The following is a 57671-nucleotide window of genomic DNA, read 5'->3' as shown; positions in this document are numbered from 1 at the left end:
GATGGCGCTGATGGTGGGCGCGATGACCATCCACGGCATCGTGCCGGGTCCGCAGGTGATGCAGAAGCAGCCGGAGCTGGTCTGGGGCATGATCGCCTCGATGTGGATCGGCAATCTGATGCTGATCATCATCAACCTGCCGCTGGTCGGAATCTGGGTGCGGCTGTTGCGCGTCCCCTACCGTTTGATGTTCCCCTCGATCGTGATCTTCTGCGCGATCGGCATCTACTCGGTGAACAATGCGCCGGTCGACGTCATCCTCGCAGGCGTGTTCGGTCTGGTCGGCTACTGGCTGATCAAGCACGATTTCGAGCCGGCGCCGCTGCTGCTCGGCATGGTGCTCGGACCGCTGATGGAAGAGAACCTGCGCCGCGCGCTGCTGATCTCGCGCGGCGACTGGAGCGTCTTCCTGACGCGTCCGCTGTCGGCCGTGCTGCTCGCGATTGCGTCTTTCCTCCTGGTGCTCACGGTGCTGCCCGCGTTGCGTGCCAAGCGCGACGAGGTGTTCACCGAATCCGAGAACTAAGGCGACCCGCCTCGTGTCGGGCGCGCCGTGGCTCGAACCCTAGCTGGCAAGTTGGCCAGCAGGATCAACCTGATAGACGAGGGGCGGGACGCCGAGTTCCGCCCCTTGTCGTTTGCACCGGGAACGCTCACTTTTCCGGGTATAATGTCCACGGACGGCGAATCGCCGCTGTCGCATCGCGGGGGCGGCCGCTAAATTCGCCGCCTCCCCAAAGGCTCACGCACATGCACCAGTATCAGGACCTGCTCGAGCGGATTCTTGCAGACGGCGCCGAAAAGACCGACCGGACCGGCACTGGCACGCTGTCGGTGTTCGGCCATCAGATGCGCTTCAATTTGTCCGCCGGTTTTCCGATGCTGACCACCAAGCGCCTGCCGCTGAAGGCGATCGTGCACGAGCTGTTGTGGTTCCTGAAAGGCGATACCAACATCAAATATCTGCGCGACAACGGTGTCACCATCTGGGACGAGTGGGCCGACGCCAATGGCGATCTGGGCCCCGTCTACGGCCATCAGTGGCGCTCCTGGCCCGCGCCGGACGGACGCAGCATCGATCAGATCGCGAATGTGATCGACATGATCAAGCGCAATCCGGACTCGCGCCGCCTGATCGTCTCGGCCTGGAATCCGGCCGAGGTCGACAAGATGGCGCTGCCGCCGTGCCACTGCCTGTTCCAGTTCTACGTCGCCAACGGCAAGCTATCGTGCCAGCTCTATCAGCGCTCGGCTGACGTGTTCCTCGGCGTGCCCTTCAACATCGCCTCTTACGCGCTGCTCACCATGATGGTGGCGCAGGTCACGGGCCTGAAGCCCGGCGACTTCGTGCATTCGTTCGGTGACACCCATCTCTATTCCAATCATCTGGAACAGGCGAAGCTCCAGCTCACGCGCGCGCCGCGCGCGCTGCCGGTGATGCGGATCAATCCCGACGTGAAGGATATCTTCTCCTTCCGTTACGAAGACTTTGAGCTCGTCGGCTACGATCCGCATCCGCACATCAAGGCCGCGGTCGCGGTCTGAAGTCGATGTCGCTCAACATCCGCCGTGTGCGTCCCGGTGAGGCCGGGCTTGTTCTCGCTTTCATCCGCGAACTGGCCGAGTACGAAAAACTGTCGCACGAGGTCGAGGCGACCGAGGACATGATTGCGGAGGCGCTGTTCAGCAGCAATCCGCAACTCTTTTGCGCCCTCGCCGAGTGGAACGGCGAGCCGGTCGGCTTCGCGGTGTGGTTTGCGAATTTCTCGACGTTCAGCGGCCGCCACGGCATCTATCTCGAAGACTTGTATGTGCGGCCGTCGCATCGGGGCAGGGGCCTCGGCAAGGCTCTGCTCGTGCACCTTGCCAGGGAATGCGTCGAGAACGGCTGGTCGCGGCTGCAATGGGCGGTGCTCGACTGGAACGCGCCATCGATAGCGTTCTACAAATCGCTCGGTGCCGTCATGCTGGACGATTGGACCCTGTGCCGCGTCACCGGGCCCGCGCTGATGCGGCTTGCCGGGAGCGCGTCCTGATGGAGATCGTCTTCGTGGTGGCGATCGCGGAGAACGGCGTCATCGGCGCCGGCAATGCGATGCCGTGGCGAATGAAATCCGACATGGCGCGCTTCAAGGCGCTCACGATCGGCAAGCCCGTGATCATGGGCCGCAGGACCTTCGAATCCTTGCCCCGGCCGCTTCCCGGCCGCACCAACATCGTCGTCACGCGCGATGCGGATTATCGCGCCGCCGGCGCCATCGTCGCGACATCGACTGCCGCCGCAGACGCCATCGCGCGCGGCGATGCCCTGCGGCGTTCGGTCGCCGAGATCGCCGTGATTGGCGGTGCCGAAATCTATCGGCAATGGCTCGATCGCGCCGATCGCCTCGAAATCACCGAAGTGCATGCCCGCCCCGAAGGCGATACGCATTTCGGCATCGACAGGGCAGAGTGGGATGAGGTTGAGCGCATCCGTCATCCAGCCGGACCCCACGACAGCGCCGACTACTCCTATGTGACATATCGTCGGCGGGCGGGCCATTAACCGCATTTGCCAATGTTAACATTGACTTTTCTGCCCCCGAGCTTAGCTCGGAGGGCGGCGAGGGCTGCGTTGTAAGGGACCTGCCTGTCCCCTATAAAGCCGGACCGGACAAAGCGGGCGGGGGGCAATTTCACCCTGCCGAGGAGAGCGTCGAATGCCGTGGAAGAATCAGGGCGGTGGCCCATGGGGCTCGGGTCCGAAGGGGCCATGGGGCAACGGCCCGCAACCGGTCGGGCCAAGGCCGCCGGATCTGGAAGACCTTCTGCGGCGCGGCCAGGATCGCCTCCAGCAGATCATGCCGGGTGGCTATTTCTCCGGCATCGGCATCACGCTGATCGTGCTCCTCATCGTCGCGTTCTGGCTGCTGTCGGGCTTCTTCCGGGTGCAGTCCGAAGAGCTCGGCGTCGTGCTGCGCTTCGGCAAGCATGTCCGCACCGTGGAGCCTGGCCTGAACTACCATCTGCCCTATCCGATCGAGACCGTGCTGCTGCCAAAGGCATTGCGCGTTTCCACCATCTCCATCGGCATGACGCTGATCGACGATCCGGCGCGGCGCGGCCGCTCCATTCGTGACGTGCCGGAAGAGAGCCTGATGCTGACCGGCGACGAGAACATCGTGGACGTCGACTTCACGGTGCTCTGGCGCATCAAGCCCAACGGCGTCGGCGATTTCCTCTTCAACATCCAGAATCCCGAAGGCACCGTGAAGGCGATCGCCGAGAGCGCGATGCGCGAGGTGATCGGCCGCTCTCAGATCCAGCCGATCCTGACCGGTGCACGCAACGTCACCGAACAGGGCGTGCAGGAACTGATCCAGAAGACACTGGACAGCTACGGCGCCGGCATTCAGATCAGCCAGGTGCAGATGCAGAAGGTCGACCCGCCGGCGCAGGTAATCGACGCCTTCCGCGACGTCCAGGCAGCGCGCGCCAATCTCGAGCAGTTGCAGAACGAGGCGCAGACCTATGCCAACCAGGTCGTGCCGCAGGCACGCGGACGTGCGGCGCAGATCATGCAGGCCGCCGAAGGCTACAGGGAGCAGACGGTCGCCGAGGCCAAGGGCCAGAGCTCGCGCTTCTTGAAGGTTTACGAGGAATACAAGAAGGCGCCCGACGTGACGCGTGAACGGATTTATCTGGAGACGATGGAGCGCGTGCTCGGCGGCTCGGAAAAGCTGATCTATGACGGCGGCCAGTCGGGCCAGGGCGTCGTGCCTTATCTGCCGCTCAGCGAATTGACGACCAAGCGGCCGCCCGCAACCGGCCAGCAGACGACCGGAGGCAACCGATGAGATCTCCGGTCACAGGCATCGTCACGCTGCTCGGGCTCCTGCTCGTCGTGATCGTGGGCTACATGTCCCTGTTCACGGTGGCGCAGACCGAGCAGACCATCGTGCTGCAATTCGGCAAGCCCGTCGACGTCGTCACCGATCCCGGCCTGCACTTCAAGGCGCCGTGGAATTCGGTGATCAACATCGACAAGCGCATCCTCGATCTGGAGAACCCGTCGCAGGAAGCGATCGCGTCCGACCAGAAGCGGCTCGTGGTCGACGCCTTCGCGCGTTACCGCATCAAGGACGCGCTTCGCTTCTATCAGAGCATCGGCTCGATCCAGGCCGCCAACATCCAGCTCACCACGCTCTTGAACGCGGCGCTGCGCCGCGTGCTCGGCGAGGTCACCTTCATCAACGTGGTCCGCGACGACCGCGAGAAGCTGATGCAGCGCATCCGCGATCAGCTCGACCACGAGGCCGACGGCTACGGCATCCAGGTCGTCGACGTCCGGATCCGCCGTGCCGATTTGCCGGAGCAGAACAGCCAGGCGGTCTATCAGCGCATGAAGACGGAACGCGAGCGCGAAGCCGCCGAGTTCCGCGCGCAGGGCGGCCAGAAGGCACAGGAGATCCGCTCCAAGGCCGACCGCGAGGCGACCGTGATCGAGGCGGATGCGAGGTCGCTGGCCGAGCAGACGCGCGGCGTCGGCGATGCCGAGCGCAACCGTCTGTTCGCCGAAGCCTACGGCAAGGATGCGGATTTCTTCGCCTTCTACCGCTCGATGACGGCCTATGAGAACGGGCTGCGCGCGAACGACACCCGCTTCCTGCTGCGCCCGGACTCGGATTTCTTCCGGTTCTTTGGTAACCCGTCCGGCAAGACGGCGACCACGACGCCGGCGAAGCCGTAAGCGAGACAAGGGCGGCAGGTCTGGCCGCCCTTCGTCCAGACAAGAACAGCACAACGGGAGGTTCCAATCCGATGAGGTCCATTGCGTTCACCGACTTCCTCATCGGTTTGGGCATCCTGTTCGTGCTGGAAGGCTTGATGTTCGCGGCAAGCCCGGCCTGGATGCGCAAGGCCATGAAAAGCGCGATGGCCACGCCGGACAATGTCCTGCGGGCGGTCGGCATTGGTTCGGCCGTGGCCGGCCTGATCCTGATCTGGGTTATGCGACGTCCAATTTAGCCGTCGCACCAACGCCAAAGTGAAGGCGAGGGACCGGTTTTCGCCTTATTATCCGGGTTCTGAGGCCCGTTAAGGTCCGCGCTTGCGCCGTCCCCCCGTTCGAGCGCAGTCTTGACCTCGAATCCTTGTTTCCTGGAGATCACAATGACCGCTGCCACCATTGCCCCGACCCGTTTGCGCTTAGGGCTGGCCGCGCTCGCCTTTGGCGCTTTCAGCGCACTCGGCACACCGGCCCATGCGCGCGGACCGGATGGCATCGCCGACGTCGCCGAGAAGGTGATCGACGCGGTCGTCAACATCTCGACCTCGCAGACCGTCGAGGCCAAGGGTGGCGGCGGGAATGCCATGCCGCAACTGCCGCCTGGTTCGCCCTTCGAGGAGTTCTTCGACGACTTCTTCAAGAATCGGAAGGGTCCCGGCGGCGGCAGCAAGGGCGGCGAGAACGGCCCGGCGCCGCGCAAGACCAACTCGCTCGGAAGTGGCTTCATCATCGACACATCAGGCGTCGTCGTCACCAACAACCACGTCATCGCGGACGCCGACGAGATCAACGTCATCCTCAACGACGGGACCAAAATCAAGGCCGATCTGGTCGGCGTCGACAAGAAGACCGACCTTGCCGTGCTGAAGTTCAAACCGCCGAAGCCGCTGGTGTCGGTGAAGTTCGGCGATTCCGACAAGCTGCGCCTGGGCGACTGGGTCGTCGCGATCGGCAATCCTTTCAGCCTCGGCGGCACCGTGACAGCCGGTATCGTCTCGGCGAAGAACCGTGACATCTCGTCAGGTCCCTACGACAGCTACATTCAGACCGACGCCTCCATCAACCGCGGCAATTCCGGCGGTCCGCTGTTCAACCTCGATGGCGATGTCATCGGCGTCAACACGCTGATCATCTCGCCCTCCGGCGGCTCGATCGGCATCGGCTTCGCCGTACCGTCGAAGACGGTCGCGGGTGTCGTCGACCAGCTCCGCCAGTTCGGCGAGTTGCGCCGCGGCTGGCTGGGCGTGCGCATCCAGAGCGTCACCGACGAGATCGCCGAGAGCCTCAACATCAAGCCGCCGCGCGGCGCGCTGGTTGCCGGCGTCGACGACAAGGGCCCGGCCAAACCGGCCGGCATCGAGCCCGGCGACGTCGTCGTCAAGTTCGACGGCAAGGACGTCAAGGACCCCAAGGATCTCTCTCGCGTGGTCGCCGACACGGCGGTCGGCAAGGAGGTCGACGTAGTCATCATCCGGAAGAGTCAGGAGGAGACCAAGAAGGTCACGCTCGGCCGGTTGCAGGATCCCGAGAAGGTGCAGGCCGCAGTGAAGACCGACGAGCCTCCGCCTGAAAAGACCGTGACACAGAAGGCGCTCGGCCTCGACCTCGCGGCGCTGAGCAAGGATCTGCGTACGCGCTACAAGATCAAGGACAGCGTCAAGGGCGTTGTCGTCACCAATGTCGACGCCAATTCGGATGCCGCCGAGAAGCGCCTCTCCGCCGGCGACGTCATCGTCGAGGTGGCGCAGGAGGCCGTCTCCAGCGGCGCCGATATCCAGAAGCGGGTCGACCAGCTCAAGAAGGACGGCAAGAAGTCGGTGTTGCTGCTGGTGTCGAACGCCGACGGCGAGCTTCGGTTTGTCGCGCTGAGCGTGCAGTAGGCGCACGAGCAGCCACACATTCACTGTCATGCTCCGCGAAAGCGGGGCATCCAGTACGCCGCGGCTTTTCCGTATCCTCGCGCTGTCTCGGGAATACTGGATCACCCGCTTTCGCGGGTGATGACAGCGGAGAGGAGACTACGCCTCCACGAATTCCTCCCGCCGATACCCCTGCGCGTACAGGAGCGCGGTGAGGTCGCCATGATCGATCCGGGCCGCCGCAGCCGCGGCCACCGCAGGCTTCGCATGATACGCCACGCCCAGGCCCGCCGCCTGGATCATCGCGAGATCATTGGCGCCGTCGCCAACCGCCAGCGAGTCCACGTCGTCGAGATCGAACGACTCCATTAGATCCACCAGCGTCGCGAGCTTTGCCGCGCGCCCCAAGATCGGCTCCTTCACCTCGCCGGTAAACTTGCCGTCGCGGACGACGAGCTCGTTGGCGCGGTTCTCCTGGAAACCGATCCTGGTGGCGACCGCGCTGGTGAACAGCGTAAAGCCGCCGGACACGAGACAGGCATAGGCGCCATGGGCGCGCATGGTCGCGACCAGTTCGCGGCCACCCGGCGTCAGCGTAATGCGCTTGGCCAGCACCTCGTTGACCGCACTGGCGGGGAGGTCCTTGAGCAGCGCGACGCGCTCGCGCAGCGCCGGCTCGAACTCGACCTCGCCGCGCATCGCGCGCTCGGTGATGGCTGCCACATGGGCCTTCACCCCGACGAAATCGGCGAGTTCGTCGATGCATTCCTGACCGATCATGGTGGAATCCATGTCGGCGAGAAAAAGCTTCTTGCGCCGGAAGCCGACTGGCTGCACGACGATATCGATGGGCAGGTCGCCTCGAATCTCGCGAAGTCGCTGCTCGATGGCGTGACGGTCGCCTTCGAGGTTACTGTCGGCACCGAAGGGGATATCGACTGCAACCCCGTCGAACAGCCAGTGCGCCGGAGCTGCCTGAGGCAGCACGGCGCGGGCGCCGTCGACGATGGTCGAGTCGAGCGCGGGACTATTCGGGTTGCAGATCAGCGTGGCGACGAGGGACATTTGAGGTTTTCGTGAGCGAGGGGCAAATCGGCAGAAGGCATGTTGGCAAGGCGGTGCTTATCGCAGGCCCGACCGCCAGCGGCAAGTCGGCGCTGGCGCTCGAGCTTGCGCTCGCTGCGGGCGGGGTCGTGATCAATGCCGATTCCATGCAGGTCTACCGCGACCTCCGCATCATCACCGCGCGCCCCACCCTTGGCGACGAAGCGCAGGTGCCTCATCGCCTGTACGGCCATGTCGACGCGGCCGTGAATTTTTCGGCTGGTGCCTGGGTGAGTGACGCGGCGAGGGCGCTCGAAGAGGCGCAAGCGGAGGGCCGCCTGCCGATCTTCATCGGCGGGACCGGGCTGTACTTCAAGGCGCTGACGGCGGGCCTTTCAATGGTGCCGCCGATCCCTGTCGAGGTGCGCGAGGACGTCCGGGCGCGGCTGGAGCGGAACGGCGTCGAAGCGCTGCACGCGGAACTCGCAGCCTCCGATCCGCGGGCGGCCGAGCGATTGAACCTGCGCGATCGCACGCGCATTGCGCGCGCGCTGGAAGTGCTCGAAGCCACCGGCCGGTCGCTGCTGGACTGGCACCATGAGGGCCAGCCGCCGCTCTTGCCCAGGGACAGTTTTCGCGCGGTGTTCCTCGCGCCCGAGCGCGACGAGCTCTATGCGCGCATCGACGCCCGCTTCGACGTCATGTTGGGGGCCGGCGCGCTGGAGGAGGTCGAGCGTCTCGCCGCCCGCAACCTCGATCCGCTGTTGCCGGCCATGAAGGCTCATGGTGTGCCGGCGCTGATCCGGCATCTGCGCGGTGAGCTCAGCCTGGAGCAGGCGGCTACCATTGGCCGGGCCGACACCCGCCATTATGCCAAGCGGCAGTTCACCTGGTTCCGGCACCAATTGCCCGAATTCGAGTGGGTGAAGCCGGAAGAGATTCGGGGCTGGCTGGCGGCGGCCGTGAACGCTGCCCGGGACCCCGGTTGACACGCTTTTGTGCCTCGGCTGCCGAATTTACCTCTCGCCCAATTCCGGGAACGCCGCTACACTGCCAAAATCGCGCGGGAACGGCCGCATTGCCTTGACATCGGGGCATTGGCCGCTATGTTTCGCGCAACCTTCGGGAAGCTGGGCACCTGCCATGCGTAACATTATTACCAAACTCCTTATCGCCGTCGTACCCAGGCACACCGCCGGGGGTGGCTAGCTGCCATCCACATGACAGGCGGTGTGCATGGGGCCCTCTTCGGGGCCTTTTTTATTTCCGAAAACCCGACACGAACGAAGCCGCTGACAACAGCGCATCCGGAGCAAGCCAATGAGCGACAAGAGCCACGATCCGAACCAGATGACCGGCGCCGCGATGATCGTCCGCGCGCTCATCGATCATGGCGTGACCGACATTTTCGGCTATCCCGGCGGCGCGGTGCTCCCGATCTACGACGAGATCTTCCAGCAGAGCGAGGTCCAGCACATCCTGGTCCGGCATGAGCAGGGCGCGGGCCACGCCGCCGAGGGCTATGCGCGTTCGACCGGCCGGCCCGGCGTTGCACTGGTGACCTCCGGTCCCGGCGCCACCAACATGGTGACGCCGCTCACCGACGCGCTGATGGACTCGATCCCGCTGGTCTGCATCTCCGGCCAGGTGCCGACGCATCTCATCGGCAACGATGCGTTCCAGGAATGCGACACTGTCGGCATCACGCGCCCCTGCACCAAACACAATTGGCTGGTGCGCGACGTCAACGATCTTGCAAAGGTGCTGCACGAGGCGTTTTACGTTGCGACCACGGGTCGACCGGGGCCGGTGCTCGTCGACGTGCCCAAGGACGTGCAGTTCGCGACCGGCACCTATCATCCACCGCGCAAGTCCGACGTGCATCGCTCCTACGCGCCGCGGGTGAAGGGCGATGCGACGCAGATCCGCAAGGCCGTCGCGCTGCTCGCCAATGCCAAGCGCCCCGTGATCTACAGCGGCGGCGGCGTCATCAATTCCGGCCCCGAGGCGACCAGACTGCTGCGCGAACTGGTCGAGGTCACCGGCTTTCCGATCACCTCCACCCTGATGGGTCTCGGCGCATATCCGGCGTCGGGCAAGAGCTGGCTCGGCATGCTCGGCATGCACGGCACCTACGAAGCCAACATGACCATGCATGATTGCGACGTCATGCTCTGCGTCGGCGCGCGCTTCGACGACCGCATCACCGGCCGTGTCGATGCGTTCTCGCCGAACTCGAAGAAGATCCACATCGACATCGACCCGTCCTCCATCAACAAGAACATCCGCGTCGACGTGCCGATCATCGGCGACTGCGGCAACATCCTCGGCGACATTCTCCAGGTGTTCAAGGCGGAGGCGAAGAAGCCCGACATCAAGGCCTGGTGGCAGCAGATCGCGCAGTGGCGCGCCCGCAACTCGCTCTATTACAGGAAGAGCAATGACGTCATCCTGCCGCAGCACGCGATCCAGAGCCTGTTCGAGGCGACGCGCGGCAAGGACACCTACATCACCACCGAGGTCGGCCAGCATCAGATGTGGGCCGCGCAGTTCTACGGCTTCGAGGAGCCGCATCGCTGGATGACCTCGGGCGGTCTCGGCACCATGGGCTACGGCCTGCCGGCCGCGGTCGGCGTGCAGGTGGCCCATCCCGACAGCCTCGTCATCGACATCGCGGGCGATGCCTCGGTGCAGATGACGATGCAGGAGATGTCGACGGCGGTGCAGTACGAGCTGCCGATCAAGATCTTCATCCTGAACAACCAGTACATGGGCATGGTGCGGCAGTGGCAGCAGTTGCTCCATGGCAACCGCCTGTCGCATTCCTACTCGGAGGCGATGCCGGACTTTGTCAAGCTTGCGGAAGCCTACGGCGGCGTCGGCTTCCAGGTGCACAAGCCCGGCGATCTCGACGGTGCCATCCAGGAGATGATCTCGGTCAAGCGCCCGGTGCTGTTCGACTGCCGTGTCGCGTCGCTGGAAAATTGTTTCCCGATGATCCCCTCCGGCAAGGCGCACAACGAGATGCTGTTGCCGGAGCAGGCGAACGACGAAGCCACCGCAAAGGCGTTCGCCGGCGGCAAGGCGCTGGTGTGAGCGTGATGGTCACAAACGCCGCTGTCGTCGCCCGGCTTGACCGGGCGATCCAGTACGCCGCGGCCTGTCGATCGCTCTCAGGGGCCTCTGGAATACTGGATCCCCGCCTTCGCGGGGATGACAGTCGCGAGAGATGGATTGATGAGAAGGTGACATGTTCGACCTGAAGGAGCTCGAACGCGCACATGCGATCGTGCGGCAGGCGGTGCCGGCAACGCCGGCGCACGCCTGGCCGCTGCTCTGCCTGCGGCTCGGCGCGCAGGTCGTGGTCAAGCACGAGAACCACACGCCGACGGGCGCCTTCAAGGTGCGCGGCGGGCTGGTCTACCTCGAACGGCTGAAGCGCGAGCGGCCGAACATTCCGGGCATCATCTCGGCGACGCGCGGCAATCACGGTCAGAGCCTTGCCTTTGCGGCGAGCCGCCACGGCGTGCCTGCCGTGATCTATGTGCCGCGCGGCAATTCGGTCGAGAAGAACCGCGCGATGAAGGCGTTCGGCGCCGAGCTCGTTGAGCATGGCGAGGACTTTCAGGCCGCACGCGAGGAAGCCGGCCGCCACGCACAGTTCGCCGGGCTGCACATGGTGCCGTCGTTCCATACGGACCTGGTGCTGGGCGTGGCGTCCTATGCGCTCGAATTGTTCCGGGCCGCGCCCGATCTCGACATCCTCTATGTGCCGATCGGGCAGGGCTCGGGCATCTGCGGCTGCATCATGGCACGCGATCTTCTCGGCCTGAAGACCGAGATCGTCGGCGTGCAATCGACCGAGGCGCCGTCCTACGCGCTGTCTTTCGCCGCGGGTCACGTCGTGACCACCGAGACCAGCAACACGCTCGCGGACGGCATGGCGACGCGGATTCCCGATCCGGAAGCGCTCGCCATCATCCGTAAAGGCGCCTCGCGTATCGTCCAGGTGACGGACGATGAGATCGCGCTCGCGATCCGTGCGCTCTGGACCGACACGCACAATCTGGCCGAAGGCGCCGGCGCTGCCGCGCTCGCCGCGGCGCTTCAGGAAAAGACGAGTCTGTCGGGCAAGCGCGTTGGTCTCGTGCTGTCAGGCGGCAATATCGATTTCGATCTGTTCCGCGGTTGGGTCGGGACGGATGCGCCGGTTGCTCGTCGGGCGACGGCGTAACGACGAGAATGAAGGGGACGACAATGAACCAGCCCGCATCCGCCTATTTCATCGAGGAGCGCCACGACCCGAACGAGACGCACACGCTTTCGGTGCTCGTGCAGAACGAGCCCGGCGTGCTTGCGCGCGTCATCGGCCTGTTCTCCGGGCGCGGCTACAACATCGAGAGCCTCACGGTCTCGGAGACCGAGAGCCAGAAGCATCTCTCGCGCATCACTATCGTCACGACGGGTACGCCGATGGTGATCGAGCAGATCAAGCATCAGCTCGACCGCATGATCCCGGTCTATCGCGTCGTCGACATGACGCTGACGAAACGCTCGATCGAGCGCGAGCTGGCGATGGTCAAGGTGCGCGGGCAGGGCGAGCATCGCGTCGAGGCGCTGCGGCTGGCGGACGCGTTCCGCGCCCGCGTGATCGACGCCACCACCGAGAGCTTTGTGTTCGAGATCACAGGCAATACCGACAAGATCAATCAGTTTATCGACCTGATGCGTCCGCTTGGCCTCGTCGAAGTGTCGCGCACCGGTGTTGCCGCGATTGGCCGCGGGCCTGAAGGAATGTGAGCCATGCTGGCGCGCGACTGGTATTACAACGAGCGGAACCGGATGGGGATCGGGCCTGCAGTGGCCTCGATCTACGACAGTCATGACGATGCCGATCTAAGGGCGCGCGCCGCCCTGAAGATGCTCGGCGTCCAGCGCGGCTGGCGCATCGCCGACATCGGTTGCGGCAACGGCGTGCTCGCGACCGAGGCCGCGCTGATGGGCGCCGAGGTCGACGCCATCGACATCTCGCCCGCGATGCTGGCGCTCGCCGAGATCTACGCGCGCGACCGCAAGGCGCCCGTACGCACGCAGTCCGCCGGCCTGCTCAGCTTCGCCTACCGGCCGGAGTCCTATGACCTGATCGTCAGCGAGTTCACGCTGCACCATCTGCCGGATTTCTGGAAGGCGGTGGCGATGTCGCGGATCTATCGCGCGCTCAAGCCTGGTGCCACCTTCTATTTGCGCGACATCGTCTACGCCTCGATGCCCGATGCCGTCGAGCGCGAAGTCGATCAATGGGCCGACTTTGAGATTAAGAACCACGATGTCCCGCGTGAAAGCGTCGTCACCCACATGCGCGACGAGTATTCCACTTTTGGCTGGGTCATGGAGCGGATGCTGACCGACGTCGGCTTCACGCTGGTCTCGGCCGATTACCACGCTCCGATGCACGGCACTTATCTGCTGCGGAAACCCAATTCTTCCACGTAACGGCCGGCAATCAAGGCTCGACCAGAACAACAAGCAGGGCTGCACGACAGGGCAGAACCGGGAACGATAATGAAGCCGGCCGACATCCTCATCGCCATCCTGGTGGCGGTCATCTGGGGGCTTGCCTTCGTGGCGAGCCGGATCGCGCTCGACGAATTTTCGCCGGAGCTGATGACGGCGATGCGCTTCACCATTGCCGCGGTGCCGTGCCTGTTCATTCGCAAGCCGAAAATTGCCTGGTCGCTCCTGCTCGCAATCAGCTTCACGCTCTTTCTCGGCCAGTTTCTGAGCCAAGCCTATGGCATCGCCCATGGCGTGCCGGTGGGGTTGACCAGCGTCGTCGTGCAGAGCCAGGCGCTGTTCACGATCGGCTTTGCCGCGATCGCATTCGGCGAGCGGCCGACGCCGGTGCAGACGCTGGGCATCGTCATCGCAGCCGTTGGCCTTTTGATGATCTGCGGCACGGTGGGCTATGATTTCAGCGTCGGTGCCTTCGCCGTGCTGATGATCGCGCCGGTCAGCTTTGCGGCTGGCAATATCTTGCTGCGGGGCGCCCGCGGCGTGCCGATGTTCGATCTGTTCGCCTGGTTGTGTCTCGCCACCGCGGTGCCGCTGTTCGCGCTCACGCTGGTCGTCAACGGACCAACGCCGACCTGGCAGTCGCTGATCCACATGTCGCTCACCGGCCTCATTTGCCTGCTGGTGATCGGCGGCATCTCCACCAGTATCGCCTATTGGCTGTGGGGCCGGCTGCTGCGTGACTATCCCACCGCGCAAGTGGTGCCGTTCGCGCTGCTGGTGCCGTTCGTCGGCTCGGCCGCGTCCAGCATCGTGTTCGGCGAGCAGTTCGGTCCGCTGCGCCTCGCCGGCATGCTGACCGTGATCGGCGGTATCGCGGTGATGGTGCTGGCGAAGCGCCCCGAGGCGGTATCCCAGAGAACCATAGCCGAAGGCCGCGTGAGGTGAGCATGTCCCAGTCGCTGCTGTATGCCTTCCTCGCCTTCATGGCCGTGATGTATTTCACGCCTGGGCCGAACAACATCATGTTGCTGTCCTCCGGGCTGACTTATGGCTTCCGTCGCACGATTCCCCACATCGTCGGCGTCGTCATCGGCTTCGCCTTCATGATTGCAGCGGTCGGCCTCGGGCTCGGCACAGTGTTTCTGGCCTATCCGATCCTGCAGACCATTCTGAAATATGCCGGCGCGGCCTATCTGATTTATCTTGCCGCCGTGATTGCTTTGTCCGGCCCGACCACGCCTGATGGTGAGACCGGCCGCGGCCCGATGACCTTCTGGGGCGCGGCGATGTTCCAGTGGATCAACGCCAAGGGCTGGGTGATCGTGATCGGCACAATCACCGCCTACGCGGCGATTGCCCAATTCCCCCTCAATATCGCGATCCAGACCCTGGTCAGCCTACTCGTCGGCGCGGTCTCGACCGTGGTCTGGGTCCTGTTCGGCACTGCACTACGGCCGGTGCTGACCTCCGAGCGGCTGGTCCGCCCCTTCAACATCCTGATGGCCATCCTGCTGCTGGCGTCCCTCTATCCCGTGGTCATGGATGCATGATGCCCCGGCTTTCCATGCAGAAACGGGTTTCCCAGGGGGCCGAAAATGCTCTAGACAGCCCCCGAAATCCGCAAATTTCACCGTCCGAGACCTGACTGACAAGACCTGACCAACGGCCGATTCCGGCCCCCTGAACGAGGAAACGACCATGCGTGTTTATTACGATCGCGACGCCGACCTGAACCTGATCAAGGGCAAGAAGGTCGTCATCGTCGGCTATGGCAGCCAGGGCCACGCCCATGCGCTGAACCTGAAGGATTCCGGCGTCAAGGACGTGGCGATTGCGCTCCGCAAGGGTTCGGCCTCGGCCAAGAAGGCGGAAGCTGCCGGCTTCAAGGTGATGGAAGTGGCCGAGGCCGCCAAATGGGCCGACCTCGTCATGATGCTGACCCCGGACGAGCTCCAGGGCGACATCTACCGCGAGCACCTGCACGACAACATGAAGAAGGGCGCCGCCCTCGTCTTCGCGCACGGTCTCAACGTCCACTTCAACCTGCTCGACCCGCGCGCCGATCTCGACGTGCTGATGATCGCGCCGAAGGGCCCCGGCCACACCGTGCGCTCGGAATACCAGCGCGGCGGCGGCGTGCCCTGCCTGATCGCGATCGCAAAGGACGTCTCGGGCAACGCCCACGACCTCGGCCTGTCCTACGCCTCCGCGGTCGGCGGCGGCCGTGCCGGCATCATCGAGACCACCTTCAAGGAAGAATGCGAGACCGACCTGTTCGGTGAGCAGGTCGTGCTCTGCGGCGGCCTGGTCGAACTGATCAAGGGCGGCTACGAGACCCTGGTCGAAGCCGGCTACGCCCCGGAGATGGCCTATTTCGAGTGCCTGCACGAGGTGAAGCTGATCGTCGACCTGATCTATGAAGGCGGCATCGCCAACATGAACTACTCGATCTCCAACACCGCGGAATATGGCGAGTACGTCACTGGTCCGCGCATCGTCACCGACGAGACCAAGAAGGAGATGAAGCGGGTTCTGAACGACATCCAGTCCGGCAAGTTCGCCCGCGACTGGATGCTCGAGAACAAGGTCAACCAGACCTCGTTCAAGGCGACCCGCGCCAAGCTCGCCGAGCACCCGATCGAGGAAGTCGGCGCCAAGCTGCGCGACATGATGCCCTGGATCAAGAAGGGCGCGCTGGTCGACAAGTCGAAGAACTAAGTCGCGGCCGTTCGGATGCGGCGTATCGGTTACGCCGCATCCGGTCATGCGAGCGAAAACACATGCTTCGCTCGCCAAACCAATTCTTAAATCTTCGCGATTATATTCGAGCGAGATCGCAACCAGCGGTCTCGCTCTTTTCGTCTCGCGCGAAGCATTGCTGCTTCATTCAAATTCTTCGCGAGCTAAAGTGCTCCCTGAGCACGAAGAACTGACGCTTAGTCCACATTCTTGGTCTCGCGTTGTTTCTCAGGATTTTTCGGAAGCTCCCAATCCCCAAAAACCCAGCGTCTTCAGAGCCAAAGATTCGGCTCTTCATCCACATCTTCATGATGCAACCGATCTCACGTCGCGACGTTCGCGCCTCGCTTCACCTTAAGAACTGACACTTGCGGCGTCTCCTTCAGCGGGGACGGCATTGCGCCCCGGCACCTTTCCCCTGCATGATCGCGGGAGCTCTTGGGGGAAAAGACCATGCGATCCGTCGTCGTCACCGGCGCGTCCACCGGCATCGGCTGGGCCATTGCGAAATTTCTGGTCGGGCGCGGCTACCGTGTTTTCGGCAGCGTCCGCAAGCAGGCCGATGCGGATCGGCTCATGGGTGAATTCGGTACGAACTTCACGCCGCTGCTGTTCGACGTCACCGACGAAGCGGCGGTCCTCGCCGCTGCGCGAAAAGTCCGCGAGGCTCTGGGCGGCGAGACGCTGGCCGGTCTCGTCAACAACGCCGGTGTCGCGGTCGCCGGTCCCGTGCTCGAGCTGTCGGCCGATGATTTTCGGCGCCAGATGGACATCAACGTCATCGGCCCCGTCATCGCGACGCAGGCGTTCGGGCCTCTGCTCGGCGCCGATCCGTCGCTGAAGGGGCCCAAGGGACGGATCGTGATGATCAGCTCGGTCGCGGGCAAGAACGGTAATCCGTTGTTGGGGCCATACTGCACCTCCAAGCATGCCATCGAAGGCCTGTCGGAGAGCTTGCGCCGCGAATTGATGCTGTTTGGCATCGACGTCATCATCGTCGCCCCCGGCGCTGTCAAGACGCCGATCTGGGGCAAGGCCGAGCAGATCGATCTGTCAGTTTACCAGAACTCGCCTTATCTGCCGGCGCTGAACAAGGTCATGGCGTTCATGATGAAGCTCGGCGAGACCGGGCTGCCGGCCGAGCGGATCGCCGAGGTCGTTTTCGAGGCGCTCACCGCCGAGAGGCCCAAGGTTCGCTACCAGATCACGCCGGACCGGATGCGGCATTTGATGACGGCCACGCTGCCCAAGCGTGTGGTCGACCGCATCATCGCCAAGCGGCTCGGGCTGCTGCCGCAGGGCTGAGCCTCTGAGGTGAGACCATTGCCAGACAGGTGATCGATTTCCGATCGTGGGAGCGTCTTGAGATGCCGGCTTATGTGATTTTCGACGTCGAGATCAGGGACTTGCAGCAGTACCAAAGCTTTATGTTGGGCGTGAAGCCCGCCCTGGAGGCCGCTGGAGCCAGATATCTGGCGCGAGGGGGCGCCCACAAGGTCTACGAGGGAGACTGGCAGCCCCGCAGGATCGTTCTGCTGGAATTCCCATCCGTCGCAGCCTGGGAGGCGTTCTACACAGGCGCGACCTATCAGGGACTCAAGGCGGTTCGGGACGCTTGCAGTTCTGCCCGCCTGGTCAGCGTCGAGGGCCTCGACTAGACGGCAAGTCGGTTCTGCACTGCGGGATTGCTCTGGCGGGACGAATTGGGCGCGGAGACCGATGGGCTTCCGCTAACATTAAGCGAAGGTCGGATCGCGACACGCGTTGCTTGTCCGTGACCGTTCAATTACAGTTTTATGACACGGTGCAGGCCTTCCGGCTGCGCCGAACGCCGCAGGCCCGGTCAGCCGGCTCGGCATCGCCTTGCCGGACCAGCAGTTGCGTGTCGTCAATGGCGTCCGCGCCCAATCCAGGTCCTTCTGCCACGACCGCCGTGCTGGCGAGCGTCGCCGCGCTCGGTATCTGGCGGCTGCTCGCGGTTGCAGCGCCACATCTCGCAGCGCTCGTCCTGATGTACGAGACCGAGACGGATTTCGGCGCACGCCTCTCCTTCGTGCTGGCCTGGGGCATCCTCAACTTCTTCTGGATCGCGCTGCTGCGGCGGCCGGCGCTCTCGAGTGCGCTGTCGCTGACCATGGTCGTTGTGCTGGTGCTGCTGTCGCGGTTGAAGCACGACGTCGTGCAGATGACGGTCAACTTCATCGACCTGATGATGATCGACCGCGACACGGTCGCGTTCCTGTTCACGATCTTTCCGAATTTGCGCTGGTCGGTGATCGGGGCCGGGCTCGTCACGCTACCGCTGATGTATGCGCTGTGGTGGCTCGACCCATTCCGCATCCGTAGGCTGCCGGCGCTTGCCTGCAAGCTCGCCTGCCTTGCCGCGCTGGTCGGCTATTCGCTCTATCATCCGGACGAGGCCTGGCGCGGCTATTACGACGACGGCTACCTCTCGAAGTTCTTCCGCTCCGGCGTCAGCGCGGTCTCCGACTTCGCGCAATACGGCTTCATGGAGTCGGCTGCTTCGACCAACGAACGGCTCAACATGCCGCTGGTCGATGCCTGCCATCCCGCCGGCCGGCGGCCGAACATCATCATGGTCCATGATGAATCGAGCTTCGACATCCGCGCCGCGCAGGGCATCAAGGTGCCGGCCGGCTACGGCAGCCATTTCAAATCCTGGGACGGCAAGGAGCGCTCGTTTCTGGCCGAGAGCAACGGCGGGCCGAGCTGGTTCACCGAATACAACGTGTTCGCGGGGTTGTCGTCGCGCTCGTTCGGCCGCTTCGCCTATTTCGTGACGCGCATCGCAACAGGCCGTGTCGAGCGCGGCCTGCCGCTGGCGCTGCGCCGCTGCGGCTACGACACGATGTCGCTCTACCCCGCCAATGGCGGCTTCATGGCCGCGCGCAGCTTTCAGATGACGACCGGCATCGAACGCTTCCTCGACTCCAAGGATCTCGGCGCCAAGGATGTCGAGCCGGATAGCTTCTTCTACGACAAGGCGCTCCGGCTGATGGGCGAGCGAACGCCGAACAAGCCGCTGTTCACCTTCATCTATCTCGGCGCCAATCATTTCCCCTGGGAAACGCGCTTCCGCCCGGACCTGCTGCCGAACTGGCGCGCACCGGGCAATGTGCCGTCCATCGACGAATATCTGCGCCGGCAGGCGATGAGCGCCGAGCAATACAAGGCTTTCCTCGCGGGCCTGAAGAAGAAATTTCCGGGCGAACCCTTCCTGATCGTGCGCTATGGCGATCATCAGCCCGAGTTTGCGCCTGCTATCCTCGAGCCCGGGCTCGACGAGGGTGCAATCGGCAAAAAACTCGACGCCTACGACCCACGTCTCTACGCGACCTACTACGCGATCGACGCCGTCAATTTCGAGCCGGTGAAGAGCGAGGCCGTGATGGACACGGTCGATGGCCCATATCTGCCGCTGGTCATCCAGGAAGCCGCCGGCATCCCGCTCGATCCGTCCTTCGCCGAGCAGAAGGAAATCATGCTCCGCTGCAAGGGCATATTCTACGGCTGTAAAGACGGGGCCGAAGCGCGCCGGCTGAATCGGCTGCTGATCGATGCGGGGACGATCCGCGGGTTGTAGCGTCCCTCCAACGTCGTCGGATGAATGGCACGGCCTACCGCCCACCCACCTTCTCCCACAACCACCTCGCCACCGCATCCGGCGACGAATTCGCATCATTGCCGGCGGCGCGTAAATTGGCTTCGCGCATGGTCGCGATGTCGATCTTGCCGAGCAGGGGTTTCAGCGCGGCCCGCAGCCGCTCGTCACCGGCGCGTTTCGGAGCCAGCAGCAGGATGGCATCGTAGGGCGGGATCGCATGCCTGGGATCGTCGAGCGCAACCAGATCGTATTTTGCGATCAGCCCGTCGCTGGTGTAGCCCGCGATGACATCGACCTCACCGCTGGCGACCGCCGCATACATGAAGTCCGGCTGCATCTGGCGCTGGGCGCGGAACGAGAGGCCATAGGCCTTTTGCAGCGCCGCCCATTCGGGTCGCGAGAAGAACTCATAGTCGCCGGCGATCGACAGGGTCGAAGCATGCGCGGCGAGATCGGCGATGGTGCGGATGCCAAGCGCCTCCGCCCGCTTCTTCGGGATCACCAGCGCATAGGCGTTCTCGAAGCCGAGCTCGCCGAGCAGGGTGATGTTCTCCTTCGCAAGCGTCGTCTGCAGCTCCGCCAAGAGCTCCGCGCGCGGCTTGATGTCCATGCGGCGAAGCTGATTGGCCCAGAGTGTGCCGGAATAATCGACATAGAGATCGATATCGCCGGCCTTCAACGCCTCGAAGATCACGCTCGAGCCGAGACCGGATCGTGCGACGGCGGCAAGACCGGCCGCCTGCAGCCGGTCCCGCATCAGCGCCGACAGCACATACTGCTCGGCAAACGTCTTGGCGCCCACGACATAGCTTTGTGACGAGCGCCCCATCGTCGGCACCAATGTTGCGGCGACCAGTGCCGCGATCCCGGCAGCGCCAAGCGCCGCACGCCCGCGGCTGCGCCAGCGCAGGCCGCTCTCGATCAGGCCGAGCAGTTGATCCACGGCGAGCGCCAGCAGGGCAGAGGCAAAGCAGCCGAACAGCACGAACACCCAATTCTGGGTCTGGAGCCCGGCAAAGATGTAATTGCCGAGGCTGGTCTGCCCGATCGGGGTCGATAGCGTCGCAGTGCCGATCACCCACACTGCGGCGGTACGGATTCCCGCCATCATCACCGGAAGGGCGAGCGGCAGTTCGACCATCACCAGCGACTGCCGTGCGGTCATTCCGACGCCCTTGGCAGCCTCGATCAGCGCGGGATCGATGCCGTTGAGGCCGGTGATGCCGTTGCGCAGCACCGGCAGCATCGAATAGAGCGCCAGTGCCAGCATCGCCGGCAGGAAGCCGAAGGCGGAGAACGAGACGCCGAACCAGGCCAGCGTCACGGAGGCCGCGAGCAGCAGGAGGGGATAGAACAGCGCGAGCAGCGCCAGCCCGGGCACCGTCTGTACGATGCTGGCGAGCGCGAGCAGCACAGCGCGCGGCGTGGGACGGTTGCGCGTCAGGATCGCCAGCGGCAGGCTGACGATCAGGCCGAGCGCAAGTGCGGCGAGACTTACCCGCACGTGGTTGCCGAGATAGTCGGGCAAATGCCCCAGCGCCTCGCCCCAGCGCGGATCGGTGAAAAGGCTCATGCCGCACCGCCCTGTGGCAGCAGCGCGTTCAATCGTTCGACCTGGCGTCGCGGCGTCCGCAGCAGCTCCAGCACGTAGGCGTCGCTGCTTTTCGAGAGCTCCACTGGCGTGCCCTGCGCCAGCAGCTTCCCGCTGCGCATCACCGCGATGCGGTCGGCGAGCAGGATCGCTTCCGTCATATCGTGGGTGATCATCACGGTGGTCAGGCCGAGCTTGCGGTGCAGCTCGCGAAAATCCTCGCCGAGTGCATCGCGGGTGAGCGGATCGAGCGCGCCGAAGGGCTCGTCCATCAGCACGATCCGGGGCCTTGCCGCAAGCGCCCGCGCCACGCCGACACGCTGGCGCTGGCCGCCCGAGAGCGCGTCCGGCAACCGCCCGCGATGCGCGGCCCGGTCGAGCTGCACGAGCTCGAGCAACTCATCGACCCGCGTTGCAATATCCGCCGCCGGGATGCCGAGCAGCTTCGGCGTGATCCCGATATTGTCGGCGACGCTCAGATGCGGGAACAGCCCGCCGCTCTGGAAGACGTAGCCGATGCGGCGCCGCAGCGCGACCGGATCGACGGACTGCACGTCGTCACCCTCGACCGTGATCGTGCCCCCATCCGCCTCGATCAGGCGGTTGGCGAGCCGCAGCAGCGTCGTCTTGCCCGATCCCGAGCCGCCGACGACGGCCACGAACTCGCCTTCGGCGATGTCGAGTGACACATCGTCCACTGCCTTGAGCGCGCCGAAGCTCTTGGTGACGTGGGCATAGCCGATCATCGGCCTGGACGACATCGGGCGGGGCTCACTGCGCTGACCCGCCCAAGGAGGGAGGGGGAAGGAAGGGGATGACAACGTCCATGCATACCACGCTTGGCGGCTTGATTGAACTTGGCCGCGCGAGCGGCTAAGGCATCGGGCCAAGTTCGGAGGGAACACATGATAACGCCTACGGCAGTGGCGCTGGAAGATGCCAAGGTCGCGTTCCAACTGGGGGACGGGCGGGTCTATACGGCGGTGGAGAAGGCGCATCTGACGGTCGCGCAGGGCGAGTTCGTCGCCATCGTCGGCCCGACCGGCTGCGGGAAATCGACGCTGCTCAACGTCGCGGCCGGGCTGCTGAAGCCGGCTGCCGGGAGCGTGAGGATATTCGACCAGCCGCTTGCCGGGCTGAATCGGGATGCCGGTTATCTGTTCCAGGCCGATGCGCTGTTCCCCTGGAAGACCGCGCTCGACAACGTCGCGATCGGGCTCGAAGTTAGCGGCACGCCCCGCAGCGAGGCGCTGCCGCGGGTGCAGAAATGGCTAACCTCGGTCGGCTTGGGCGCCTTCGCCAACCGCTATCCGCACATGCTCTCGGGCGGCCAGCGCAAGCGCGTGGCGCTGGCGCAGGTGCTGATCCGCGATCCAAAGATCCTGCTGATGGACGAGCCGTTCGGGCCGCTGGACGCACAGACCCGGCAGGTGATGGGCAATCTGCTGCTCGACCTCTGGAACGCCGATCGCAAGGCCGTGCTGTTCGTCACCCATGATCTGGAAGAGGCGATCGCGCTCGCCGACCGCGTCGTGATCATGTCGGCGGGCCCGTCCTCCCGCATCATCGGCGACTGGCGCGTGAGCCTGCCACGCCCGCGCGACATTTTTGAAGTGCGGCTGGACAAGGAGTTCCATGCACTTCATCGCGAGATCTGGAGCGTGCTCAAGGACGAGGTCATGAAGGGCTATGCGCAGTCCACGCAAGCGGCGGAGGCGGTCTGATGTCGCGGGTGACGCTGCTTTCGTTGCAAGTGCTGGTCGCGGTGGTCTGCCTCGCGCTGTGGCAATTGCTGTCGACCGTGCCCGTGTTCGGCAAGATCCTGCTGCCGCCGTTCTTCTTCTCCAACCCGGTCGACGTCTTCGCCCAGATCGTCAAATGGTTCTCGTCCGGTGTGATCTGGAAGCATCTCGGCATCACGCTGACGGAATCGATCCTGGCCTTCGTGATCGGATCGGCCGGCGGCGTGCTGATCGGCTTCTGGTTCGCGCGCCAGCCGCTGGTCGCGGCGGTGTTCGATCCCTACGTCAAGATGGTCAACGCACTGCCGCGTGTGGTGCTGGCGCCGATTTTCGCGCTGTGGCTTGGGCTGGGCATCTGGTCCAAGGTCGCGCTTGGCGTGACGTTGGTGTTCTTCATCGTGTTCTTCAACGTCTATCAGGGCGTCAAGGAGGTCAGCCGCACCGTGCTCGATAACGGTCGCATGCTCGGCATGAGCGAGCGGCAGCTGATGCAGCACGTCTATTGGCCCTCGGCGCTGTCGTGGATGTTTTCCTCGCTGCACACATCCGTGGGCTTTGCCGTGGTCGGTGCGGTCGTCGGCGAATATCTGGGATCGGCGGCGGGGCTCGGCTATCTGATCCAGCAGGCGGAAGGCATATTCGACGTCGCCGGCGTGTTCGCCGGCATGTTCGTGCTGTCGGCGTTCGTCATCCTGATCGACTTTGGCGTCACATTGGTGGAGCGGAGGCTGCTGGTCTGGCGCCCGACCGTGGACGGGCGCGGCTAGGCCGCAAGGGGTTCGCGCGCCGCGCGAGCCCCGGACCGCGAAAGATCAATCCAGCAACTTGGTGTCGTCGGGCGCCTGCGGCGGCGTCTTGATCGCGATGGCCTTGAGCTGTCCGCTGATCGGCTTGGTGCCGCCATGCGGCGTTCCCTTCGGGATGATGACGAGGTCGCCCGGCTTCACCATGACTTCCTTGTCGCCGAACCAGATCGTCCCGGTCCCGTCCAGGATATACTGGATCTCGTTGGTGTTGGGATGCATGTGCTTGGGCACATTGCCGACCTGGATCGAGATGGTGGCGCCGTCGGCGCTTGCGAACATCTTGGAACGGAAGCCGACGGCGTTGGTGTTCCCGAGCGCGTCGCCCTCCATCTCGCCGGTGTGGATGATCTGCGGCGTGATGTTCTCCGCGGCCAGCGCCGGCCGCAGCAGGTGGGTTGCGCCGCATCCGGCGGCAAAAGCCGTGGCGATCGACAGCCCGATTGCAAGGCGATTCATGGATGATCCTCCCCATCAAGAATTGTTCTTGTGGGCTCATGCTATTGCGCCGAAAGGCCGATGGCCAGCGCCTTCGGTCCTGCTTCTCAAGCCAGTCCGGCTGCTCTATGGTGCCGCCAGCCGAACGGAGGAAACCAATGAAGAACACGATAGCCAGGCTCGCGGGCGCGTTGATCGCGCTGACGCTCACCACCGGTCTTGCCGCGGCGCAAAGCAAGGTCACGATCGCGATCGGCGGCGGCTCCTGCCTGTGCTATTTGCCGACGGTGCTGGCCAAGCAGCTCGGCGAATACGACAAGGCGGGTCTCAACGTCGAGCTCGTGGACCTCAAGGGCGGCTCGGATGCGCTCAAGGCCGTGCTCGGCGGCAGCGCCGACGTGGTTTCCGGCTATTTCGACCATTGCGTCAACCTCGCAGCCAAGAAGCAGGAGCTACAGGCGTTCGTCGTCTATGACCGCTATCCCGGCCTCGTGCTGGTGGTCTCGCCGTCGCACACGAACGAGATCAAGTCGATCAAGGATCTCGCCGGCAAGAAGGTCGGCGTCAGCGCGCCCGGCTCTTCCACGGACTTCTTCCTCAAATATATGCTCAAGAAGAATGGCGTCGATCCCGCCAGCACCGCCGTGATCGGCGTCGGCCTCGGCGCCACCGCAGTCGCCGCGATGGAGCAGGGCCAGATCGACGCGGCCGTGATGCTCGATCCGTCGGTGACCGTGCTCCAGGGCAGCCACAAGGATCTGCGCATCCTCTCGGACACCCGCACCCAGAAGGACACGCTCGAGACGTTCGGGGGCGAATATCCGGGCGGCGCGCTGTACTCAACCGCGGCCTGGGTTGCCGGCCACGAGAAGGAGACGCAGGCGCTGACCAACGCGATCCTGGGCACGCTCGCCTGGATCCACTCGCACTCGCCCGAGGAGATCATGGCGAAGATGCCGGAGGAGACGGTCGGCAAGAACAAGGACCTCTATCTCGCGGCACTCAAGAACACGATCCCGATGTACTCCGAGACCGGCAAGATGGATCCGAAGGGCGCCGACGCTGTGCTCGCGGTGTTCAGCGTCGGCTCGCCGGAGGTCGCCAGCGCCAAGATCGACGTCAGCAAGACCTTTACCAACAAATACGTCGAGCAAGCCAAGAAGACCACGGGAAGCGTCAAATAACTGACGCGAAGGCGTGGTCATCAGGCGTCATGACATCACCCATCATTCATCGGGTCACGACGCTTGAACTTGCCGTCCGGCCGATCGTCTGGGCATTCGCGGAGGAGCGGCGCGCCGAGATCGCCGCGCATTTCGCCGAGAAGCAGCGTGAGCGACCAAAGCTCTGGAACGGCCGCGTCCTGCTCGGGCTCGATGCAAGGTTCGCCGACGGCCATCTCTCTGCGACCTATTTCGAGACCGATTTCGCCAGCTTCCTCGCGTGGCGCGATTGGGGCTTTCCCGACAAGGCGGTGTTCAACGGTTTTGGCATGGGCGCGCTGCGCACCTCCGACGGCGCCTTCGTCATGGGCGAGATGGCGCAGCACACCGCCAATGCGGGCCGGATCTATTTCCCGTCGGGCACGCCCGACCTCGACGACGTCAGGGGCGACACGCTGGACATTCCCGGCAGCGTGATCCGCGAACTCGGGGAAGAGACCGGCCTGACCGCGGCCGATTATCTGGTCGAGCCGGACTGGCACTGCGTCGTCACCGGCCCAACGATTGCGATGTTGCAAATTATCAACCTGGACATGCCGGGCGATGTGGCGCGTGCGCGGATCGAAGCCAATCTGGCGGGCGAGGCCGAGCCAGAGCTCTCGGCAATCCATCTCGTGCGCGGGATAAGTGATCTCACGCCGTCCATGCCGCGATTTGTCACGGCCTTCGTCGAGCAGCAGTTCGCGTCGCGCTGATGCGCGAGGCTTGACATCGCTGCGCCCAGCCCATGTGATGGGCAGAAATATAAAACCAAAAAGAATGCAATGCACAATCGTCCAGGGAGGTTTTGATGCGCGTGCGCAGGGCTGCCCGTTTGGTACGTGGGCTGTTGGTCGCGATATCGGCCACGGGCTTGATGGCTTCGGCCGAGGCCCAAGAGAAGGCTCAAGAGAAGAAGATCAAGATCGGCGTCGTGTTCGACCTGACCGGACCGCTCGCAGGCGGCGGGTCCGAGCTCAATTATGTCGGCGCAAAGATCATCCTCGACCATTTCGCCAAGACCGGCGTCGAGGGTTACAAGATCGAGGCGGTCTATGCCGATGCCCAGAGCAAGCCCGACATCGCCATCAACGAATCCGTCCGCCTGCTCGAGCAGGAAAAGGTCGACATGGTGCTCGGCTTCTTCTCCTCGGCGCAATGCGTGCCGGTCGCGGCCCGCGTCGAGCAGCTCAAGAAGTTCATGTGGATGACGACCTGCATCTCTTCGGCCGTGTTCAACGAGAAGGGTTACAAATACGTCTTCCGCCCGCAGGCGAGCGGCGACCAGTTCGGCATGATGACGATGGATTTCATCGCGCAGAACGCCAAGGCGAAGTTCGACAAGGAGCCGAAGGATCTGCGCGTCGCCATCATTCACGAGGACGGCGCCTATGGTGTCGACGTGTCCAGGGGCAACGAGGCCGGCGCGAAGAAGGCGGGCTTCAACGTCGTGATGAAGGAGGGCTATTCAGCCACCGCGCCTGACCTCTCCGCGCTGGTGACCAAGTTGAAGCGCGCCAAGCCCGACGTCATTTTCCACACCGGCTACAACCCTGATATCACGCTGTTGCTGCGTCAGGCGCGCGAACAGGGGCTGAAGTTCGGCGCGCTGATGGGGCACGGCGCGGGTTACGGCGTCTATGAGAAGCTGAAGGAAGGCATGGGGGCGGATGCCACCTACATCTTCAACACCGACCCGATTTCGATCTGGCTTGCCAACCAGAAGACTATGGATCCAAAGCTCCCGCCCGTGATCAAGATGGTCGGCGAGGAGTTCGACAAGATCCGCCCCGGCGTCGCCATCCGCTCGGCGCATGTCGGCATCGGTGCGTCCAACACGTATGTGTTCATGAATGACGTCCTGCCGCGCGCCATCAAGATATATGGCGGGGTCGATCCGGATGCGCTGCGCAAGGCTGCGCTCGATACCGATATCCCCGAGGGCGGCACCATGCTCGGCTTCGGCGTCAAGTTTTACGGCGAGGGCACGCCGATGGCCGGGCAGAACGAGCGCTCGTTCCCGGTCGTGATCCAATATATCGACGACAAGTCCTCCGTGGTGTGGCCCAAGAGCCAGGCGCAGCGCGAGGCCGTGCTGCCGCTGCCGAAGGGCACCACCTACAGCAACCAGTAGCGCAAATGCGCGCAGAGAGGAGAGCGGGACGGTGCTGGAAGTCAGCGGGCTGGTGAAGCGGTTTGGTGGCTTCACCGCCGTCAACAATGTGTCGTTCAAAGTCGAGCAGGGCGAGATCCTCGGCCTGATCGGCCCCAACGGCTCGGGCAAGAGCACGATCTTCAATATGCTCTCGGGTACGCTGGCGCCGACGTCCGGTTCGATCCTGTTCGACGGCTCCGAAATCGCAGGCCTTCCGCCGCACCGGATCATCAACAGTGGCATCGGCCGCACCTTCCAGATCCCGCGACCATTCCGTCGCTTGACGATCTTCGAGAACGTCGCGCTCGCCGGATTCTACGGCCAGGGCCGCCACAGCCGTGCCAGGGCCGAGGAGGCGGCCGAGCGATCGCTGGCGATGGTCGGCTTGCCGACCGATCGCCATGCCAGTGTCGATGGCCTCGGCGCAGCCGGCCTGAAAAAGCTCGAACTGGCGAAAGCGCTCGCCACCGCGCCGAAACTTCTGCTGGCCGATGAGAGCCTCGGCGGCCTCGACGAGGCCGAGATGGGTCAGGCGGCCGACATGCTGCGCAACATCCGCGACGAGCTCGGCATCACCATCATCTGGGTCGAGCACATCATGGGCGTTTTGATGCGGGTCGTCGATCGCGTGATGGTGCTCGATCACGGCGAGAAGATCTCGGAAGGTTTGCCGAGTGCCGTTGCCGGCGATCCACGCGTCATCGAGGTCTATCTCGGCACCGATGCCGAGACGACGCAGGCCGCGGCCGCCGCAGCGCGCCGCCGCGCGGGAGGGTAGCCGATGCTGGAGCTCCGCGGCGTCAATGCCGGCTATGGCACGTTCCAGGCGCTGTTCGACGTCGATCTCGACGTGAAGGCGGGTGAGGCTGTCGGCGTCATCGGGCCCAACGGGGCCGGCAAGACCACCTTGATGCGGGTCATCTCCGGGCTGATCCGCCCCTCGCGTGGGTCGATCAGAATGGAAGCCGTCGACGTGGTGGCCACGCCGCCGCACAAGATCGTCAGCCTCGGGATCGCGCATGTGCCGGAGAACCGGCGGCTGTTTCCACAGCTCTCGGTCGACGACAATCTCAAGATGGGGGCCTTCATGAAGGAGGCGCGCGGTCACTACGCCGAACGGCTGGAGGTGGTGTTCGACCTGTTTCCGCGGCTGAAGGAGCGCCGCCACCAGATGGCCGGCACCATGTCCGGCGGCGAGCAGCAGATGTGCGCGATCGGTCGCGCGCTGATGTCGAATCCAAAGCTGCTGCTGCTCGACGAGCCGTCGGCGGGGCTCGCGCCGGTCGTGGTGCAGCAGGTGTTCGAGCTGGTGAAGCGGATCCGCGCCAGCGGGCTGACCGTGCTGATCGTCGAGCAGAATGTGCAGCAGGTGCTGCGGGTGGTCGATCGCGCCTATCTGATCGAGGCGGGCTCGATCAGGTCCTCGGGCACCTCGGCCGAGATGCTGGCGAGCGACACGGTCAAGGAAGCGTATCTCGGGGTGTGAGGTTCATCGGGGCATGCAAGCATTTCTGGACATTTTCGACATCTACCTGCTGGAGGCCGTGATCAACGGCATCCTGCTCGGCGGCGTGCTGGCGCTGCTCGCGCTCGGGCTCAATTTGATCTTCGGCGTCATCGACGTGACCTGGATCTGCTACGCAGAGCTGGTGATGATCGGCATGTACGCGATGTATTTCCTGGTGCAGTATTACGGCATCAGCTATTTCCTCGCCGCGCCGCTCACCATCCTGCTGGTCGCGGTGCTCGGCGCGGCGCTGCATTACCTGGTGATCGCGCCGCTCCTCACTGCGCCGCCGATCAACCAGTTGCTTGCGACCGGCGGCGTGCTGTTCGTGCTGCAGAGCTTTGCGACTGTTGCCTTCGGCATCGACTTCCGCAACCTCGGCATCCGCCTGCCGGTGCTCGCCTTCGGCGACATGAACTTCAGCTACGCACGACTTCTGTCCTTCCTGGCCGCGCTGGTCGGCATGGTCGCGGTCTATCTCTTCATGACGCGGACCTTCACCGGCACCGCGATCCGGGCGATCTCGCAGGACCGGCAGATCATGGCGCTGATGGGCGTCGACACCAAGCGGATCTATCTCATCACCTCTGCGATCGGCGGTGGGCTGGCCGGGCTGGCCGCCTGCCTCCTTGTGCTCCAATATGACGTGCATCCCTTCGTCGGCCTGTCGTTCGGGCCGATCACCTTCCTGATCTGCGTGCTCGGCGGTTTGGGCAATTTCATCGGCGGCTTCATCGCCGCCTTCGTGTTCGCCGAGATCATCTCACTCGGCGGCCTGTTCTCCGATCTCGAATGGGGCTATGTGCTCGCCTTCGCCTTCTTCATCGTCATGATGTTCATCCGGCCCGCGGGCCTGCTCGCGAGGCGCCGATGATGGGGCGGGGACGGCTTGCAGCTTGGGTGGTGGGGTTGGCGGCGCTGGTCGCGCTGCCTTTCGTCTATCGCGACCCCTATCATCTGCACATCCTGGTGCTGATCCTGATCTGGTCGTTCGCCTATACGTCCTGGTCGATGATGGGGCGGTTCGGCCTCGTCTCGCTCGGCCATGGCGGGTTCATGGGAATCGGCGCCTATGTCACCGCGCTACTCTGGAATCACCTGGGATGGTCGCCCTGGATCGGAATCCCCATCGGCATGGTCGCGGCCGGCGCGCTGGCGCTGATCGTCGGCTATCCCTGTTTCCGCTTCCGCATTACCGGGCACTATTTCGTGCTGGTGACGCTCGCGCTCTCCGGCATCGTGCTCCAGGTCATCACGGCGACGCGCGACTACACCGGCGGCTCGCTCGGCTACACGCCGAACCGGGCCGCGGGCAACAAGCTCTGGGCGCTGCAATTCGACGACAAGATCACCTGGTACCTGATCGCGCTCGGGGTCTGGCTGTTCGGCATCGTGGTCTGGCACTGGGTCGACCGCAGCATGGCCCGCTACGCGCTGGAGGCGATCTCGGAGGACGAGGACGCCGCGGCCGCGGCCGGCGTCGACGTCACCGCGGAGAAGCTGAAGATCACGCTGCTCAGCGCGTTGATGACGGCCTTGGCCGGCGCGATCTACTGCCAGTACCAGATGTTCATCACGCCCGACACCGTCAGCGGCATCGCGGTGTCGCTCCAGATGGTGTTCGCAGCCATCGTCGGCGGCCTGTTCGTCTCGCTCGGCCCGACCTTCGGCGCTGTCATCACGATTATGCTGGCCGAGACCCTGCGCATCGGTTTTGGCACCAAGGCGGTCGGCTGGGACAATCTCGTCTACGGCGTGCTGCTGGTGCTTTTCATCATATTCCTTCCGAAGGGCATCCTTGGTAGCTTGCTCGACCGATTGAAGCCGCAACGCAAGGTGCCCCGCGCTCATGAGCAAGAAGCCGTCCAAATCGCTCGCCCAGGAACTTGACCGCTACATCACGCCGTTCCGGTACGATGGTTCGGGCAAGTTTCATCTCAAGGACCACAAGACCGACGAGAAGGGCGACCTCGACAAGGAGAAGGCCCAGGAGATTCTCGATGCCAACATGAAGCGGCTGATCGCGTTTCAGGAGAAGCTCTACGCCCAGGATCGCTGGTCCGTGCTGATCGTGTTTCAGGCGATGGACGCCGGCGGCAAGGATTCTGCGATCAAGGCGATCTTCGAGGGCATCAATCCGCAGGGCTGCGCAGTCAGTGCCTTCAAGGCGCCGAGCAGCAAGGAGCTCGACCACGATTTCCTCTGGCGCCACGCCGTCGCGCTGCCGGAGCGCGGCCATATCGGCATCTTCAACCGCTCCCATTACGAGGAGTGCCTGGTGACGCGCGTGCATCCGGAGATCCTCGTCAAGGAGAAGCTGCCGCCAAAGCTCGTCACCAAGAGTATCTGGAAGGAGCGGTTCGAGGACATCTCTGCGTGGGAGCGCTATCTCTCACGCAACGGCACCGTGGTGCTGAAGTTCTTCCTCAATCTGTCCAAGGACGAGCAGCGCGAGCGCTTCCTCGATCGGCTGGAGGATCCGTCCAAGCAGTGGAAGTTCTCCATGGACGATATCAAGGAGCGCGCGCTGTGGCCGCGCTACCAGGCGGTCTATCAGGACATCGTACGGCACACGGCCACGCCTCATGCGCCGTGGTATGTCGTGCCGGCCGACCACAAATGGTTCGCCCGCGTCGTGATCGGGTCGGCCATCGTCGCGGCGCTGGAAAAGCTCGATCTGCGCTTCCCCCGCGCCGACAAGGCCTCGCTGGGCGAATTCGACGAGGTGCGCAAGGCGCTGGAGAAGGAGGAGAAGGCGGACAAGAAACAAAAAACGCGAAAACAACCCCATGCACAGTAGCCGGGGATAGCGAAATCAATGACTTGGAGGTCAGCGTTAGCGCTTGCGGATTTAGCGAAATCGTTTGACTCGTCGGGCAAAACAGGGGCATGATGTCATCGTCCCCAAATTTTCTCAGGACCCGCGGGCCACCGTAGCAGACGCGTTCTACATCTGCGGGAAGGGCAGTCTTGTAACTCGTCCACTTCTCGTGTTTCGACAGCGGCGAATCCGTCGCGCTGGAATGGAACGCGCCCTCAAATGTGATTTGCGCGCCATTGATCTTGCTTGACAGTCTTGCGTCACGGGAGGACCATCCCATGGTCGCAAACAAGCGACGCGCAACGTCCACATCAAGAGCAAGGGGAGGTCTATGACACCACCTCCGCAGAACCAGCCGCGTTAAGTGCGATGGAGCTCGTTCGGACTATCGCATAGCGGCAGAAACGCGAACGGCACGCCGGGCCAAGGTCTAGTGGGCTGCATCAGTGTGGCATAGCCCCTACCTGCCCGGCGCTGTACTCTGCATCACATCGATTGCATCACAGCGATCACGTCGGATGGCCGTGACAAGGCCGCCGCGCTTTTGACATCCTGCTTCTCTCCTCCTCCTCATCGCGTCATTCCGGGCCGACTCCCGGAATGACGCAGGGCGATCGCATATCAGGGCGATCGCACATGACGTCTCAGCGGCGCCTGAGCGAGCGCCTCGTCCTTCAAGACGACCGCTTCGCGGCCTCCTCAGGATGAGGCTCAGCTGCATCCAGCTGCATTGAAATGCAGCCGCGTACTCATCCCTCATCCTGAGGGTCCGCCGCAAGCGGGCGTCTCGAAGGATGGCCGCAGTCGAGCTAGCAGCCGCGTGCGCGCATTCCGATCGCTGCACGTCCCGTCTTGCGACGTGGTTCCCGCTTCCTGCACCGCGGCAAATGCCAAGAGAATGTCGTCTCACTGGCCAACTTCCGACACAGCGCCCGGGCGAATAGCGTCGATCCGACATGATGCATGTGCTTCGGCGGTGACGGTCCCGACGTCGCCGTCGCATTCATTTTTCTCAGGGAATCCCTCGTGTCGCATAAGCTTGCCTCCGCGCTTCTCACCGCGCTCCTGATCGCGATCTCGTCTCTCTCCAGCGCCCGCGCCGCGCCGCCTGCGCCGGCGGTAAATAGCGTTGCCGCGTTGTCGCCCGATGAGGCCAAGCGCGCGCTGGAGACACTGCAGGACGACAAGAAGCGCGCGCAGATGATCGATACGCTGCGCGCGATCGCCACTGCGTCCGGTCCACAGCAGCCCGCGCCCGAGCCAAAATCGCCGATCCCGCTCGCGGCCGACGGCCTCGGTGCGCAGCTCATGCTCACCGTGTCCGAGGAGATCGGCGAAATGTCGCGAGACGTCGCCGATATGGCCAGGACGCTCACGCACTTCCCGGCGTTCTACTACTGGATAGTGCGGACCGCGAACGATCCCGCGGCCTACAATCTGCTGATCGAGATCGGTTGGAAGCTTGCGCTGGTATTCGGCTGCGCCTTTTGCGCCGAATGGGTGATGTTCCGTCTGATCCGGCGCCCCGTCGTGTTCCTGGAAGGGCGCATGCCGCAAACGGCGCGCCTGCCGGTGCAGGTGTTGCCGATTGCCGATCCGCCATCATCGGTCGCCGATGTCACCCCCGCGCCCGAACTGCACAGGCGCCGCCACAGCCTGGCGCGGGCCTGGCAAATCATGCTGCGGCTGCCCCTTGTGCTGGGACGCTTTCTGCTCGAGCTGCTACCCGTGTTGGTCTTTGTCGGCGCCGCCACGGCGCTGCTCGGCACCGAGATCGGCGAGCCCGCCACCGTCCGCCTCGTGATCTTGGCGGTCGTCAACGCCTATGCGTTCTCGCGCGGGCTCATCTGTGTGGTCCGTGTGCTGGCGGGACCGTTCGGCTTGTTTCCGGTCAAGGCCGAAACCGCCGCCTATATCGAGATCTGGGCGCGCCGAATTGTCGGTGTCGCCGTCTCCGGCATCGCCGTTGCCAACGTTGCGCTGCTGCTCGGCCTGCATCGCGCCGGCTATGCCGCGCTCTTGCGCATGGTGATGCTGGTCGTTCATCTCTTCGTCGTCGTCATCATCCTGCAATGCCGCCGCCAGGTCGCCGAAGCCATCCGCGCGCCCGCCGACCGGCAGGGGATCGCGGCGGCACTGCGCAACCGCATCGCGGGTGGCTGGCACTATCTCGCCATCGCGCTCGACCTCGCTCTGTGGGCCGTGTGGGCGCTGAACATCCGCAACGGATATTCATTGCTGCTGCAATATTTCGTCGGCACCATCGCGGTGGCGCTGATCACGCGTGTCGCCATCATGCTGACGCTGGGCCTAATCGACCGCGGCTTCCGCATCAGGCCGGAAATCCTCCAGCGCTTTCCGGGCCTCGAGATCCGCGCCAACCGCTATCTGCCGCTGCTGCGCAAGATCGTATCTGGCGTGATCGCGTTCATCGGCTTGGTGGCCGTGCTCGAAGTCTGGGGTGTCGACGCCATCGTCTGGTTCTATGGCGGCCAGATCGGCAGCCGGCTGATCTCCGCGGTGGTAACGATCGGCATTGCCGTTTTCAGCGCGGCGGCGATCTGGGAAGCCAGCAACGCGCTGCTGGACCGTCAGATCAATACGCTGTCGCGCGACGGCCACTACGCCCGCGCCGCGCGGCTGCGGACCTTTCAGCCGATGCTGCGGACGGCCTTGCTGTGCGTGATCGCCACCGTCGTCGGCCTCACGGCGCTCAGCGAGATCGGCGTCAACGTCGCGCCGCTGCTGGCGGGCGCCGGCATCGTCGGCATCGCCATCGGTTTCGGTTCGCAAAAACTGGTGCAGGACCTCATCACCGGCCTGTTCCTGCTGCTGGAGAACACCGTCCAGGTCGGCGACAGCGTCAGCGTGTCGGGGCTCTCGGGCGTGGTCGAGAACGTCTCGATCCGCACGATCAGGCTCCGGGCCGGCGACGGTGCCGTGCACATCGTGCCGTTCAGCGCCGTGACGACCATCACCAATGCCAGCCGCGGCGCCGGCAACGCGTCCGTCAGCGTCAACGTCGCCTACAAGGAGGACACCGACCGCGCCGGCCAGATCCTCAAGGATATCGTCGACGAGATGCGCCGCGAGGTGGAATTCCGCAGCCTGATCCGCGGCGATCTCGAGCTCTGGGGCATCGACAAGGTCGACGGCGCCATGGTGTCGATCGTCGGCCAGATCCGCTGCACCGAGGCCGGCCGCTGGCCGGTGCAGCGCGAGTTCAACCGCCGCATGAAGCAGCGTTTCCAGCACAACGGCATCGAGGTCGCATCCGCCACCCAGACCATCCTGATGCACATCGCGCCGCCGGCGGACAGCGCGGCTCATCTGACGCCGCGTCGAGCGGCAGGTTAGGGCGTGTACCCATAAACGTCGGCTTACCAATCCAAAGCGGAAGTGTCCCACCTAACGTGTGATCGGCGGCTTGTGACCCGAAGCGGGCATTCCGCATGGCTCGAAGCATTCGCGCCATGCGGTCGATCTTTGGGACATCGCCGCCAGGAGGGACTCGATTAACGGTGGCCCGATTGCCTGGCGTCGGCGACCAGCCTTTCGCCGGGCAACTTGCCACCAGCCAGCAGGCTGGTACAAAGCCACCGAGACTCTCTGGACGTCGCGCCAAGGAAACCCTTGGTCTCTACGCACTGCGCGTAGGTGTTGTAGTTGAGTGTGTCTCGGCAGGTCGGCGAGAACATGCTACCGTCAACCCCTTCCTGGCCGGAAAGGCTACATCCGACCCACGGAGCGTTGCCGACCCTGTAACTTGTTTCGCAACCACCGTTGCAACTGCTAGCGGATCTCTCCAGCTTGGCAAGCCTGCCCAAGGCCGTATTCGGCCCGAACGCAGGATTTTGAGCAGCTGACAAGCCGGTCGCACGATGGCGGGTTGCCCGATGCGATGTCACGGTCGTTGGCCCTTCCCTCGGCACAAGAGTTGGTCTTGCCTTCGGCGCTTCGACCGTGACGGCGGGAAGTGACGAGTTTGGTGTGGGTTGCGACATTGCCGTGCTGCTGCACAGTAAGACGGTTGACAAGGTCACGACGACTGACGGCACGGCGAAGCCTGACGAGAATCTCATAAGGTACCTCCCCAAATCGAGGACGGAATAGCCGCCCCGACACCTAGGGGTTGTATCACAACATACCGATACCGGCAATGAGCCCATCCAAGGATGAGGCGCCATCGACATGATCGCTCACCGGGCCGCTCGCGCCGTTGCGATGTCGTCTATTGGCTCAACTCGGACCTGGAGTGAGGTGCGCCAACACGGCCGGTATTGGAGGCAGAGCGGACCTCACACGAAGTGCAGCGCGAGTTTATGAGTACATGTCCCAAGCGGTCCAGCATCATTTCCAGCTTGCCTGTGCCGGCCCGGCAGCGTTCACTCCGGCTCCAATTCGCTGCGATGGGCCCGCAGCTCATCGTCGGGATAACACGCCGAGGGGGATCGTCACGAAGCTGAACGCAGCCATCGTCGCGGCGTGGCCGACCCCAATCTCGAGCAGCGCTTTGCCGAACTGGGGCAGGAGATTTCCACCCGCGGCACTCACCGTTTGCGGATTTCCGCTTCCCGACAATCCCATTGCGGAGACAGCCCTCTCCCCAACCCCTCCCCCGCACGCGGGGGAGGGAGCTCACTGCCGATGCCGCGCGTTGCCTTTTGACGCGCGCAGGGCCACGTCTCTCGCGACAACCTCGCTGCGGTGCGAGATCACAATCGATGCGCAGATGGTTACGTCCTTGATATAAGGTGAGCACTGGCCGACAATGGCTGTCCTCGAATAAGAAACTCCCTGGGGGAATTTGTGAACAGACCTGCTCGGGTCAGCGCCCATTCGACATCGTCCTTACCCGTGCACGGCATGGCGCTGCTGCGCGATCCCCTGCTCAACAAGGGCACCGCCTTCACCGGGCAGGAGCGCGATGCGCTTGGCCTTCGCGGCCTGCTGCCGCCTTGCGTGCTGACGATGGAGACCCAGGTCGAGCGGGTGCTCGTCAACCTGCGCACGCTGCCGACCGATCTCGAAAAATATGTCGCGCTGAATGCCTTGCACGACCGCAACGAGGCGCTGTTCTTCCGCGTCGTGGTCGACAATATCGATGAGATCCAGCCGATCATCTACACGCCGACGGTCGGACTCGCCTGCCAGAAATACGGCCTGATCTTCCAGCGCCCGCGCGGCATGTTCATCTCCTCGCGCGATCGCGGCCAAATCGCCGAGGTCCTGAAGAACTGGCCCCATCCGGCCAAGCTGATCGTCGTCACCGATGGCGAGCGCATCCTGGGCCTCGGCGATCTCGGCGCCAACGGCATGGGCATTCCGGTCGGTAAACTCTCGCTCTATTCGGCCTGCGCCGGCGTGCATCCCGAAACGTGCCTGCCGATCGTGCTCGACGTCGGCACCAATAACGAAGAGCTCCTGAAAGATCCGTATTATCTCGGCTTGCGCGAGCGGCGGCTCACGGGCGAGGCCTATGACAGCTTCGTCGACGAGTTCATGGTCGCCGCGCGAAAGACCTTTCCGGGTGTGCTGATCCAGTTCGAGGATTTCGCCAACCACTCGGCGTTCAAGCTGCTGCACAAATATCGCGACGAGGCCTGCGTCTTCAACGACGACATCCAGGGCACGGCTGCGGTGGCGCTCGCCGGCCTGTTCTCGGCGCTGCGCGTCAACGGCGGCAAGCTGAGGGATCAGCGCATCCTGTTCCTCGGCGCGGGCGAGGCCGCGACCGGCATCGCCGATCTCGTGACGTCCGCGATGATGGCGGAAGGTGCCTCTGAAGCCGAGGCGCTCCGCCGCAACTGGCTGGTGGATTCCCGCGGCCTCGTCGTCGGCGGCCGTGAAGGCCTGTCCGGCCACAAGCTGCGTTATGCCCATGCCGACCAGGCGCCGATCGCCGACTTCCTTACCGCGATCAGGACGCTGAAGCCCACGGCGATCATCGGTGTTGCCGCGGTCGGCGGTGCGTTCACGCCTGAGGTGCTCAAGACGATGGCCGAGCTCAACGAACAGCCGATCGTGTTCGCGCTCTCCAACCCGACTTCGAAGGCCGAATGTTCTGCGGAAGACGCTTATCGCTACACCGAGGGCCGCGCGCTGTTTGCCTGCGGCAGTCCGTATGATCCGGTCAAGCTCAACGGCCGCACCTTCGTGCCGCGCCAGGGCAACAACTCCTACATCTTCCCGGGCGTCGGTCTCGGCGTCATCGCCAGCCGCTCGCGGTTGGTGACGGACGAGATGTTCATGGCCGCCGCCCATACGCTCGCCAATTGCGTCGGCAAGGACGATCTCGCGCAAGGCAGCCTCTACCCGGCGCTGCCGCGCATCCGCGAGGTTTCGGTGCGTATCGCTGCCGCCGTCGCCGATGTCGCTTTTCAGCGCGGGCTTGCGGACGGACCCGCGCCCAACGACGTGAAGGCACTGGTTCAGTCGCAGATGTACGAGCCGCAGTACTAGCGCTTACATTCAAGCCGGACTCGCGGAGGCGGCTCCTCACCACTCCCTCTCCCCGCAAAAACGGGGGAGAGGGAGTGAGAGAGGTGCTCGCGAAAGAATCTGTCTCGATTCAGGACAAGCCAGTGTGGTGGAATCGCCACAGCTAAAGCGAAACGGCTGCGGCCGCAGGCGCGCTTTCGTTCCGACAAGGTTCTGCCCTCATTGCCCGCCGAAACTCGGGGCCATTCGGAGGGCGCATCATGTCTTGCTTTGCACGTGCCGAAACTGCCCGGATCTCGCCGGCAAGCCTGTGCCGGATCCTGCTCGCCATCATCGGTGCGGCGTCGCTTGCGGCGTGTGCGCAGTCGCCGGTCGGCCGCCAGAAGGCCGATCTAGGCACCCACCGCCAAGCCGCTGTCGAACGACCGCACAGGGTGGCGGCGCTGCATCCGCGTCCGATCAGCCGGGCGCGCGTGCCTGACGGTGATGCAAAACAGAGCGTCTCGCACGGCGTCGCCAGCTTCTATTCGGACACGGAGACGGCGAGCGGCGAGAGGTTCGACAAGAACGAATTGACCGCGGCCCATCCCAGCCTGCCGTTCGGCACCAAGCTGCGCGTCACCGACGTCTCATCCGGCCGCTTCGTGACCGTCAGGATCAACGATCGCGGTCCGTATGTTCGCGGACGCGTGGTCGACATCTCTCCCTCCGCGGCCGAGGCGCTCGGCATGGTCGACAAGGGTGTCACCAATGTCCGGCTCGACGTGGTGCGATAATTTCCAGCTGCATCGATCCGAAACGCTGTGCTTAACCGGCTGTTAGCCGCCTCCAGCGCACGATGGATACCCGAGCAATTCGGGACTCCAAATCGCACTCTGGGGGGCGACGTTTGAACACGATCCAGTATCTCGAAGATCAGGCCGCACGCGCCGAGCGGCTGGCCAAGCGGATCACGGATGCGTTGACGATCGAAAAGCTCCTGACCTTCGCAGGCGAACGCCGCCGCGAGATCGAGGTCATCGCCGGCAAGTACCGGCGCGCCTGATTCCTCCATGCACGCTCAGCTATGGCTCTCGACGAAGTCGCTGAGATAGTCGGGCAGCGTCACGCCATCGATGTCGCAGCGCGCCCGAATCTCTCCGGCGACGTCGGTCGAGATGTCCTTCATCCAGTGCTCGAGCGTGTTGAACGAGATGACCTTGACGGGGTCATTGAAGCAGCCGGCGACGAGCTCGCCAATCGTGGCATCGAGATCGCTTCGCTCGACACGGATTTCGGTCGCCTTGTCGAGGCGATCGATCACCACGAACAGGGTCTGGTCTGCGCCATAGGGCACGACCGGGGCTGGCACGCCGGCTTCAAGCATCTGAGGCACTCACGCCTTCGCTTCCGATCACCATCAACGGGAAAAGCCGGAAGAAGGTTCCTGCGCTCAGACGGTGCTTCTGCGGGGATCAGAGGAATTCTCTCAGCCGCGCCAGCTCCGTGATATGCTCGGGCGAGAGATTGTCGGTGACCAGCGGCGGTTGTGCGATCGTGCGGATCTCATAGAGATGCCTGGTCGCCGCCGGCTTCGCCATGAACGCCGAGATGCATTCGTCGAGCGTGCCCTCGATCACCTGGTAGGACGCTCGGTCCGACCGTCGCTGGTTCGCAAGCGATGGCCATTTATGCAGCACCGCAAGGACACCAAAATCGACCTTTGAATCCCCAACCACGTCCCCCATTGTCCTGCCTCACGCAAAAAGAACCCCGGCACACGATCGCGCGTACCGGGGCCCACACCCATTACTGCATCTCAATGCCACAGCACCAAACGCGATGACCGGGAAATAGTTCCCGCCAATTATTCCTGTCAGCTCGCTGCCGCCGCGATCCTATGTCCCGGATTGGTGCGGCCGTGGCTGGTCTCGTCGCCGTGACCAACTTCGGGCGGAAGCCCGGCAAAGCGTCGCAAGGCCTCGGCCATCTGCACCCGGCCCGGCGCGCCCGTGATGATCACGTCCACCATCGTGAAGGACGAATGGAAATGGCCGCGCGCCTTCAGTTGCTCGACCGGGACGCCGGCGGCTGCCATGGCCTCGGCATAGGCGATGCCTTCGTCGCGCAGCGGATCGAATTCGCAGGTGACGACGAAGGCCGGCGGCAGGCCTGCGACCTTGCCGCGGAGCGGCGAGACGCGCGGATCGGTGCGGTCGGCCGGCGAGCAATAGAGGTCCCAGAACCAGTACATCAGCGAACGGGTCAGGAAATAGCCGGTCGCATTGTCGTTGTAGGAGGGGCGGTCGAAGGTGCAGTCCGTGACCGGGCAGATCAGGAGCTGGCCCGCGATCTCAGGGCCGCCGCGATCGCGCGCAAGCTGACAGGTGACGGCGGCGATGTTACCGCCGGCGCTCCAGCCCGCGACCAGCACCGGGCCCGGCTTGCCGCCGAGCTCGGCGGCGTGCTCGGCGATCCAGCGCGTCGCCGCATAGCCGTCTTCGGCCGCGGCCGGGAAACGATGCTCGGGCGCATGACGATAGCCGACGCTGACGAGCATCATGCCGGTCCGCCGCACCATGTCGCGGCAGAACGGCTCGTCCGATTGCTCGTCGCCGAGCACCCAGCCGCCGCCGTGGAAATAAACTACGACCGGATGCGGACCTGATGTTGCCGGCTTGTAGACCCGATAAGGCAGGGGACCGTCGGCGCCGGGCAGGGTGCCGTCGACGATCTCGCCGATCGGCCGTCCGGCGGGACGGCCCTTGTTGAACTCATTGACGAAGGCGCAGGCGCCTTGCGCGCCCATCGACTCGATCGGCGGCAGGTTGAGGGACGCCAGCAGGTTCAGCACCAGCCGCACATCCGGCTGCAGCCGCACCACCTCGCCGTCATTGCATTGCGCGGCGACATCGGGGCCGGTCAGCTTGAAGCCGAGCATGCCGCGGCTGACCACCTCGTCGCAGATGCTGCGATAGGGACCGACGCCGCCGGTATAAGGCATCAGGCCCTGCACCTTGCCGGGCACGTTGCCGCCCGTGTACCAGGTGTTGGCGAGCCGGTGCAGCGTCACCATCGAGCAGTCGGCCATGTGCCTGTTCCAGCCGGCCTGCGCCGTCTCCGTTGGCTCGATCGTGGTGAAGCCGGCGTCGCGCAATGCTTTGAGCCGGTCGACGACCCAGTCGACATGCTGCTCGATCGACACCGCCATGTTCGACAGCACCGACGGGCTGCCGGGCCCGGTGATCATGAAGAAGTTCGGGAAGCCTTCGACGGTGAGCCCGAGATAGCTCTGCGGCCCCTGCGCCCAGACGTCGGTCAGCGACTTGCCGCCACGTCCGGTGATCGGATGCACGGCGCGGATTGCGCCGGTCATGGCGTCGAAGCCGGTCGCGAACACGATGACGTCGACGTCGACGCTGCGCTTGGCCGTCGTGATCCCACTTGCGGTGATCGCCTTGATCGGCTCCTGGCGCAGATTGACCAGCGTGACGTTCGGCCGGTTGTAGGTCGCGTAATAGTTGGTATCGAGGCAGGGGCGTTTGGCGCCGAACGGATGATCGTCCGGCATCAGCGCCGCGGCGGTCTCGGGGTCTTTGACGGCGGCGCGGATCTTCTCGCGGATCAGGTCCTGGACGATCTTGTTGCCGTCGAGGTCGACCGCCTGGTCGGCCCAGAGCTGGGTCAGGATGTGGACGAGGTCGCCGGCCGCCCAGGCACGCTCGAACCGTTCACGACGCTCGGCATCGCTTAATTGCCAGCTCACGACCGTCTGCTGCGGATAGGGCACGCCGGCCATCGACTGGCGCGCCTGCTCGCGATAGGCCGCACGATCGCCTTGCAGCAGGCTCATGCGATCGGAAGGCGCAGGACCGTTGTGCGCCGGCAGCGCGAAATTCGGCGTGCGCTGGAACACGGTCAGGTGTGCGGCCTGCTCGGCGATCAGCGGGATCGACTGAATGGCCGACGATCCCGTGCCGATCACCGCGACGCGTTTTCCGGCGAGATTCACGCCGTCATGCGGCCAGCGTCCGGTGAAATAGACCTCGCCCTTGAAATCCTTGACGCCGTCGATTTCCGGCGGCTTCGGCGCCGAGAGGCAGCCGGTGGCCATGATGTAATGGCGGCAGGAGACCAGCGCCGTTGTCGGTGGTGAGCTGCCAGCGTTCGGTCGCTTCGTCCCATTTCGCTTCCGTGACCTTGGTCTTGAAGCGGATGTCACGCCTGAGATCGTAGCGGTCGGCGACGAAGCCGAGATAGCGCAGGATCTCCGGCTGGGTCGCGTATTTCTCCGACCAGGTCCAGGCGGTCTCGAGGTCCGGATCGAAGGTGTAGCTGTAATCGATGGTCTGGATATCGCAGCGCGCGCCGGGATATCGGTTCCAGTACCAGGTGCCGCCGACGTCACCGGCTTCTTCGAGGCCGACCGCCGTGAGGCCAGCCTTGCGCAGCCGATGGAGAAGATAGAGGCCGGCAAATCCGGCACCGACCACGGCAACATCGACCTGCTGGCTGGTTCCGCGCCCCGCGTCAGAGGCACGTGCAGCAACCATTGCGTCAGGCATGGCATTTCCTCCCGTGTGTTTTGTTTTGCCGGCAGGCTATCGCTGCAGGTTCGGCTTGTCATCACGGCACGTGCAATCTTCGGTCACCATTTGCGGCGTCATCATGGCCGCGTGAATGTTGCGGCAGCACACGCATCGCGATGCACAATGGCCGTGATTTCCCGGGCTAATCTTGTACGGTCCGTCTGTGTATGCTTGCGGCTACAAGCCACGCGTGCCGACGGGCGTCATGACAGAGTTGAGTGAGCGGACCAAAGCGAACATGGACGTCGTCCTGGAGGAGACGTGCCGCCAACTGCCGCACGGCGGCGATCACGACAGCCGCAGGTTCATCGCCCAGCGGCTGATCGAGGCGGCGCAGTCCGGTCACACCACGCTCGGTGAACTCGGCATCATCGCACGGCACGCACTGGCGGAGCTTGTCGCCAAGGGGAGCTAGAAGGGGAGCTAGGCGCGACCGCGGCGCTTGCCTCGCAGCGGGCCACGGACATAACCTGCCCAAATCCTTCCGCGCATCGAGATGCTCCGAAGATGCGGTCCGTGTTCGCGCTTTTTGCGACGTCTCTCATCCTCTGTTGCGCCGGCTCGGCCATGGCCCAGCCGGTCGGCCAATTTCCATTTGCGCTGACGCGTGAAGGGCAGATGCTTGGCGCCGTCGAAGGCGAGGTGGCCTCGTTCAAGGGGCTGGCCTATGCGGCCGCGCCGATCGGTCCGCTGCGCTGGCGTCCGCCGCAGGCTGCGCCCGAGAGTGCGGAGATGCGCACCGCCTATGCCTATGGCGCGCCGTGTCTTCAGCCCTCGCTGCCGGGATCGAGTGAGGATTGCCTTACGCTGAACGTGTTCCGTCCGTTCGGGGTCGACGGGCCGTTGCCGGTGATGCTGTTCATCCACGACGGCGCTTTCGTCAGCGGCACCGCGAACGATCCGCTGTTCGACGGTGCCAGGCTCGCGCAAGCCGGCGTCATCGTGGTGACCGTGAATTTTCGCCTCGGCGCGTTCGGCTGGCTCAGCGATCCCGCGCTGTCGGAAGGCGGCTCCGGCAATTACGGCCTGATGGACCAGATCGCGGCGCTGCATTGGGTGCACGACAACATCGCGGCGTTCGGCGGTGATCCGAACAACGTCACTCTGTTTGGCAGTGGCGCAGGCGCGACCTCGATCGCGCTGCTGATGCTGTCTGCGCAAGCGCGCGACCTGTTTCAGAAAGCCATTCTGCAATCGCTCCCCGGCCGTGCGCGCCTGCGTTCGGCACAAGAGGCCGAGAGTGTGGGCCGGCAATTCGTGGCGGCGCTGGGGCGACAGGTCGATTTACGCGCCGCCGAGTCGCGACGCCTGCTTGCCGTCGAAAAACATCTCCTGGAAAAATCGCCGCGGAGCTTCGGCCCGACGATCGATGGGAGTCTGGTGCGCGAGGAGGTCGCCGCGGGCTTCGCGGCCGGACATGAGAGCCGCATTCCCCTGATCATCGGCTCGAACGACGACGAGACGGGCTTCGATAGCGAGCTGGATATGCGGGAAGAGCTGGCATCGTGGGGCATCACGAGCGATGAACTGCGCACGCTCTATCCCGACCTCGCCAGACCTTCCGGCCGCGCGGCAAGGTTCTACACCGACAAGGTCTTCTCGGAGCCGGTGAGGCTGCTGGCCCGCCTGCATGCCGCCAGCGGTGCGCCGACCTTCCGCTATCGCTTCGCCTATGTGCCGGAGGCACGGCGCGCAAACCCCGAGGGCGGTCACGGGCGGGAATTGCAGTTCATCTTCGGCGTGGAAGGCATGCCCGGTGCGGGCATCTTGTCACGAGCCGATCGCGAGGTCGCAAATCGCATGCGCGCCTACTGGATCAATTTCGCCAAGAGTGGCGATCCCAACGGTGCGGACCTGCCGCATTGGGATTCGGCCGCAGGCAACGATCGCCTGCTGCTGATCACGAACGAGCGCATCGCGAGCGGAGACGACCCCTGGTCGGAGCGCCTGGACCGGTTTGGGCGTTAGGGCAGGATGAGTTGGACTTAAGCCGCGAGCTCGACGCGCGGCGCCGGGCTCAGCCGGTCTTCCTCCAGATAATCCATCGCGCCGTCTTTCTCGACGGCGTAGAACTGCTGGCCTTCCTTCGACTTGTAGGCGGCGCGAACGACGCCGCGGCGGCCCTTGTCACTGTTGACGACGTCCCCCAACGCAAACTTCTTCATTTCACGTCCCTGGCTGCTGGCCGACTCCTTCGGCTACGCCCGGGATTCTGGGCGGAAAATCGTTAACGTCTTGCTAACCATACCGGTTTGCCTATGCTCGCGACCGATCGCGCGGGCAGCACGCGCATGTTGCCAATGAAACGAGCCTTCACCCATGGTGCGATTTCCGACCTTCTTCCTGTCGCATGGCGGCGGTCCCTGGCCGTTCATGGAGGACAGGCGAGTGCAATATGCGAAGACCGCCGAGGCGTTCGGCCGGCTGCCGCAGCTCTTGCCGGAGAAGCCCAAGGCCGTGCTCGTCATATCAGGACATTGGGAGGCTGACGCCTTCACCGTGTCCACCTCGGCGCATCCGCCGATGGTGTACGACTATCACGGTTTCCCCGAGCACACCTATCACCTCAAATATCCTGCGCCGGGGCGGCCCGAGCTCGCCGCGGAGGTGAAGGCGCTGCTCACGCGCGCGGGCGTCGATTGCCGGGAGGATCCCAACCAGGGTTTCGATCACGGCACTTTCGTGCCGCTCGGGCTGATGTATCCGAACGCCGACATGCCGATCGTGCTGCTATCGCTGAGATCGAGCTATGACGCGGCCGAACACATCAAGGTGGGGCAGGCGATTGCCTCGCTGCGGGACGAAGGCATTCTGATCGTCGGCAGCGGGCTCACCTATCACAACATGCGCGGGTTCGGCCGCGCTGAATCGAAGCCGGTCTCGTATGATTTCGAGGCCTATCTGAACGAGGCGATCAGCCACAAGGACGCGGCGCGCCGCAACGCGATGCTGGTGGACTGGGAGAACGCCCCGAGTGCGCGCCTCGCCCATCCGCGCGAAGATCATCTGCTGCCGCTGATGGTGGCCGCCGGCGCCGCCGGCAGCGACGCGGGCAAGCGCGTCTTCGTCGACGAGGTCGCAAATGTCGCGATGGCGTCGTATGTGTTCGGGGGGTAATCTTCACCCTCTCTCCCGCACGCGAGGAGAGGTGAAGAAGAGTGGCTCACCCGAATTTCAGCTTCATGAACAGGATGCCGCCGGCGAGCACCATGGTGATGACGTTTGCGGCGATGAGGGGCGCATCGCCCGACAGCAGGCCATAGACGAGCCAGAGCGCCAGCCCAAGCACCATGACCAGGAACATGCCGAGCGAAATATCGCCGGTGGAGCGGGTTTTCCACACTTTGATGGCTTGCGGCGCGTAGGCCACGCTGGTGCAGGTCGCGGCGGCAAAGCCGATCAGTTTGATCACGAAGGGGTCCATGGCGGCTCTATAGCATTGATTCGACGATGGTGACGGGTCTGGGGCGGCGATCCAGGCGACAGTCTGTGCGCGCGCCTCGTCCTTCGAGACGGCGCTTACGCGCCTACTCAGGATGAGGCTAAGCAGCACCGCGGCTGTCGAAATCGCTTCCGCGTACTCCGCCCTCATCCTGAGAGCCCGCGGAGCGGGCGTCTCGAAGGATGGACCGCAGGAACGCTATTCCACGCGACAGCTCCCCTCAGGCGCGCGCGGTCATGAGGCCGCGATAGAGTGCGGCATAGTCACCGGCGCGGTTGCGCCAGGACACGTCGGTCGCAAGGCCGCTAAGTTGCAGCCGGCGCCAGGTCAGCTTGTCGTGAAAGGCGATGTTGGCCTTGCGCAGCGTGCCGGCGAGGGCATCCGCGGTCACGGGGCCGAACTTGAAGCCGGTTGCATCGTGGCCCGATTTATCGGCCTCGCCGATATCGACGATGGTATCCTCGAGGCCGCCGACGCGCGAGACGATGGGCACGGCGCCGTAGCGCAGCGCGCAAAGCTGGGTCAGGCCGCACGGCTCGAACCGCGAGGGCACGATGAGCGCGTCCGAGCCGGCCTGGATCAGATGCGCCATGATCTCGTCATAGCCGATCACGACTCCGATCCGGCCAGGGTTCGCGCGTGCAATGGCCTGATAGCGATCCTGCAGATCGCGGTCGCCGCTGCCGAGCAGCGCGAGCTGCATGCCTTCGCGCAAAATGGTCGGGATGGCCTCGAGCAGCAGATCGAGCCCCTTCTGCCAGGACAGGCGGCTGATGACGCCGAGCAATGGCGCTTCGTCCGACGAATCCAGATTGAACTGTTGCTGAAGCACCGCCTTGTTGGCGGCCCGGAACGTGAGGTCCTCCGCGCCGAAGCGGTAGGCGATGTGCGGATCGGTTTGCGGATTCCAAACGGATACATCGATGCCGTTGAGGATTCCGCTCAGCACGTTGGCGCGGGCGCGAAGCAAGCCGCCGAACCCCATGCCGCCCTCGTCGCTCTGGATCTCCTGCGCGTAGGTCGGCGAGACCGTGGTGATGCGATCGGCGAATTGCAGGCCGGCCTTCAAAAAACTGATGCCGCCGAAATATTCGAGGTCGTTGATGCCATAGGCGCGCCAGGGCAGGCCAATCGAACCGATCAGCTCGGGCGCGAACTTGCCCTGATAGGCCATGTTGTGGATGGTCATCACGGTGGCCGGCCGCGGGCGGTTGTCGTAATGCAGATAGGCCGGCGCCAGCCCGGCCTGCCAATCGTGGGCATGCACCACGTCGGGCACGAAGGCGGGAACGAGGCCGTGGCCGATATCGGCCGCGATGCGCGACAGCGCGGCAAACCGCACGCCATTGTCCGCCCAGTCGACGCCTTCGGGCGTCACGTAGGGGTTGCCGGGACGTGCGTAGAGATGCGGCACGTCGAGCACGAACAGATCGAGGCCGTCATGCGAGCCGGCGAGCAGACGTCCGGGTCCGCCGAAATAATCCGGCCAGCGCCGGATTTCGTCGGCTCCCCCCAGCACCCGCATCACGTCGGGATAGCCCGGCATCAAGGTGCGCATCTCGACGCCATGCGCCTTCAGCGCGATCGGCAGCGCGCCCGCGACATCGGCGAGGCCGCCGGTCTTGACGATGGGATAGACTTCAGAGGCGACCGCGAGGACGCGAACAGGCGTCATGTATTGAGCCTGTCGAGCATCGGCTGGGTGATGAGCGAAATGCCTTGCTCCGTGGTGCGGAAGCGTCTTGCGTCCAACTCGGGATCCTCGCCGACGACGAGCCCTTCCGGGATCTCGACGCCGCGATCGATCACGACGTTCTTCAGGCGCGCGCCGCGGCCGACATTGACGTAGGGCATGATCACGGCGTTCTCGACATTGGCGTAGGAGTTGACGCGCACGCCGGTGAACAGCAGTGAGCGCCGCAGCGAGGCGCCGGAAATGATGCAGCCGCCCGAGACCAGCGAGCTCACGGCCTGACCGCGCCGGCTCTCCTCGTCGTGGACGAATTTTGCCGGTGGCGTGATTTCCGAATAGGACCAGATCGGCCAGGCGCTGTCGAACAAGTCGAGCTCGGGCACCACGTCGGTGAGGTCGATATTGGCGGCCCAATAGGCGTCGACAGTGCCGACATCGCGCCAATAGGCGCGGGGGTCGCTGCCGGAGCGGACGCAGGAGGTCGAGTACTGGTGCGCCATGGCGCGGCCGTTCTTGACGAGGTAGGGGATGATGTCCTTGCCGAAATCGTGGTTGGAATTCGGATCCTCGGCGTCGCGCTTGAGCTCCTCGAACAGGAATTTCGCGTCGAACACGTAGATGCCCATGCTGGCGAGCGAGACGTCCGGCTTGCCCGGCATCGGCGGCGGGTCTTTCGGTTTTTCCAGGAACTCTTTGATCCATCCGTTCTCGTCGATATGCATGATGCCGAAGCCGGAAGATTCCTGGCGCGGCATCTCCAGGCAGCCGACGGTGACGTCGGCGCCGCTGTCGACATGCTGGCGCAGCATCACCTCGTAATCCATTTTATAGATATGGTCGCCGGCGAGAACCACGATGAAGCGGCAGGCGTGGGATTCGATGATGTCGATGTTCTGGTAGACCGCATCGGCCGTGCCGACATACCACATGTTTTCGGAGACGCGCTGGCTCGCCGGGAGGATGTCGAAGCTCTCGTTGCGCTCGGGACGGAAGAAGTTCCAGCCCATCTGAAGGTGCCGGATCAGGCTGTGCGCCTTGTACTGGGTGGCGACGGCGATGCGGCGGATGCCCGAGTTCACCGCGTTCGACAGCGCGAAATCGATGATGCGGGATTTCCCGCCGAAATAGACCGCGGGCTTGGCGCGCCGGTCAGTCAGCTCCAGCAGCCGGCTGCCGCGTCCGCCGGCCAGGACGAACGCCAGCGCCTGACGGGCAAGCGGCTCGGGTCTCGCGGCACTCATGTCATTCTCCCACAACTCTGGCGCTCGCGAGAAGCCTCCCGGCCGCGCTCATTTGGAACCGATAGTAATGGCACGAATAGTAAATCGGGAAGGTGGTTGTTGGTTGCGAATGCGCCGGAAGCTTAATGCTTTGCCGCGGCGATCGGGCCTCAGGCACCGTCTTGCCGGTGTCACACGCGGCGAGGTTGTGGAGCCCGTCGGGTACCGGTTGATCAGAATGGAGGCATGCGTCTTGTGCGGTGCACGCAAAATCAAGGCCGAATTTCTGGCTTTGACCTTGCGCCCGGATGCCCGATCATGGGCTGCGTCCATGTCCAAGCAAAATGTCAGACAGGGAGTAAGACGATGACGATCTGGAAAACGGCAATCGCCTGTTCGCTGGCCAGCGCGGTCATGGCCGGCCAAATCGAGCGGGCCGCCGCGGGCCCGATGCCGACAAATGTCGCGACCATGAAGGCCGCGGTCGGCGATGATGTCACGCAGGTGTATTGGCGCGGCCGAGGTTTTGGATGGGGTATTGGCGGCCTCGCAGCCGGCGCGATCATCGGCAGCGCCATCGCCAGCAGCGCCTATGGCTACGGCTACTATGGCGGTGGTCCATATTACGGCGGCTATGGATATCCGGGGCCGGCTTACGGCTATGCGCCTGCCTATTATGGCGGCTATGGACCGGGTTACGCCTATGGACCGGGCTACGGTTATGGCGGCTATTACGCGCGTCCGCGCTATTACGGCTATCGCGCTTATCGTCCATATTACGGTCACCGTTACGGCTACTACCGGCCGTACCGGCACTATCACCGCGCGTATTGGTGATTGATCAAACGGGCGGACCCGCTCGCCGCAGGTCGCCGATGCTGAAAGGGTTTGAGGGCCGCTGGACGCATGCGGCCCGATCGGCTTGCGCGCGTTGAACCCGGTGATGCGGCACGACCAGCCGGCCATGCCCGCCCGCGACAATCCCGATGCAGATCGCGACGATGATCGCGATCTCAATGCACCATTCGAGCGGTCCCGAGCTCATGGCAGCGCGATGGTGTTGGCGAGATCGAACTCGGACAGGCCTGGGCCGCCGCACGCGAGGTAGATCGCCAGGAGGAAGATGCGGCTGAGGACGGTGGCGCCCAATATGACCCTGATGTCGTATTGGCGAATGACAAAAGCGAGAGGCGGGATCGCCAGATGTTTTAAAATGCTCATGGCCAACTCCTTGCCAAAATTCAGGCATCGACTGCCTGTTGACTGAATGACAGCGTGATGAAAAGGCCGTCCGACGCCTTGCCGGCGTCTCTGAAATGGACAGGCCAATGCTAGTGCCGGCGCAGGGCGCAGGTCTTTATCGCGTCCTTACATTTGGCTGAGCTTTCCCTTAAGATGGGGGAGCATCCGGGGGTCGGAGCCGTGCGTAGAGACGCGCTTGCCTTTGGTGAATTCCGCCTCGACCGTGCCAACGCGCTATTGTGGCGAGGCGGGGAGCGGATCGCGCTGGCGCCGAAGCCGTTCGAGGTTCTTTGCCATCTCGTCGGTCGGCCCGGTGAGCTCGTCACCAAGGAAGAGTTGCTCGACGCGGTCTGGTCCGATCTGCACGTCAGCGAGTCGAGCCTCGCCGTTGCCGTGAATGCGCTACGCTCGGCGCTCGGCGACGAGAGGCAGTCCCCCAATTACATCGAGACGGTCACGCGGCGCGGCTATCGCTTCATTGCGCCGGTCGCGACCGCCGACTTGCCTGCGATCGAGCGGGCGCCCGAAGAGGAGGCGGCGTCCGTCACGGAGCAGGCTGTCGATCGACGCCGGCACTGGAGAGTCGGGCGCACGGGGGCACTCGACACGCTGGACAAGGCGTTGCAACTCGCGCGTACCGGACAGCGTCAGGTCGTCTTTATCACCGGCGAGGCCGGGATCGGCAAGACCACCCTCTTGCAAATGACGCTCGACAGGATGAACCAGCAGGGACTGGGCGTGCTGCACTGTAGCTGCAACGAGCTGTTCGGCACCCATGAGGCCTTTCTTCCGCTGATCGGAGCGCTGAACGAGTGCTGCCGTCGAACCGATGGAGCATCGCTGCTGGCGTCCATCCGCGAGCACGCGCCGACGTGGCTCGCGCAAATGCCCGGATTCCTCGGCGAAGCAGACCGGGCAGCATTCCAGCATGAGGTCTTTGGCGCAACCCGGGAGCGCATGCTGCGCGAATTTGCCGATCTCATGGAACATCTCGCCGTCACGCGACCATGGGTGATCATCCTGGAAGATCTGCATTGGAGCGACTTCGCTACCGTGGATGTGCTCTCCCGGCTGGCGCGGCGGGATCGGAGGGCTTCTATCCTCGTGCTGGCCACCTACCGGCCGATGGAAGTCGCTGTCGGCGGACATCCCATCCGCGCGGTTCACCAGGACTTGCGGATTCACGGACACGCCACCGAGCTCGCGCTCGATCGGCTCACCGGCACCGACGTCGAACGCTATCTTTCGCTGCGCTTCAACTCGGCCGATTTTGCCAGAGAGCTGGTCGAGCGCATCTTCGCGCGAACCGGCGGCCATCCTCTGTTCGTGTCGTCTCTGCTCGACCATCTCGTGGCGCAGGGCGCGCTGGTCGAGCACGAACTGGGCTGGCGGCTGGTCAGCGAAGACGCGGCCTCGCATGACAGCATGCCGCGCGATCTGGAAGGCATGATCAAGCAGCAGATCGATCACCTCACCGTGGACGAGCGCTGCCTGCTCGAGGTCGCCAGTGCGGCGGGAGCGGAATTTTCCGCGCTTCACATCGCCGGTGCGCTGGACCGTCCCGTGCTGGATGTCGAGCAGATGTGCGAGGACCTGGCACGGACCGATCGCATTATCGTCGCTGCCGGCATGACCGAGTGGCCGAACGGAGGTGTCTCCGGTCGCTATGCGTTCCAGCACGCGCTTTACCAGGAGATCCTCTACCAGCGGCTCGCGCCGGCGCGCCGCATGAAAACCCATGCGCTGCTTGGGGCGGGGCTCGAGCAAGGCTATGGGCCGCAGGCTGTGGAGATCGCCGCCGTTGTCGCGCGCCACTTCGAACTGGGCCGTGATTTCCCGAAAGCGATGCATTATCTGGGCGCGGCGGCCGAGGGCTCGGCGCGAAGGTTCAGCACGCGCGAGGCCGCCAATTACCTGTCCCGCGCTTTGGAACTGGTGCCGCATCTGCCGCCGGAGTTTCAGGTGGCGACACGTCTGAAGTTGCTGCTTCAGCGCGCCTGGGCCTGGCGGGCCAGTGGAGATTTCCTGAATTCCCTGCAGGATCTCAGCGCTGTCGTCGCGCACGCGGCGGAGAACGGGCACGTGCGCGAAGAGGTGAACGCGCTGGTCGATCTCAGCCGATTCTGTCTTTACGTCGATCGACGCCAGAGCCTGCCTGTTGCGGAACAGGCCCTTGTCAAGAGCAGGGCGATCGACGACGCCGCGTTCAGCGCTCTGGTCCAGGGCAACCTTGCCAATTTGAAGCTGATGCTCCGCGGCTGGGATCGCGAGAATGCGGAGCTTGCCGAGCGTGCGTCAGCACTGATCACCGGAGAGCAGGATCTGAGCATGCGGCTGCGACGCTGCTCGATGGAGATGGTGCTGGAGTTCCTGCGCGCGAATTATCCCGCCTGCTGCGATGCGACGACCAGGGGAAAGGAGCTCGCCCGCCTGGTCGGTGATGTCTATCTGTTCGTCCTCTATGAGTCGGTCGAGGCGTTTGCCCAGATTTATCTCGGTGAATGGGGCCAGGCGCAACGAAACCTCGTCTCCGCGTTGGCTATCTCGGAACGGAATGCAAATCCGCAGGCCGTCGCGCTGTGTCATCTCGCGATCGGATGGCTGTATTCCGAGGCGGAGGAATATGGCAGCGCGTCACGGCGTGCGGAGGATGCGCTCGGCCCGATGATCGAGGCCAATCCGTTCACCTTCTTCGTCGGCAGGAACCTGCTGGCGCGGGCTTATGTCCGGATGGGCGACCTGCCTCGGGCGCGGCAGCATCTCGATGCGATGGAGCGGCGGATGGAGGTCGACCGGGTGCCGATGGAGTCGCTGGTCATCCCCCACTATTGGCTCACTTGCTGCGACTATTGGATCGCGATCGGCGATCTGGACCTTGCCCGGAGTTCGGCCAGCCAGTTTCACGAGGTGACGAGCGCGGCACCCGACCGGCCGTTTCTCGCGCTGTGCTACGAGACCATGGCGAGAATTGCGATCCTGCAGCAGGATGCGCAACTCGCCGGCGGGCATTTGTCGGCGGCAATTTCGATCGTCCGTCGTGCCAGGTTGCCGCATGCCGCCTGGCGGGTTTATCGCACGACCGCGATGCTCTATGAAAGCCTCGGACAAGCGCAAAGGGCTGCCAAGTGGCGGGACCGCTCCTGCCAAGTGATTGCGTCGCTGGCAGAGACGCTTGATCCCGGCGATCCGCTGCGGTCGGCGTCCTTTTTCGACGCAGGCCGGGACAGCGGGCCCCATCATGAGGGACGGTGATCGGCTCAATCCGGCAGGTCTGCGATCTCTCGCGGTTCGCCGGGCGCTTGCTTGATCTTGAAGTGATTTTGCTGCTGCCGCAGCGTGCGGGAGGCCCGGTAGGCATCCCTGCGCAACCGCATGATCGAGCCGAGCGGCTGATGCGCGGCGAGACATCGCCATGGATCGAACGAAAGCACCTCGTCGGAATAGACGCGACGCGCGGGGCTGTCGGCGGTCTGGCGCGGCAGTGTAATCTTGCCGAGTGCTTGCGGTGGCGCGACGTCTTCGGGCCAGTCGATCGAGGCATCTTCGATCGGTGTTCGCTCCAGGTCGGTGCAGAGCTGGGCAAATAATTCGTACTCGGCCGCATTGTCCTTGAAGAAGGCAACGACGCTGTTCAGCACGGCATCATCGGCATCGTGGCAGGGTTGGCCGGTGAGTTGGCGAACCGACGCCGACTTCGGCACCAGGCGAAGCCTTGCGATATAATCGCCAAACCGCAATGCTCCCTCTGTGTGAAAGGTCTCTCCGAGAATGTTGCTCCCGGCATCACCGAGCGCCTTCAAGACGATCGGGATCGGAATGCCTGTTCTGTCCGATGCGGCGACCAGGACGCGCGCCAAAAAGCCTATGGGTCCGTACGCCAGATCAGGCAGGAACAGGGTGTGCTCGACCTTATGCTGTGCGCGCATATAGGCCATCGCATCCGCGAAATAGCTGGGGTGATTGACGAGCAGGAGATCCTGGTTGGTCGATTGGTCGTCGCCCAGCGCCTTGGGCCCAGTCACGCCCAGGACCTTGATGGCAAACCCCCGTGGCGAACGGACGCGATCGCTCCTGTTGAATGCGGTGGAGAGGCGGACGATGATCGGGAAGTGGCCAGCCTGCTTGAACAGGCCCTGGCGCAGATGATCCGGCAAATCCTCGTAGACGATCAGCTCGCCCCGGAGATAGCCGGCGCCCTTGGCGTGCTGCTGCCGGGTCCCATGCTTGTCTTTGCGAAAACTGCGATCGCTCGTTCGCGAAATCGAAGCAACGATCTCCTCGACGGCCGCCGCTTCCTCAGGCCGGATGTGTTCGACGGATGGATCGTAACGAAGATACCGATCGGCTGACATGGCGCTGATCTCCAGCCCTAAGGTCGCCTTCCCATTGCAAGCGTCGACGGCCGCAGGGCAAATCACTGTAAGCCCGTCCGGTCGGGATCGGCAACCCGAGAGCGAGTTGTGATTGCCTGGACCAACCGCGGGATGAGGCATCCTGTTACCGACGCGATCACACGGTCGATGCTAGGCCAGCGGCGTCTCGTAAGTCCTTATGGGCTCCTTATGTTGTCCTGATCTTTTCCTTAAGGCCGGCCCGGAGCACGAGATCTCACAAGGCTCTCAAGCACCCGTGAAGCGGACAGAGCGCATTCCAACCCGACAGGATTTCGCGAAAGGTTCGTTCTGCGTTTCATGCCAACGGCAACACCCGCATTGCTATTTGCACGACCTCCCTTGCAGCACGCTCGGTCCCCTCAGAAATCATCCAGACGACCACATCGGGAGACCGGCCATGGGCCTGCAAGAACAAAGAATCGAATCGCTTCCCTTCGTCACCGCTGAACTTAACTATCTCGCGCCAGTTTCCGGCAAGCCGCGCACTTATGCCTTCGATCCGCCGCCTGGCGAGCCCAAAAGCACGTCGCTGCCGGAACCGCATCAGGTCCCGATCTTCGATGCACGACTGATCGCGCAAAATTTCTCGCTCGACCGCGAAGGCTTTGCGATGGTGCGGCATCCAACCCGGGTCAAGGACTTCAGCAACGACGAAGAGGTGAGGGCGGTCTACTATCCCGCCGTCGAGGCCTTCCTGCGCGCAACGCTGAAAGCCGACCGCGTCGTCATCTTCGACCATACCCTGCGCAGGCGGATCGAGGGCGTCGCGGACATTCGCGACGCTGGCCCGCGTCAGCCCGCAACGCGCGTCCACGTCGACCAGACCCCCATCTCCGGCGCCAACCGCGTGCGCGAGCATCTGCCCGATGAGGCCGCTGAGTTGCTGAAGGGCCGCGTCCAGGTGATCAATCTGTGGCGGCCGATCCGCGGTCCCTTGCGCGACTCGCCGCTGGCGATGGCTGACGGCACGACGGTCGCGCCCGACGATCTCGTCGCCTCCGATCTGATCTATCCGAACCGCCGCGGCGAGACTTATTCGGTGAAATACAATCCGAACCATCGCTGGTTCTATTTCCCCGAGATGACACCGGACGAAGCGCTGCTGCTCAAGTGCTACGATTCCGCAACCGATGGCCGCACCCGCTTCGGGCCGCACACCGCGTTCGTCGATCCGACGACGCCGGCGGATGCGGCGCCGCGTGAGAGCATCGAAGTCCGCACGCTGGTCTTTCACAAACAGTAACAATGTGTGATGGCACCGCCGGGCGCGGCCCGGCGGCGGCTCAGGAACCCACGGGAACCAACAAGCGTTGCTGGGCGGGGCAGGGCCAACCGGGAGCGGTGCCGTGCGAGCGCAGACCACGCTATTTTCTTGCCTTGCTACCTTTTCGCTTTCTGCAGTTTCCTTTGCCCAGGCCGAAAGCGGGCTTGCCACCTATTACGGATACGGAAAAGCCGGGAAAGGCGAACTGACCTGCGCGCACCGGACGCGCCCCTTCGGAAGCGTGCTGAGGGTGTCCTACGGCAGCCGCTCGATTCAATGCCGCGTCAATGATCGCGGCCCCTTCATCCGCGGCCGGATCGTCGATCTCTCGGTGCCGGCCGCCAAAGCGCTGGGCATGATGAGCGCCGGCGTGGTGCGGGTCTCGGTGGAATAGACCTGCCAGCGCGCTATAGTGCCGCCCACAGCATGGGTCAGGGGGCGCTATGGCCAGGATCAGGGTGGGACTCGTCGGCTGCGGCTTCGTGTCGGAGCTGCATATGTATGCGTTCCGGCGTGTCTACGGCGTGGATGTCGAGGTCGCGGCAGTCGCAGCGCGCGGCGACCACGTCGTCGAATTCGCTGCCCGCCACCAGATCACGCGGGTCTATCGCAATTTGGCCGAGCTGATCGCGGACCGCGAGCTCGATGTCATCGACATCTGCACGCCGCCCAATCTTCATGCGGCGATGATCGTCGCCGCCATGCAGGCCGGCAAGCACGTGATCTGCGAAAAGCCGTTCGCCGGCTATTTCGGCCGCCACGGCGACCGGCAGCCGATCGGCAAGCATGTGCCGAAGGCGCTGATGTATGAGCGCGTGCTGGAGGAGATGGATGCCACGCGTGCCGCGATCGAGCGCACTGGAAAGCTCTTCATGTATGCCGAGGACTGGATCTACGCACCCGCGGTGACCAAGACCGCGGAGATTCTCAGAGCGACCAAGGACAAAATCCTGTTCATGAAGGGCGAGGAGAGCCATTCCGGCTCGCACGCGGCCCATGCCGCGCAATGGGCGATGACCGGCGGCGGCTCGCTGATCCGGATGGGCTGCCATCCGCTCTCCGCCGTGCTGTATCTCAAGCAGGTCGAGGCCAAGGCGCGCGGCGAGACCATCCGCGTCGCCAGCGTCAGCGGCGATGTCGGCAACGTCACGGCCGCCCTCAAGCCGGAGGAGCGCACCTATATCAAGGCCAATCCGGTTGACGTCGAGGATTGGGGCACGCTGACCGCGACGTTTTCGGACGGCACCAAGGCCACCGTGTTCTCCGGCGACATGATCATGGGCGGCGTGCGCAATCTGATCGAGACCTACACGTCAGGCGGCTCGCTGTTCGCCAACATCACGCCGAACAATCATCTGATGAGCTACCAGACCTCCGAGGAGAAGCTCGCCTCCGTCTACATCACCGAGAAGGTCGACCGCAAAACCGGCTGGCAATATGTCTGCCTCGAGGAGGAGTGGACGCGCGGCTATCTCCAGGAGATCCAGGACTTCATGGAATGCGCCGCGACCGGACGGCAGCCGCTGTCGGACCTGGCGCTGGCGTATGCGACGATCAAGGTGAACTACGCGGGCTATTGGGCGGCGGAGGAGGGGCGGC

General features: G+C 64.1%; 53 protein-coding genes and 1 pseudogene (1 of these 54 running past the window's edge). 41 read left to right on the top strand and 13 right to left on the bottom strand.

Annotated elements, in window-relative coordinates; translation table 11 throughout:
- From AC0L2J_RS22495 to AC0L2J_RS22460, 8 genes are all read left to right on the top strand, one after another.
- On the top strand, window positions 1-526 hold the final stretch of the coding sequence (locus tag AC0L2J_RS22495) for a tripartite tricarboxylate transporter permease (protein WP_007613363.1). Its footprint begins 1040 nt before the window's first position; the window shows 526 of its 1566 coding nt (coding positions 1041-1566); its start codon lies off the left edge, out of view; its stop codon occupies window positions 524-526.
- Between the two features lie 224 nt (window positions 527-750).
- A complete protein-coding gene (locus AC0L2J_RS22490; RefSeq protein WP_473394471.1) occupies window positions 751-1545 on the top strand; it encodes a thymidylate synthase in 795 nt (264 codons plus the stop codon).
- A 5-nt stretch (window positions 1546-1550) separates the two neighbouring features.
- The gene (locus AC0L2J_RS22485; RefSeq protein WP_473394468.1) at window positions 1551-2036 is read left to right on the top strand and encodes a GNAT family N-acetyltransferase; all 486 of its coding nucleotides are present in this window, start codon (window positions 1551-1553) and stop codon (window positions 2034-2036) included.
- Entirely contained in the window at window positions 2036-2545 is a 510-nt protein-coding gene (locus AC0L2J_RS22480) for a dihydrofolate reductase (protein WP_473250127.1), read from the top strand. The genes AC0L2J_RS22485 and AC0L2J_RS22480 overlap by 1 nt, the downstream gene beginning before the upstream one ends.
- Before the next feature lie 154 nt (window positions 2546-2699).
- Entirely contained in the window at window positions 2700-3836 is a 1137-nt protein-coding gene (gene hflK / locus AC0L2J_RS22475; protein WP_007613356.1) for an FtsH protease activity modulator HflK, read from the top strand.
- On the top strand, window positions 3833-4729 hold the full coding sequence (gene hflC / locus AC0L2J_RS22470) for a protease modulator HflC (RefSeq protein ID WP_063995295.1): 897 nt from the start codon (window positions 3833-3835) through the stop codon (window positions 4727-4729). Before hflK ends, hflC begins: the two co-directional genes overlap by 4 nt.
- Before the next feature lie 71 nt (window positions 4730-4800).
- Window positions 4801-5007 (top strand): DUF2065 domain-containing protein, encoded by a 207-nt coding sequence (locus AC0L2J_RS22465; protein WP_007613351.1) that lies wholly within the window; start codon window positions 4801-4803, stop codon window positions 5005-5007.
- A 144-nt stretch (window positions 5008-5151) separates the two neighbouring features.
- Window positions 5152-6648: a Do family serine endopeptidase gene (locus AC0L2J_RS22460; protein ID WP_063995296.1), complete on the top strand. Its 1497-nt coding sequence runs from the start codon at window positions 5152-5154 to the stop codon at window positions 6646-6648.
- Window positions 6649-6786: 138 nt separating this feature from the next.
- Here AC0L2J_RS22460 and serB read toward each other — a convergent pair whose 3' ends face one another.
- Window positions 6787-7692, bottom strand: coding sequence for a phosphoserine phosphatase SerB (serB, locus tag AC0L2J_RS22455; protein ID WP_007613348.1), 906 nt, complete (start codon window positions 7690-7692; stop codon window positions 6787-6789).
- A gap of 11 nt (window positions 7693-7703) precedes the next feature.
- Between serB and miaA the strand changes: the two genes are divergently transcribed.
- From miaA to AC0L2J_RS22400, 11 genes are all read left to right on the top strand, one after another.
- Complete coding sequence (gene miaA / locus AC0L2J_RS22450; protein WP_007613347.1) at window positions 7704-8660, top strand: tRNA (adenosine(37)-N6)-dimethylallyltransferase MiaA; 957 nt, start codon at window positions 7704-7706, stop codon at window positions 8658-8660.
- Window positions 8661-8991: 331 nt separating this feature from the next.
- Window positions 8992-10767, top strand: coding sequence for an acetolactate synthase 3 large subunit (locus AC0L2J_RS22445; RefSeq protein WP_473394461.1), 1776 nt, complete (start codon window positions 8992-8994; stop codon window positions 10765-10767).
- Between the two features lie 154 nt (window positions 10768-10921).
- Window positions 10922-11905 (top strand): threonine dehydratase, encoded by a 984-nt coding sequence (locus tag AC0L2J_RS22440; protein ID WP_473394457.1) that lies wholly within the window; start codon window positions 10922-10924, stop codon window positions 11903-11905.
- Window positions 11906-11928: 23 nt separating this feature from the next.
- Window positions 11929-12471 carry an acetolactate synthase small subunit gene (ilvN, locus tag AC0L2J_RS22435; RefSeq protein WP_007613340.1) on the top strand — a complete coding sequence of 181 codons (543 nt, stop codon included), beginning with the start codon at window positions 11929-11931 and terminating at the stop codon, window positions 12469-12471.
- Window positions 12472-12474: 3 nt separating this feature from the next.
- On the top strand, window positions 12475-13164 hold the full coding sequence (locus AC0L2J_RS22430; protein ID WP_473394453.1) for a class I SAM-dependent methyltransferase: 690 nt from the start codon (window positions 12475-12477) through the stop codon (window positions 13162-13164).
- A gap of 69 nt (window positions 13165-13233) precedes the next feature.
- On the top strand, window positions 13234-14130 hold the full coding sequence (locus tag AC0L2J_RS22425) for an EamA family transporter (RefSeq protein ID WP_473394449.1): 897 nt from the start codon (window positions 13234-13236) through the stop codon (window positions 14128-14130).
- A 2-nt stretch (window positions 14131-14132) separates the two neighbouring features.
- Complete coding sequence (locus tag AC0L2J_RS22420; RefSeq protein ID WP_473394444.1) at window positions 14133-14735, top strand: LysE family translocator; 603 nt, start codon at window positions 14133-14135, stop codon at window positions 14733-14735.
- A gap of 148 nt (window positions 14736-14883) precedes the next feature.
- On the top strand, window positions 14884-15903 hold the full coding sequence (ilvC, locus tag AC0L2J_RS22415) for a ketol-acid reductoisomerase (protein ID WP_007600992.1): 1020 nt from the start codon (window positions 14884-14886) through the stop codon (window positions 15901-15903).
- A gap of 474 nt (window positions 15904-16377) precedes the next feature.
- Window positions 16378-17229 (top strand): SDR family oxidoreductase, encoded by an 852-nt coding sequence (locus AC0L2J_RS22410; RefSeq protein ID WP_473394440.1) that lies wholly within the window; start codon window positions 16378-16380, stop codon window positions 17227-17229.
- A gap of 62 nt (window positions 17230-17291) precedes the next feature.
- Window positions 17292-17582, top strand: coding sequence for a DUF1330 domain-containing protein (locus AC0L2J_RS22405; protein ID WP_018454346.1), 291 nt, complete (start codon window positions 17292-17294; stop codon window positions 17580-17582).
- A gap of 233 nt (window positions 17583-17815) precedes the next feature.
- Entirely contained in the window at window positions 17816-19528 is a 1713-nt protein-coding gene (locus tag AC0L2J_RS22400; RefSeq protein WP_473394436.1) for a sulfatase-like hydrolase/transferase, read from the top strand.
- Window positions 19529-19562: 34 nt separating this feature from the next.
- Here AC0L2J_RS22400 and AC0L2J_RS22395 read toward each other — a convergent pair whose 3' ends face one another.
- On the bottom strand, window positions 19563-21122 hold the full coding sequence (locus tag AC0L2J_RS22395; RefSeq protein WP_473394432.1) for a glycine betaine ABC transporter substrate-binding protein: 1560 nt from the start codon (window positions 21120-21122) through the stop codon (window positions 19563-19565).
- Window positions 21119-21901, bottom strand: a complete 783-nt coding sequence (locus AC0L2J_RS22390) for an ATP-binding cassette domain-containing protein (RefSeq protein WP_473250138.1) — start codon at window positions 21899-21901, stop codon at window positions 21119-21121. The genes AC0L2J_RS22395 and AC0L2J_RS22390 overlap by 4 nt, the downstream gene beginning before the upstream one ends.
- A gap of 144 nt (window positions 21902-22045) precedes the next feature.
- Here AC0L2J_RS22390 and AC0L2J_RS22385 point away from each other — a divergent pair, with 144 nt between their 5' ends.
- Window positions 22046-22864, top strand: a complete 819-nt coding sequence (locus AC0L2J_RS22385) for an ABC transporter ATP-binding protein (RefSeq protein WP_473394428.1) — start codon at window positions 22046-22048, stop codon at window positions 22862-22864.
- Window positions 22864-23649 (top strand): ABC transporter permease, encoded by a 786-nt coding sequence (locus AC0L2J_RS22380; protein WP_007613304.1) that lies wholly within the window; start codon window positions 22864-22866, stop codon window positions 23647-23649. The genes AC0L2J_RS22385 and AC0L2J_RS22380 overlap by 1 nt, the downstream gene beginning before the upstream one ends.
- 45 nt (window positions 23650-23694) lie before the next feature.
- Here the strand turns inward: AC0L2J_RS22380 and AC0L2J_RS22375 are convergent, their stop codons facing one another.
- Complete coding sequence (locus AC0L2J_RS22375) at window positions 23695-24144, bottom strand: cupin domain-containing protein (RefSeq protein ID WP_473394425.1); 450 nt, start codon at window positions 24142-24144, stop codon at window positions 23695-23697.
- Window positions 24145-24281: 137 nt separating this feature from the next.
- Here AC0L2J_RS22375 and AC0L2J_RS22370 point away from each other — a divergent pair, with 137 nt between their 5' ends.
- The 12 genes from AC0L2J_RS22370 to AC0L2J_RS22315 all read left to right on the top strand — a co-directional run bounded on the left by AC0L2J_RS22370 (window position 24282) and on the right by AC0L2J_RS22315 (window position 39294).
- The gene (locus tag AC0L2J_RS22370) at window positions 24282-25307 is read left to right on the top strand and encodes an ABC transporter substrate-binding protein (protein WP_007613301.1); all 1026 of its coding nucleotides are present in this window, start codon (window positions 24282-24284) and stop codon (window positions 25305-25307) included.
- 29 nt (window positions 25308-25336) lie between these two features.
- Window positions 25337-26041, top strand: a complete 705-nt coding sequence (locus AC0L2J_RS22365; protein ID WP_473394422.1) for an NUDIX hydrolase — start codon at window positions 25337-25339, stop codon at window positions 26039-26041.
- A 95-nt stretch (window positions 26042-26136) separates the two neighbouring features.
- Window positions 26137-27459, top strand: a complete 1323-nt coding sequence (locus tag AC0L2J_RS22360; protein WP_473394418.1) for an ABC transporter substrate-binding protein — start codon at window positions 26137-26139, stop codon at window positions 27457-27459.
- Window positions 27460-27490: 31 nt separating this feature from the next.
- A complete protein-coding gene (locus AC0L2J_RS22355; protein ID WP_473394415.1) occupies window positions 27491-28258 on the top strand; it encodes an ABC transporter ATP-binding protein in 768 nt (255 codons plus the stop codon).
- Window positions 28259-28261: 3 nt separating this feature from the next.
- Window positions 28262-28966, top strand: coding sequence for an ABC transporter ATP-binding protein (locus tag AC0L2J_RS22350; RefSeq protein WP_473394412.1), 705 nt, complete (start codon window positions 28262-28264; stop codon window positions 28964-28966).
- A 13-nt stretch (window positions 28967-28979) separates the two neighbouring features.
- A complete protein-coding gene (locus tag AC0L2J_RS22345) occupies window positions 28980-29861 on the top strand; it encodes a branched-chain amino acid ABC transporter permease (protein ID WP_007613294.1) in 882 nt (293 codons plus the stop codon).
- Window positions 29858-30877 carry a branched-chain amino acid ABC transporter permease gene (locus tag AC0L2J_RS22340; protein WP_473250144.1) on the top strand — a complete coding sequence of 340 codons (1020 nt, stop codon included), beginning with the start codon at window positions 29858-29860 and terminating at the stop codon, window positions 30875-30877. Before AC0L2J_RS22345 ends, AC0L2J_RS22340 begins: the two co-directional genes overlap by 4 nt.
- Entirely contained in the window at window positions 30837-31787 is a 951-nt protein-coding gene (locus AC0L2J_RS22335; protein WP_007613291.1) for a polyphosphate kinase 2 family protein, read from the top strand. The genes AC0L2J_RS22340 and AC0L2J_RS22335 overlap by 41 nt, the downstream gene beginning before the upstream one ends.
- A 1047-nt stretch (window positions 31788-32834) precedes the next feature.
- The gene (locus tag AC0L2J_RS22330; protein ID WP_473394410.1) at window positions 32835-35165 is read left to right on the top strand and encodes a mechanosensitive ion channel domain-containing protein; all 2331 of its coding nucleotides are present in this window, start codon (window positions 32835-32837) and stop codon (window positions 35163-35165) included.
- 1452 nt (window positions 35166-36617) lie between these two features.
- Window positions 36618-38270: an NAD-dependent malic enzyme gene (locus AC0L2J_RS22325; protein WP_083843274.1), complete on the top strand. Its 1653-nt coding sequence runs from the start codon at window positions 36618-36620 to the stop codon at window positions 38268-38270.
- Between the two features lie 239 nt (window positions 38271-38509).
- Window positions 38510-39025, top strand: a complete 516-nt coding sequence (locus tag AC0L2J_RS22320; RefSeq protein WP_007613286.1) for a septal ring lytic transglycosylase RlpA family protein — start codon at window positions 38510-38512, stop codon at window positions 39023-39025.
- Window positions 39026-39138: 113 nt separating this feature from the next.
- Window positions 39139-39294 (top strand): hypothetical protein, encoded by a 156-nt coding sequence (locus tag AC0L2J_RS22315; RefSeq protein WP_198287841.1) that lies wholly within the window; start codon window positions 39139-39141, stop codon window positions 39292-39294.
- A 15-nt stretch (window positions 39295-39309) separates the two neighbouring features.
- Here AC0L2J_RS22315 and AC0L2J_RS22310 read toward each other — a convergent pair whose 3' ends face one another.
- The 3 genes and pseudogenes from AC0L2J_RS22310 to AC0L2J_RS22300 form a co-directional block, all read right to left on the bottom strand.
- On the bottom strand, window positions 39310-39615 hold the full coding sequence (locus AC0L2J_RS22310; protein ID WP_007601056.1) for a hypothetical protein: 306 nt from the start codon (window positions 39613-39615) through the stop codon (window positions 39310-39312).
- An 88-nt stretch (window positions 39616-39703) separates the two neighbouring features.
- A complete protein-coding gene (locus tag AC0L2J_RS22305) occupies window positions 39704-39976 on the bottom strand; it encodes a hypothetical protein (protein ID WP_007613284.1) in 273 nt (90 codons plus the stop codon).
- A gap of 128 nt (window positions 39977-40104) precedes the next feature.
- Window positions 40105-42793: pseudogene (locus AC0L2J_RS22300) on the bottom strand (flavin-containing monooxygenase).
- 229 nt (window positions 42794-43022) lie between these two features.
- On the opposite strand from AC0L2J_RS22300, the gene AC0L2J_RS22295 reads away from it, so the two are divergent.
- On the top strand, window positions 43023-43232 hold the full coding sequence (locus tag AC0L2J_RS22295) for a hypothetical protein (RefSeq protein ID WP_050992716.1): 210 nt from the start codon (window positions 43023-43025) through the stop codon (window positions 43230-43232).
- A gap of 92 nt (window positions 43233-43324) precedes the next feature.
- Window positions 43325-44785, top strand: coding sequence for a carboxylesterase/lipase family protein (locus tag AC0L2J_RS22290; RefSeq protein WP_473394401.1), 1461 nt, complete (start codon window positions 43325-43327; stop codon window positions 44783-44785).
- A gap of 17 nt (window positions 44786-44802) precedes the next feature.
- On the opposite strand, the gene AC0L2J_RS22285 is transcribed toward AC0L2J_RS22290, so the two are convergent.
- Entirely contained in the window at window positions 44803-44982 is a 180-nt protein-coding gene (locus AC0L2J_RS22285) for a hypothetical protein (protein ID WP_007601069.1), read from the bottom strand.
- Window positions 44983-45136: 154 nt separating this feature from the next.
- On the opposite strand from AC0L2J_RS22285, the gene AC0L2J_RS22280 reads away from it, so the two are divergent.
- The gene (locus AC0L2J_RS22280; protein WP_007613279.1) at window positions 45137-45934 is read left to right on the top strand and encodes a DODA-type extradiol aromatic ring-opening family dioxygenase; all 798 of its coding nucleotides are present in this window, start codon (window positions 45137-45139) and stop codon (window positions 45932-45934) included.
- A gap of 46 nt (window positions 45935-45980) precedes the next feature.
- Here the strand turns inward: AC0L2J_RS22280 and AC0L2J_RS22275 are convergent, their stop codons facing one another.
- From AC0L2J_RS22275 to glgC, 3 genes are all read right to left on the bottom strand, one after another.
- On the bottom strand, window positions 45981-46241 hold the full coding sequence (locus AC0L2J_RS22275) for a SemiSWEET transporter (protein WP_473250154.1): 261 nt from the start codon (window positions 46239-46241) through the stop codon (window positions 45981-45983).
- A gap of 238 nt (window positions 46242-46479) precedes the next feature.
- Window positions 46480-47934, bottom strand: coding sequence for a glycogen synthase GlgA (gene glgA / locus AC0L2J_RS22270; protein ID WP_473394392.1), 1455 nt, complete (start codon window positions 47932-47934; stop codon window positions 46480-46482).
- Window positions 47931-49193, bottom strand: coding sequence for a glucose-1-phosphate adenylyltransferase (glgC, locus tag AC0L2J_RS22265; RefSeq protein ID WP_007613273.1), 1263 nt, complete (start codon window positions 49191-49193; stop codon window positions 47931-47933). Before glgC ends, glgA begins: the two co-directional genes overlap by 4 nt.
- Before the next feature lie 345 nt (window positions 49194-49538).
- Between glgC and AC0L2J_RS22260 the strand changes: the two genes are divergently transcribed.
- On the top strand, window positions 49539-50009 hold the full coding sequence (locus tag AC0L2J_RS22260; protein ID WP_473394387.1) for a hypothetical protein: 471 nt from the start codon (window positions 49539-49541) through the stop codon (window positions 50007-50009).
- Between the two features lie 204 nt (window positions 50010-50213).
- Here AC0L2J_RS22260 and AC0L2J_RS22255 read toward each other — a convergent pair whose 3' ends face one another.
- Window positions 50214-50393, bottom strand: a complete 180-nt coding sequence (locus tag AC0L2J_RS22255; RefSeq protein WP_007613268.1) for a hypothetical protein — start codon at window positions 50391-50393, stop codon at window positions 50214-50216.
- 174 nt (window positions 50394-50567) lie between these two features.
- Between AC0L2J_RS22255 and AC0L2J_RS22250 the strand changes: the two genes are divergently transcribed.
- Window positions 50568-53666 (top strand): ATP-binding protein, encoded by a 3099-nt coding sequence (locus AC0L2J_RS22250; protein ID WP_473394384.1) that lies wholly within the window; start codon window positions 50568-50570, stop codon window positions 53664-53666.
- A gap of 5 nt (window positions 53667-53671) precedes the next feature.
- On the opposite strand, the gene AC0L2J_RS22245 is transcribed toward AC0L2J_RS22250, so the two are convergent.
- Entirely contained in the window at window positions 53672-54766 is a 1095-nt protein-coding gene (locus tag AC0L2J_RS22245) for a catalase family protein (protein ID WP_473394380.1), read from the bottom strand.
- A 439-nt stretch (window positions 54767-55205) separates the two neighbouring features.
- Here AC0L2J_RS22245 and AC0L2J_RS22240 point away from each other — a divergent pair, with 439 nt between their 5' ends.
- From AC0L2J_RS22240 to AC0L2J_RS22230, 3 genes are all read left to right on the top strand, one after another.
- A complete protein-coding gene (locus AC0L2J_RS22240) occupies window positions 55206-56051 on the top strand; it encodes a CmcJ/NvfI family oxidoreductase (protein ID WP_473394377.1) in 846 nt (281 codons plus the stop codon).
- 103 nt (window positions 56052-56154) lie between these two features.
- Entirely contained in the window at window positions 56155-56466 is a 312-nt protein-coding gene (locus AC0L2J_RS22235) for a septal ring lytic transglycosylase RlpA family protein (RefSeq protein WP_473394374.1), read from the top strand.
- A gap of 49 nt (window positions 56467-56515) precedes the next feature.
- A partial coding sequence (locus tag AC0L2J_RS22230) for a Gfo/Idh/MocA family protein (RefSeq protein WP_473394370.1) occupies window positions 56516-57671 on the top strand: 1156 nt, incomplete at its 3' end.

It is taken from the genome of Bradyrhizobium sp. MV1.5 (assembly GCF_055807615.1).
Note: the sequence above shows the minus strand (reverse complement) of the source record. Positions and strands in the feature narration are given on the sequence as shown.

Coding starts and splice junctions, on each gene's coding strand:
- AC0L2J_RS22490 (WP_473394471.1), top strand. CDS start 751: ATGCACCAGTATCAGGACCTGCTCGAGCGGATTCTTGCAGACGGCGCC.
- AC0L2J_RS22485 (WP_473394468.1), top strand. CDS start 1,551: ATGTCGCTCAACATCCGCCGTGTGCGTCCCGGTGAGGCCGGGCTTGTT.
- AC0L2J_RS22480 (WP_473250127.1), top strand. CDS start 2,036: ATGGAGATCGTCTTCGTGGTGGCGATCGCGGAGAACGGCGTCATCGGC.
- hflK (WP_007613356.1), top strand. CDS start 2,700: ATGCCGTGGAAGAATCAGGGCGGTGGCCCATGGGGCTCGGGTCCGAAG.
- hflC (WP_063995295.1), top strand. CDS start 3,833: ATGAGATCTCCGGTCACAGGCATCGTCACGCTGCTCGGGCTCCTGCTC.
- AC0L2J_RS22465 (WP_007613351.1), top strand. CDS start 4,801: ATGAGGTCCATTGCGTTCACCGACTTCCTCATCGGTTTGGGCATCCTG.
- AC0L2J_RS22460 (WP_063995296.1), top strand. CDS start 5,152: ATGACCGCTGCCACCATTGCCCCGACCCGTTTGCGCTTAGGGCTGGCC.
- serB (WP_007613348.1), bottom strand. CDS start 7,692: ATGTCCCTCGTCGCCACGCTGATCTGCAACCCGAATAGTCCCGCGCTC.
- AC0L2J_RS22445 (WP_473394461.1), top strand. CDS start 8,992: ATGAGCGACAAGAGCCACGATCCGAACCAGATGACCGGCGCCGCGATG.
- AC0L2J_RS22440 (WP_473394457.1), top strand. CDS start 10,922: ATGTTCGACCTGAAGGAGCTCGAACGCGCACATGCGATCGTGCGGCAG.
- ilvN (WP_007613340.1), top strand. CDS start 11,929: ATGAACCAGCCCGCATCCGCCTATTTCATCGAGGAGCGCCACGACCCG.
- AC0L2J_RS22430 (WP_473394453.1), top strand. CDS start 12,475: ATGCTGGCGCGCGACTGGTATTACAACGAGCGGAACCGGATGGGGATC.
- AC0L2J_RS22425 (WP_473394449.1), top strand. CDS start 13,234: ATGAAGCCGGCCGACATCCTCATCGCCATCCTGGTGGCGGTCATCTGG.
- AC0L2J_RS22420 (WP_473394444.1), top strand. CDS start 14,133: ATGTCCCAGTCGCTGCTGTATGCCTTCCTCGCCTTCATGGCCGTGATG.
- ilvC (WP_007600992.1), top strand. CDS start 14,884: ATGCGTGTTTATTACGATCGCGACGCCGACCTGAACCTGATCAAGGGC.
- AC0L2J_RS22410 (WP_473394440.1), top strand. CDS start 16,378: ATGCGATCCGTCGTCGTCACCGGCGCGTCCACCGGCATCGGCTGGGCC.
- AC0L2J_RS22405 (WP_018454346.1), top strand. CDS start 17,292: ATGCCGGCTTATGTGATTTTCGACGTCGAGATCAGGGACTTGCAGCAG.
- AC0L2J_RS22400 (WP_473394436.1), top strand. CDS start 17,816: ATGGCGTCCGCGCCCAATCCAGGTCCTTCTGCCACGACCGCCGTGCTG.
- AC0L2J_RS22395 (WP_473394432.1), bottom strand. CDS start 21,122: ATGAGCCTTTTCACCGATCCGCGCTGGGGCGAGGCGCTGGGGCATTTG.
- AC0L2J_RS22390 (WP_473250138.1), bottom strand. CDS start 21,901: ATGTCGTCCAGGCCGATGATCGGCTATGCCCACGTCACCAAGAGCTTC.
- AC0L2J_RS22385 (WP_473394428.1), top strand. CDS start 22,046: ATGATAACGCCTACGGCAGTGGCGCTGGAAGATGCCAAGGTCGCGTTC.
- AC0L2J_RS22380 (WP_007613304.1), top strand. CDS start 22,864: ATGTCGCGGGTGACGCTGCTTTCGTTGCAAGTGCTGGTCGCGGTGGTC.
- AC0L2J_RS22375 (WP_473394425.1), bottom strand. CDS start 24,144: ATGAATCGCCTTGCAATCGGGCTGTCGATCGCCACGGCTTTTGCCGCC.
- AC0L2J_RS22370 (WP_007613301.1), top strand. CDS start 24,282: ATGAAGAACACGATAGCCAGGCTCGCGGGCGCGTTGATCGCGCTGACG.
- AC0L2J_RS22365 (WP_473394422.1), top strand. CDS start 25,337: ATGACATCACCCATCATTCATCGGGTCACGACGCTTGAACTTGCCGTC.
- AC0L2J_RS22360 (WP_473394418.1), top strand. CDS start 26,137: ATGCGCGTGCGCAGGGCTGCCCGTTTGGTACGTGGGCTGTTGGTCGCG.
- AC0L2J_RS22350 (WP_473394412.1), top strand. CDS start 28,262: ATGCTGGAGCTCCGCGGCGTCAATGCCGGCTATGGCACGTTCCAGGCG.
- AC0L2J_RS22345 (WP_007613294.1), top strand. CDS start 28,980: ATGCAAGCATTTCTGGACATTTTCGACATCTACCTGCTGGAGGCCGTG.
- AC0L2J_RS22340 (WP_473250144.1), top strand. CDS start 29,858: ATGATGGGGCGGGGACGGCTTGCAGCTTGGGTGGTGGGGTTGGCGGCG.
- AC0L2J_RS22335 (WP_007613291.1), top strand. CDS start 30,837: ATGAGCAAGAAGCCGTCCAAATCGCTCGCCCAGGAACTTGACCGCTAC.
- AC0L2J_RS22320 (WP_007613286.1), top strand. CDS start 38,510: ATGTCTTGCTTTGCACGTGCCGAAACTGCCCGGATCTCGCCGGCAAGC.
- AC0L2J_RS22310 (WP_007601056.1), bottom strand. CDS start 39,615: ATGCTTGAAGCCGGCGTGCCAGCCCCGGTCGTGCCCTATGGCGCAGAC.
- AC0L2J_RS22305 (WP_007613284.1), bottom strand. CDS start 39,976: ATGGGGGACGTGGTTGGGGATTCAAAGGTCGATTTTGGTGTCCTTGCG.
- AC0L2J_RS22295 (WP_050992716.1), top strand. CDS start 43,023: ATGACAGAGTTGAGTGAGCGGACCAAAGCGAACATGGACGTCGTCCTG.
- AC0L2J_RS22290 (WP_473394401.1), top strand. CDS start 43,325: ATGCGGTCCGTGTTCGCGCTTTTTGCGACGTCTCTCATCCTCTGTTGC.
- AC0L2J_RS22285 (WP_007601069.1), bottom strand. CDS start 44,982: ATGAAGAAGTTTGCGTTGGGGGACGTCGTCAACAGTGACAAGGGCCGC.
- AC0L2J_RS22280 (WP_007613279.1), top strand. CDS start 45,137: ATGGTGCGATTTCCGACCTTCTTCCTGTCGCATGGCGGCGGTCCCTGG.
- AC0L2J_RS22275 (WP_473250154.1), bottom strand. CDS start 46,241: ATGGACCCCTTCGTGATCAAACTGATCGGCTTTGCCGCCGCGACCTGC.
- glgA (WP_473394392.1), bottom strand. CDS start 47,934: ATGACGCCTGTTCGCGTCCTCGCGGTCGCCTCTGAAGTCTATCCCATC.
- glgC (WP_007613273.1), bottom strand. CDS start 49,193: ATGAGTGCCGCGAGACCCGAGCCGCTTGCCCGTCAGGCGCTGGCGTTC.
- AC0L2J_RS22260 (WP_473394387.1), top strand. CDS start 49,539: ATGACGATCTGGAAAACGGCAATCGCCTGTTCGCTGGCCAGCGCGGTC.
- AC0L2J_RS22255 (WP_007613268.1), bottom strand. CDS start 50,393: ATGAGCATTTTAAAACATCTGGCGATCCCGCCTCTCGCTTTTGTCATT.
- AC0L2J_RS22250 (WP_473394384.1), top strand. CDS start 50,568: ATGGGGGAGCATCCGGGGGTCGGAGCCGTGCGTAGAGACGCGCTTGCC.
- AC0L2J_RS22245 (WP_473394380.1), bottom strand. CDS start 54,766: ATGTCAGCCGATCGGTATCTTCGTTACGATCCATCCGTCGAACACATC.
- AC0L2J_RS22240 (WP_473394377.1), top strand. CDS start 55,206: ATGGGCCTGCAAGAACAAAGAATCGAATCGCTTCCCTTCGTCACCGCT.